Below are 55339 nucleotides of genomic sequence, written 5' to 3'. Positions count from 1 at the left end.
AAGGAGTTCGACCTGCTGCACTATCTCGCGGTCCGCCCCGGCCAGGTCGTCTCCAAGCGGGAACTGCTCACCGAGGTGTGGCGGATGGCGTACGGCGGCGCCGACAAGACCGTCGACGTGCACCTGTCGTGGCTGCGCCGCAAACTCGGCGAGAGCGCCCAGGCCCCCCGCTACCTGCAGACCGTCCACGGCGTCGGCGTGAAGATCGTCGACCCGGGAGCATGAGGGCCGGACGATGAGGCGACGCCTGGCCCTGCTCGCGGTGGCGACCACCTCGCTGGTCCTGGTCGCCTTCCTCGTGCCGCTCGCCGTACTGGTCAGCACGCTGGCCGCCGAGCGGGCCACGGCCGCCGCCACCACCTGGGCGCAGTCGGTGGCCACCGCGGCGGCCCAGGGCGACCGCGACACCCTCGACGCCACCGTACGGCAGGCCAACGGCTCCGGGGGCACGCCGATCACGGTCTTCCTGGCCGGCCACGAGTTCCTCGGCGTGCCGGCGCCCCGTGGTCCCGGTGTCGAGCTGGCCGCGCGTGGGCGCAGCGTCACCGTCGAGACCCCGGCGGGCCGGGAGATCCTGGTGGCCGTCCAGGGAGGGGGCGACGGCACCATGGTCGTCCGTGCCTTCGTGAGCGCCGAGCGGCTCCGGCAGGGGGTCGGGCGGGCGTGGCTCGTGCTGGGCCTGATCGGGCTGGCGCTGCTCACGGTCGGCATCGTCGTCGCCGACCGGCTCGCCCGCTCGCTGATCCGGCCCGTCGGGCAGGTCGCGGGAGTCTCCCGGCGGCTGGCCCGCGGCGATCTGGACGCGCGGGTGGAGCCGGCGGGCCCGCCGGAGATCCGCGAGGTCGGCACCGCCCTCAACCATCTGGCCGCCCGCATCCGCGAGCTGCTCGCCCGCGAGCGCGAGGCGGTCGCCGATCTCTCCCACCGGCTGCGCACGCCCGTCACGGCACTGCGGCTGGAGGCCGATACCCTGCGCGACAAGGACGAGGCGGACCGGGTGGGAGAGGCCGTCGACAGCGTCGAGCGCATGGTCAGCCAGGTCATCCGGGAGGCGCGCCGGTTCGACCGGGGCGGCGCGCCGAGCTGCGACGCGGCCCAGGTGGTCGGCGACCGTGTCGCCTTCTGGTCGGCGCTGGCGGAGGACCAGGACCGGCCGCTCAGCCTCGGCCTGGCCGGCGGCCCGATCACGGTGGGGGTGAGTGGCCCGGAGCTGGCGGCCTGCGTCGACCTGCTGCTGGAGAACGTGTTCGCCCACACCCCCGACGGGACCCCGTTCACCGTCGAGCTGACGGCGCTGCCCGGGGGCGGGGCCCAGCTGGTGATCGCCGACGAGGGTACCGGCTTCGCCCTCCCGGACCCGGTCGGCCGCGGGGCGAGCGGCGGCTCCTCCACCGGCCTCGGCCTCGACATCGCACGCCGTACCGCGGAGGACTCGGGCGGGCGGCTGCGGGCCGGCTCGTCGCCCTCGGGGGGAGCCGAGGTCGCCCTCGAACTTGGCCCCGGCCTGACTTAGCGATTTCTTAGGAACCTCGCAGCATCTCGCTATCGCCCGGACGGGCAGTCTCGGAGAGTCATCGCGAATCCCTCGGAATCGCGGCTTTCCCCGGACAACGGAGCACCCCTGATGCGCAAGCCAGTGATCATCTTTGCCGGAATCGCCCTCGCCGCGCTCACGGCCGGCGGCGGCGTCGCCTTCGCCGACCAGGACGAGAGCGGCCCGGCTCTCTCCCCGCCCGCCGGCACGGCCGGCCCCACCCCCGGCACGGCCACCCCCGCCCCGGACACCGACGACGACGCGGAGGTCACGAGCAAGCCCGCCGTACTGGCGGAGCAGGCCCAGCAGACCGCGCTCGCCCGGGTGAGCGGCGGATGGGTCACCTCCGCCGAGCTGGAGACCGAGGGCGGCACCACCTCGTGGCAGATCGAGGTCGCCGACGGCGCGGGAGCCGAACAGGAGATCGTCGTCGACGCCACCACCGGCAAGATCCTCTCTGCGGCGGCCGACACCGACGACGACCAGGAGAACGACGGTCAGGACGACGACTGACCGGCCGCCCAGGACGGCCGGTGACCAGGACGCGCCCCCGCCCGGCTGACGGCCCGGCGGGGGCCGGCCCCCGCCGGGCGTCGGTCCGCGCGGTCTCCGGCCGTGCCGGCACCCTCCCGCTGACCGTGGAAGCCGCCGACGGAGACCGGTCCTGCCCGAGGACGTCTCCGCGGGCGCTACCGGGCGCGGGAGAGCGCCGGCGACGAGGCGCGGTTCAGCGTGTCGGCTCCCACCCGCGCCGCGGTTTCCGGGAGCCACGCTGGTCGTCGCGGCTGCGGTAGACCACGTACGGCCGGGTCAGGTACCCGACCGGGGCGGTGAGCATGTGCACCAGCCGGGTGAACGGCCAGATGGCGAACAGCAGCAGGGCGCTGAGCGCGTGCAGCTGGAACAGCGGTGGGGCACCGGCCATCAGCGCCGGATCCGGCTGGAGGTAGAAGATCGACCGGAACCACGGAGAGATGGTCGTGCGGTAGTCGTAGCCGCCGCCGACGACGTTGGCCGCGATCGTGGCGGCCAGGCCCAGCACGATGACCAGGGCGAGGACGGCGTACATGAGTTTGTCGTTGCGGGTGGTGGCGGTGAACACCGGGCCGACGGTGCGGCGGCGGTAGATCAGGATCGCCAGGCCGCCCAGGGTGGCCACGCCCGCGACGGTGCCGAGCACGACGGCGGTGATGTGGTAGGCCTCCTCGCTCACGCCGGCCGCCTCGGTCCAGCTCTTGGGGATCACCAGGCCGCCGATGTGACCGAGCAGCACGACCAGGATGCCGAAGTGGAACAGCGGGCTGCCGATGCGCAGCAGCCGCGACTCGTACATCTGCGACGAGCGGGTGGTCCAGCCGAACTTGTCATAGCGGTAGCGCCACACGTGCCCCAGCACGAACACGGTGATGGCCAGATAGGGCGCCACCACCCACAGCACCACATCGAGTGCGTTCACCGGTGTCCTTCCATGACGGCGAAGGGTTCGAGCCCGACCTCCTCGGCCGGCGGCCCCTGGGTCGCCAGCCGCAGCGCGGCCTCCTGATCTCGCAGACTGGCGGCGGGGAGCGTGGCCAGCACCGCGATCACGACGTCGGCGTACGGCGACCCCTCCGCCTCCAGGGCCTTGCGCAGCAGCTCCAGGCCGGCCCGGTTCTCCAGCAGCAGGCGTCTGGCCTGCTTGACGGCCCCGCGCGCCAGCAGCTCGCACACCACCGGCAGGTGGTCGGGCAGCTCGCCGTCGGTGAGCTCGAAGCCCGCCTCGCGGAAGGCGTGTTTGAACCGCAGCAGGGCGGCGCCGCGTTTGCGGGTGTCACCGTGGGCGTAGTAGGTGAGATACAGGCAGCAGCGCCGTTTAAGGTCGAACGTCGCCACGTAGTGGGCGGCCAGGTCGCTCTGCGCCGTGGCGCCGAGGTGGCCGAGGAAGGCGGTCAGCCGGGTGCGGACCTCGCCTCCGGGGAGCGCGGCCACCGCCTCGGCCAGGGTCCGGCGCCCGCCGTACAGCGTGTCGTCGGGGTAGCTGAGCAGCACCGACGCCACCAGGTGGGCGCTGCGCAGCTCGCTGTCGCTGAGGGTTGTCATGGTTGCTTCCTGCCGTTCCTGTCCGGGAAGAGACCGTCGGGGGTCCCCTTGCCGTCCCAGTTGAGGAGGTTGACCCGGTTCTGCCGGTCCTCGGGGTCGACCAGGGCGCCGGTGGTCTGCCGGTCCTTCAGCGCGTGGAAGTTCTCCACCGCGACCGGGACGGGCATGCCGGAGGCCTCGCCGAACGGGCCGCCCATGCCGGGGCCGCCCTCGTAGTCGAGACTGCAGCCGCTCATCGACTCCTCCAGCCGCGCGCCCTGCTCGGCGTGCGCCTTGGGGATGACGTAGCGCTCGCCGTAGGCGGCGATGGCCAGCAGCCGGTACATCTCCTCGACCCGTTCACCGGTCATGCCGACCGCCGTGGCGATCGACTCGTCCGGCTCCCGCCCGAGGTTGATCCGCCGCATGTAGGACCGCATCGCCGCGAGCCTGCGCAGGACGTTCCGTACCGGCTCGGGGTCTCCGGCGCTGAACAGCTCGGCCAGGTAGCCGATCGGGATGCGCAGCGCGTCGATCGCGCCGAACAGGTTGTCCGCGTCCTCGCCGTCGTGCCCCGTCCCGCTCAGCACGTCGACGACCGGCGACAGCGGCGGGATGTACCAGACCATGGGCATGGTGCGGTACTCCGGGTGCAGCGGCAGCGCCACCCCGAAATCGAAGATCAGCTTGTAGATGGGGGAGCGCCGCGCGGCCTCCAGCCAGTCCTCGGGGATCCCCTCCGCCCGGGCCGCGGCGATCACCTCGGGGTCGTTCGGATCCAGCAGCACGCTCCGCTGCGCCTCGTAGAGGTCCTTCTCGTCGGCGACGGACGCGGCCTCGGCGACCCGGTCGGCGTCGTAGAGGATCAGCCCGATGTAGCGCAGCCGGCCCACGCACGTCTCCGAGCAGACGGTGGGGATGCCCACCTCGACCCGCGGATAGCAGAAGGTGCACTTCTCGGCCTTGCCGGTCTTGTGGTTGAAGTAGACCTTCTTGTACGGGCAGCCGGTCACGCACATCCGCCAGCCGCGGCAGCGGTCCTGGTCGACCAGGACGATGCCGTCCTCGGAACGCTTGTACATCGCCCCCGACGGGCAGGAGGCCACGCACGAGGGGTTGAGGCAGTGCTCGCAGATGCGGGGCAGGTAGAACATGAATGCCTGCTCGAACTCCAGCTTCACCTGGTCCGACAGCTTGCGCAGCACCGGGTCGGCGGGGGCCAGCTCCGGCCCGCCGGCCAGGTTGTCGTCCCAGTTCGCGCTCCAGCTGATCTTGGTGTTCTCGCCGGTGATGAGCGACTTGGGGCGGGCGACAGGGGTGTCGTCCTGCATGGGGGCGGAGAACAGCCTGTCGTAGTCGTAGGTCCAGGGCTCGTAGTAGTCCTGGATCGACGGCATCAGCGGGTTGGCGAAGATCGAAAACAGCTTGCGCAGCCGCCCGCCGGCCTTGAGCCGGAGCCTGCCGCGGTGGTTCAGCTCCCACCCGCCCCGCCATCTCTCCTGGTCCTGGTAGGTGCGGGGATAGCCCTGCCCGGGGCGGGTCTCGACGTTGTTGAACCAGACGTACTCGGTGCCCGCCCGGTTCGTCCAGGCCTGCTTGCAGGTGACGGAGCAGGTGTGGCAGCCGATGCACTTGTCCAGGTTCATCACCATGGCGAGTTGGGCCATGACTTTGGTCATTGGTCGTTCACCTCTCCTTGTTCGCCTGGCGGACGGCTCTGTTCCCCGGCCCGCCACTCCGCTCACCGCGTCGGGTGTGCCCGCGCATCAGTAGTCGACCTCCTGCGAGCGGCGGCGGATCACGGTGATCTCGTCGCGCTGGTTGCCGGTCGGCCCGAGATAGTTGAAGGCGAACGACAGCTGGGCGTAGCCGCCGATGAGATGGGTGGGTTTGATCATCAGGCGGGTGAGGGAGTTGTGGATGCCGCCGCGCCTGCCGGAGGCCTCGCTCTTGGGCACGTCCACGACCCGTTCCTGGGCGTGGTACATGTACACGGTCCCGGTGGGCATGCGGTGCGAGACGATCGCCCGGGCGACCACGACGCCGTTGCGGTTGAGCGCCTCGACCCAGTCGTTGTCGCGGATCCCCGCCCGAGCGGCGTCGGCGGGGCTCATCCAGATGGTCGGACCGCCCCGCGACAGGGTCAGCATCAGCAGGTTGTCCTGGTATTCGGAGTGGATGGACCATTTGGAGTGCGGGGTGAGGTAGCGCACGGTGATGCCCTGTTCGCCGCCCTCGCCGATGCCCGGCTCGCCGAACAGCACGGTCATGTTCAGCGGGGGCCGGTAGATCGGCAGCGCCTCCCCGGCCTCGTGCATCCAGTCGTGGTCCAGGAAGAAGTGCTGGCGTCCGGTGAGGGTGTGCCAGGGCTTGCGGTGCTCGACGTTGATGGTGAAGGCCGAGTAGCGGCGCCCGCCGGTCTCGCTGCCCGACCATTCCGGCGAGGTGGTCACCGGGACCGGCCGGGCCTGGGTGTCGGCGAAGGTGATCTTCTTGTGCTCGTCGGCGAGCCCGTCGAAGCCGGTGCCGGTACGGCGGGCCAGCGTGGCGAACCCCTGGGCGGCCAGATGCCCGTTGGTCGTGCCCGAGAGCGCGAGGATGGCCTCGCACATGTCGGTGTCGCGGGCCAGGGACGGCCGGCCGTCGGCCACCCCGCCGTGGACGGTCCCGTTCATGCCGCGCAGCCGGTCCATCTCACCGGCGATGTCGTATGTGATGCCCTTGGTCGTGGCGCCGAGCCGGTCCGCCAGCGGACCGAGCGAGGCCATCTTCTCCGCGACGGCGCCGTAGTCCCGCTCGACCGTCACGATCTTGGGGAAGTTCCGGCCGGGCACGGGCACCTCGCCGGTCTGCCGCCAGTCCCGCACCTGACCGTGCGGGGTGGCCAGCTCGTCGGCCGTGTCGTGCAGCAGCGGCACCGCGACCACGTCCTGGCGCACCCCCAGCCGGGGGCCGGCCAGCGCGCTGAACGCCTTGGCGATCGCCTGGAAGGCGGCGAAGTCGGTGCGGGTCTGCCAGGGCGGGTCGATCGCCGGGGAGAAGGCGTGCACGAACGGGTGCATGTCGGTGGAGGACAGGTCGTGCTTCTCGTACCAGGTCGCGGCCGGCAGCTCGACGTTGCGGCGCCTCCTCGTGCCACCGGACGTCGTCCGGCCGCTGCTCGGGGGCGGCCTCCTCGGCCCGTACGGAGGAGTCGGTGCCGAGCAGGTGACGCAGGAAGTACTCGTTGCCCTTGGCCGAGGAACCCAGCAGGTTGGCCCGCCACACGGTCAGCACCCGAGGCCAGTTGCCCGGCGCGTCGGGGTCCTCGCAGGCGAAGCCGAGCTTCCCCGAGCGGGCCTGTTCCGCGACGTAGGCCCCGGCCTCCTGGCCCGCCGCGGCCGCCTCCCCGGCCAGGTCGAGGGAGTTGCGGTCGAACGTCGGGTAGGACGGCATCCAGCCCAGCCGGGCCGACTGCGACAGCAGGTCCGCGGTCGACTTCCCGGTGAACGCGCCGCCGCCGAGCGGGGAGGAGACGGTGTCGGCGCTGTAGGTGTCATAGCGCCACTGGTCGGTGTGGAGGTACCAGTAGGCGGTGCCGATCATCTGCCGGGGCGGGCGCGCCCAGTCCAGCCCGAACGCCATCTGCGCCCATCCGGTGATCGGCCGGCACTTCTCCTGGCCGACGTAGTGCGCCCAGCCGCCGCCGTTGACGCCCTGGCAGCCGGTCAGCGTGGTGAGCGCCAGGAAGCAGCGGTAGATCGTGTCGGAGTGGAACCAGTGGTTGGTCCCCGCGCCCATGATGATCATGGAGCGGCCGCCGGACTCCTCGGCGGTCCGGGCGAACTCACGGGCGATCTTCACCGCCTTCGCCGCCGGCACGCCGGTGATCGCCTCCTGCCAGGCCGGGGTGTACGGCGCGGTCGCGTCCTCGTAGGAACCCGGCGTCCCGGTACGGCCGACGCCGTACTGGGCCAGCATGAGGTCGAAGACCGTCGTGACGAGGCGGCCCGCGATCCGGCGGGCGGGAACGTCGCGCCGCAGCACCCCGTCGCCCTCCGGCTGGTCGAACCTGGGCAGCGCGACCGTCACGCTCTCCGCCTCGCCGGTCCCGTCGAAGGTGAGGAGCGGGTCCACCTCGCCGAGGTCCAGGTTCCAGCGGCCCTCGCCCTCGGCGGAGTAGCGGAAGCCGAGCGAGCCGTTGGGCACGGCCGGCTCACCGGTCACCCGGTCGACCAGCACCGTCTTGAAGGCCGCCTCCGCCCCGTCCTCCCCGAGGTCGGCCGCGGTGAGGAACTTGGCGGGCACGTGGACGCCGTCGCGCTCGTCCAGCGTCACCAGGAACGGCAGATCGCTGTGGCGCTTGACGTAGTCGGTGAAGTAGGGCACCTGCCGGTCGACGAAGAACTCCTTGAGGATCACATGGCCCATCGCCATGGCCAGCGCGCCGTCGGTGCCCGGATGCGGGGCGAGCCACTCGTCGGCGAACTTGGTCGCGTCGCTGTAGTCGGGGGAGACCACGACGACCTTCTGGCCGCGGTAGCGGGCCTCGGTCATGTAGTGCGCGTCCGGGGTCCTGGTGACCGGGACGTTGGAGCCCCACAGCATCAGGTAGGCGGCGTCCCACCAGTCGGCCGACTCCGGCACGTCGGTCTGGTCGCCGAAGACCTGCGGAGAGGCGACGGGCAGGTCGGCGTACCAGTCGTAGAACGACAGCATGGTCCCGCCGATCAGCGACACGAACCGGGCGCCCGAGGCGTGGGAGACCATCGACATGGCCGGGATGGGGGAGAAGCCGGCGACCCGGTCCGGGCCGTGGGCCTCGATGGTGTGCACGTGCGCGGCCGCGATCATCTCGGTGGCCTCGTCCCAGCCGATCCGGACCAGCCCGCCCTTGCCGCGCGCCGACTGGTAGCGGCGGCGGCGCTCGGGGTCGGAGGTGACCTCCGCCCACGCCGCCACCGGATCGCCCAGCCGCGCCCTGGCCTCCCGGTACATCTCCACCAGCACCCCGCGCGCGTAGGGGTAGCGGACCCGGGTGGGGGAGTAGGTGTACCAGGAGAAGGCAGCGCCCCGGGGGCAGCCGCGCGGTTCGTACTCGGGACGGTCCGGCCCCACGCTGGGATAGTCGGTCTGCTGGGACTCCCAGGTGATGATCCCGTCCTTGACGTAGACCTTCCACGAGCACGAACCGGTGCAGTTCACCCCATGGGTGGAGCGCACCACCTTGTCGTGGCTCCAGCGGTCCCGGTAGAAGGCGTCCCCCTGGCGTCCGCCGATCTGGTGCAGCGTCCGCAGATCCTTGGAGACCTCACCGGGACGAAGGTGGCGGCCCAGCCTGAGCAGAGCGTCGTCGATCGGTCCATCCATGCCGGCCATATGTACTCCTCTTTGTCTTTTTCACGGACCGGACTCCTACCCGCCGGCGTCAGGGCTGCTCGCCTGCCCGCAGGACGAACCAGCAGTAGACGAGGGCGGCCGAGGCGACCACCGCCAGCAGCATCAGCCCGATGGCGTAGGAGCCGGTGGCCTGGTAGATCAGTCCCATCAGGATCGGCGGCAGGAACCCGCCGAGACCGCCGGCCGCGCCGACCACGCCGGTCGCGCTGCCCACCATCCGGGCGGGCACCGCCCGCCCCAGCAACGCGAACACCGCGCCGTTGCCCAGACCCAGCGCGGCGGCCATGGTCAGGAAACCGGCCGTCGCCAGCGGCATCGCCGGAGCGAAGGCCACGATGATCGCGCACACGGACACGGCCGCCAGCGCCCAGCCCAGCACCGGCCGGCTCCCCACCCGGTCGGCCAGCCAGCCGCCGACGGGACGGGTCAGCGTGGCCAGCAGCACGAACCCCGCGGCCCGGGCCGCCGCGTCGGCGGTGGTCAGCCCGTAGGCGGCCTTGAGATACAGCGGCAGGTAGACGCCGAAGGCGACGAACCCGCCGAAGGTCAGGGCGTACATCGCCGCCAGCTCCCGGGTGATCCGCAACCGCGCCGCGGCGAGGAAGCGGGTGAGGAACGGCTCGGTGGCCGCCTGGGTCCCCGGGGCGTCGCGGCCCACGGTCAGGAAAGCCAGACCGACGAGGACCAGGGCGGCGGCGACCACGAAGAACGGGATCTTGTGCCCGAACTCGACCGCCAGCCAGGGGGTGGCGAAGCCGGAGACCGCGGTGCCGACGTTGCCCATGCCGAAGACGCCCAGCGCCAGGCCGCGGCGCTCCGGCGGGAACCATCCGTTCACGTACGGCACGCCGATGGCGAAGGTCGCCCCGGTCATGCCCAGCAGCAGTCCGCCGACCAGCAGCGTCGGGTAGCTCTCGGCGAAGGCGAGGAACACCACGGGAACCACGCCGAGCAGGCTCGCCACCGCGAACACCGTCCGCCCGCCGTAGCGGTCGGTCAGGCCGCCGAGCACGATCCGCCCCAGTGACCCGACGATGACCGGTACGGCGACCAGGACCGACACCGCCAGCGGGCTCAGCCCAAGCAAGTCCTTGTAGGTGGGGCCGAGCGGGCTGAGCAGGGCCCAGGCCCAGAAGTTCACCGCGAAGGCGGTCGTCGCGAGCACCAGTGCGGCCGTCCGGCCGCCCCTGGTCGCTTCCGTCACGGGCTGTCGGACGGTGGTCATCGTGCCGATCCCTCCAGGGAAAGACGTTGCGTGCGTTGCTTACTGAGGCGCTCTCAGCCTTGTGTGGCGACATATCACCGCATCAGGGTCTTTAGTCCTGTCGGATCTGTCCAAAGGTCCGGACCGGAGGGCGACCGGCTGCGCGGGCGTGCCGCAGCGCGGCGTCGATCCGACGAGCCGGCTCGCCCCGGCGGCCAGGTCAGCCGGGGTGGACCCGGCGGCCGGACACCTGTTCGGCCGCGATGACGATGAAGTGGTCCCGGGCCCCCGGCGCCCACGGCAGCAACGGCAACGCGGCCAGGCCGGCGATCTCCGCCGGGTCGTCCACGGCCCGCGCGTGCCCCACGACGGTCACCGACCACCCGGTGCGTGTGTCCGGATCGAAGTCGTCGGCCTCGAAGGCCACGACGGCCCGGCGGGTCGCGGCGGCGAGCTTGGAACCCGTCGTCGTGCGGATGACGATGTCCTCACCGCGGAGGTGGAAGTTGACCGGCTGAACGGCGGGGAGAGCGCGATCGGTGAAGACGATCCGCCCGATGGGGGGCGTCGCCAGCAGATGCATGCACTCCTCTCGGGAGAGCACCTGCAGGCCGGCCGAGTCACATTTCATCCGTACAGCATCGTGGAGCGCTCGCCCCCTGCGGCAGGGGCGAAAGTCCTTTTCTTCTCTCCCGGCCGTCCGTGGCGCTTCTCTCCCTGTGATGTCCGTGACGCTTGTGGTGTCCATGACGCGGCCCCGGCCGGATGTCCCGGCGGCGGGGAGCGGGAGGCCCCGAGGCCCGTCACATGGTGACCGGAGGTCCCGCGGTGGGAGGACGTTCGCCGGGGCCGCCTCCCTGCCGTCTCGCGGCGTGCTGAAACCATGGGAGGTGCTGAAGCCACGGAAGGGGGAACGTCATGATCCTGGTGGGAGTCGACGGCTCACCGGCCGCGCTTGAGGCCGTGAGCTGGGCGGTACAGGAGGCCGCGCTCCGCGGGGCCGGGCTGCGCGTCGTGCATGTCATGCCGGGCTGGCCGCTGGAGATGTCCGAGGACGCCCCGTACGCCGACGTGGGCCGGTGGATGCGCGACGGGGCCGCCTCCATGCTGACGGACGCGGTGGAGCGGGCCCGCGCGGAGGACGGCCGGGTCAGGGTGGAGTCGCAGTTGCTTCCGGGCGACCCCCGGCGCGTCCTGATCGAGGAGGCGAAGGAAGCCGACCTCCTGGTGGTCGGCAGTCACGGGCTGGGCGGGTTCTCCGGCATGCTGCTGGGATCGGTCGCGCTGGGCGTGGCCGGCCACACCTCCTGCGCGGTCGCCGTCGTGCGGACGGTGCCCGCGCAGGCGCGCGGCGAGGTGGCCGTCGGGGTCGACGGCTCCCCGGCCGGTATGGCCGCCGTCGGGTTCGCCTTCGCCGAGGCGTCCCTGCGCGGCGCCGACCTGCGGGCGGTTCACGCGTGGGATCGGCCCCTCGTCGGGGGCGGCCCGTTCGCCCGGACGGCCGCCGAGGAGAGGGCCGAGGGGGAGCGGCGGTTGCTGGCCGAGGCACTGGCGGGCTGGAGCGAGCGCTATCCGGATGTCAAGGTCACCGAGCAGGTGGAGCAAGGACATCCGGTGGAGGTCCTGAAAAGCGCCTCAGCGCACGCCGACCTGCTGGTCGTGGGATCACGCGGACGCGGCGGCCTCGCCGGGCTGCTGCTGGGCTCGGTCAGCCACGCGCTGCTGCACCACGCCGCCTGCCCGCTGATCGTGGCGTCCGGCACACCGGCATGGGGGCCCTCCGCCCCCTGAACTCGTATCGCCACCCCGACACCACTATTAGGTGGCTGCCCTGGACTGTTCCTCGCCTGATCCGGATCGGCGGCGGGCGGGTGCGGTCGCATGCAAGCGACACGCAACCCGCGCCTGGCAAGCTGTACCCCATTCGCACTGAAGGGGTTATATGTTTGGGATCGTCCGTCCGTGTCGCCATGGGATGTGCAGCGGGCTTTTCAAGGAGTGGATGGCGCACCTGTGCGGTCTCTGCCTGGCGCTCCGGGATGAACACGGTCACGCCTCCCGGCTGGTGACCAACTATGACGGCCTGCTCGTCTCGGTGCTCACCGAAGCGCAGACGGTCGCCTCCTCCCCGCAGCGCCGGGCGGGGATGTGCGCTCTGCGCGGGTTCAAGGGCGCCGACGTCGTCGAGGCCGAGGGGGTGCGGCTGGCGGCGTCGGTCTCCCTGATCCTGGCCGCGGGCAAGATCAAGGACCATGTCGCCGACGGGGACGGCGTCTACGCGCGGAAGCCGGTGGCCGCCGCCGCCGAGCGGGTCGCCGCCCGCTGGTCGGTCGCGGGACTGCGTACGGCCGCCGCCCTCGGGTTCGCCCCGGACCCCCTGACCAGGGCGGTCGAGGATCAGACCAGGCTGGAGAACACTCCGGGCCTGAGCCTGCTGGAGCTCACCGCTCCCACCGAGGCCGCGGTCGCCGCCGCCTTCGGCCACACGGCCCTGCTCGCGGGCAAGCCGCACAACCGGGAACCGCTGGAGGAGGCGGGACGTTACTTCGGCCGCCTGGCCCACCTGCTCGACGCGGTGGAGGATCTGGCGCGGGACCGCGCCGCCGGCTCCTACAACCCGCTGATCGCCTCCGGCACCGACCTGGAAACCGCCCGGCGGCACTGCGAGGACGCACTGCTCGGCCTGGAGCTGACGGTGGCCGAGCTCGATCTGGAAAGGCGGAGGCTGGTCAGGGCGCTGCTGGTCAAGGAGGTCGGGCACTCCGTCACCCGCGCCTTCGGCGAGGCCGCGACGGCGGCCGGGAGCGGGAAGAAGAACCCGCAGGCGCCGCCGGACGACCCCCGGATCAAGCCGGATCCGGGGGGCCTGCTGTCGTTGATGTGCGTCACGATGGCCTGCTGCACCTGCGGCCTGTACCGCCCCCCGTGGGACGAGGACCGCTACAAGTCCTGCGGCGAGCGGTGCGACCCCGGCGGCTGCGACGCCTGCGGATCGTGCTGCGAAGGCTGCTCGGGCTGCTGCTCGTGCTGCGAAGGCTGCTCGTGCTGCGACTGCTAGGCGGGTAAGCCCGATCATCTCCGGTCAGTGGTCATCGGCGATCAGTGGCCGGGTGATCGAGGTGATGGTCGCGTTGTCGCGCCGGATCGCGGCGACCAGCTCGGCTTCGCCGCCTTCATCACGGGCGGACCGGGGCCGTCGGAGGACCCGTTCGCGCCCTCCGGCACGTTGATCGCCTCCCCCTCGGCTGTGGCGGAGGAGGCGATGAAGGCCTCCGCCGACGCCTGGGCGACCGTCGGCAAGGACGTCCAGGAAGTCGCGGTCCCGGTGCCGCCGGGCAAGCTGACCGCCTCGGTCGGGGTCGGCGCCTGCGCCCTCGACGCCGCGGTCCACGCCTGGGACATCGCCGTCGCCACCGGCCGGCCCTCGCCGCTCACCCCGGAGCTCGCCCGGCGGCTGATGCCCGTCGCCGCCGCCATCGTCGAGCCGCTCAGGGCGTACGGCGCCTACGCGCCGGCGCTCGGAGCCGAAGACGGGGACGACGTCGCCGCGCGGGCCCGCTCCAGCGTGGCGAACGGCCGCTCGGCCGTACCTGGACCGGAGTCGTCACCTGAGGGGTCAACGAAGAACATGGGGGTGGCCTCTCATGTATATGGCGTACACATCTGGTATGCAGCATATACATGGAGGGGAGTCAAGATGGTGGATCCGGAGCGCAGCGCCGAACTGCTGTGGGGGACGAGGTCCGGGCGCGGCCTCAGCCTGGAGCGGATCGTGCGGGCCGCGATCGAGCTGGCCGACGCCGAGGGCCTGGCGGCGGTGTCCATGCGACGGGTCGCCGAGCGGCTCGGCTTCACCACCATGTCGCTCTACCGCCATGTGCCGGGCAAGGCGGAGCTGGTCGACCTCATGCGCGACGAGGTGATGGGCGGGGAGCCGGCCACCGACGCCGATCGGCGGCCGGGCTGGCGGGCGGAGCTGGAGGCGTGGGCGCGGGACGGGCTGGCGCTCTACCGGCGGCACCCCTGGCTGGCCGAGCCGTCAGGGACCCGGCGGGTGCCCGGGCCGAACGCGATGGCGGGCTTCGAGCGGGCGCTGGGCGCGGCGGCGCGGGCCGGGCTGCCGCCCGCGGAGATGGTGGCGGTGGTGACCCTCGTCGGCGGGTTCGTCGAGAGCGCCGCCCGCCAGGTGCTGGAGACCGCGCGGGCCGAGCGGCGCACCGGCGTCAGCGAGGAGGAGTGGTGGGGGGCCCGCGACTCGCTCTTCCAGCACCTCGACCGGTATCCGACGCTGAGCCGCGTCTACCGGGAGGGGGGATACGACACGCCGCTGGACCCGTTCGAGTTCGGCCTGCAGCGGGTGCTTGACGGGGTAGAAGCGCTTGTCCGTGACGAAACGCGTGATGAAACTCGATGTGTGGTGTGTGGCAAGTCCGTTGAAGCCGCCGCCACGGGCCGGCCGCGGGACTACTGCTCCCGGGCCTGCCGGCAACGCGCCTACCGGACGCGCAAGAGCTGACCGGTCCGGTGCCGGGGTGTCCACCGAAACGATTCTTCGGTGGACGCCGTACCGCCCGCCGGCCCCGGCGGAGAAGACCCGGTGGCCGGTCGGGCGGTGGTCACCGGCCCGTCACGGCCGCACCGGGGGGCGGTGCGGACGCGGCCGCCCGGTCAGGTGGCGGTGCTTTCGGCCGAGTCGGGCGCCGGCGGCACCGGCGGGAACGGGATCTCGGCCAGGACGGGGAGAAGCGACTCCTCCTCGTAGTCGAGGTGCGCCGTCAGCTCCTCCGACATCCGCTCCAGCTCGGCGTGGAAACGCCCGGGGTCGGCGGTGCCGATGTCGGCCAGCAGGGCGCGCAGTTCGCCCTGGATGCGGGAGACCGTCCGGTGCTCGTCGCGGAGCCGGTCGAGGGTGTCGCGCAGGTGGGGGTGCCAGCTCGCCAGGGCGGGGAAGATGTGCGCGTCCTCGCCGGTGTGGTGGAACTCCAGGGACTCGCAGAACGCCAGGCAGTGCTGCCGCAGTTGCAGTCCCAGGCCCGGCGCGGGCGGTTCGCCGGGCCCCTGGTGGGCGGCCCGCGCGGCGAAGTGGGCGTCGGCCTCGGCGCGCACGTGCCGCAACTGCGAGCGCAGCCAGGTGTGGATCTCCAGGAGCTTCTCGGCGAGGTTGGTGACCTCGTGGCCGTCCTGCCCCGCCTCGGACTCGGGGCGTTCCAGCACCACGACCGGCAGGGTCCGGGCGGTGCGGGTCTGGTAGTCGGCGTAGCCGGGCGCCGTGCGCACCACGTGCTCGAACAGCCGCTCGCGCCGCGCGCCCTCGGCGGGGACCGCGATCGCCGCGAACATCTCGGTGCCGACCTCCACCCGCACCATGGGGTGGGCGAGCAGGTTGTGGTACCAGGCGGGATGACGGGGCGCGCCGCCGGCGGACGCGACGATCAACAGCAGGTCGCCGTCGCGGACGTAGCCGAGGGGAACGGTGTGCTCCTGCCCCGACTTCGCGCCGGTGGTGGTCAGCAGCAGGAGGTCGCCGCCCTCGAAGGGGCCGCCGACCTTTCCCCCGTTGGCTCGGAACTCCTCGATGATCGGCTCGTTGAAGGATGTGGACATACGGTGTCTGGTCTCCAAAAAGGTGTGGCGATGGTGGATGACGGTGATACGCGCGGCGCGCGGTGACCACACGTGAACCCCGCCTGGAGATGGGCGCCGGTCGAGCACGCGGAGCCGTGGGCGGTCACCGGGACGCGGCGACGGCCGGGACGGCATGGCGTACCGACGTCACACGGCGGTGCCGGGCACCCGCGGAGGACAGGGGACGACGTGCGGAGACGACTACGTCAGGCGCAGGGCGCGGAGTATGAACTCATGGCATCGTCCCTCGGTGAATGGTGCCGCCCGACCACCGGCCTGCCCACTGCTCTCGGCCGGTGTCACGCGACACGCGGACTATTACAGCCATCGGGTAGCCGCCTGTCAACACAGAAGATCTCTCGCCGACCGGCTGACATCGGCCTCGACAAACAGGAAAGTTCAAAGTTGCGGGGCATGCGAGTCCGGGTATGGACGGACAAGGACGCACCATTCACAGTGATCCGCCACAGGAGCGCCGATGACCCGTTCCACAGTCGAGGTCTCCAGCGTCGAGCAGCCCCCGTCGCCTGATCAGGCCACGATGCGGGTGGCCCTGCCTCCCGAGCTGATGGCTCGGCAGTGCCCGTTCGACCCGCCTCGGGCACTGGCCGAGGCGCACGAAAAGGCGCCGGTCGGCCAGGTGAAGCTGGCCACCGGGGAAAGGATATGGCTGGTCACCGGCCTGGACGAGGCCCGCGCCGTGCTGTCCGATCCCCGGTTCAGCGCCGACCGGTTCAACCGGCGCAACGCCCTGGTCGCGGTGCCGGAGGAGCTGCGTGAGAAGCTGTTCGACGCGCGCGCCAGGGCCGGGCAGCTCGTGGCCATGGACCCGCCGGAGCACACCCGCCTGCGCAAGCTGGTCATCGGCCAGTTCACCCTGCGCCGGATGCGCGCGCTCATCCCGCGCATCACCGAGATCGTCGATGCCCACCTGGACGCGATGGCGGCCGCGGGCACCTCCGCGGATCTGGTCGGCGCGTTCGCCCTGCCTGTGCCGTCCCTGGTGATCTGCGAGCTGCTCGGCGTCCCGTACGAGGCCCGCACCGACTTCCAGCGCCGCACGTCGACCATCATCCGCATGGACACGCCGCTGGAGGAGGTGCTGCGGGTCCGCGACGAGATGCGGCAGTTCATGCACGAGCTGGTGGCCGCCAAGCGCGCCCGGCCCGACGACGGCCTGATCTCCGGGCTGATCCACGGCGACCACGCGGGGGAGCTCACCGACGACGAACTGGTCGGCATCGCCAACCTGCTGCTCGCCGCCGGGCACGAGACCACGGCCAACATGATCGGCCTGGGCGTCTTCGCCCTGCTGGAGCATCCCGAACAGCTCGAACTGCTGCGCCGCGACCCCGAGGTGGCCGGCCAGGCCGTCGAGGAACTGCTGCGCTACCTCTCGATCGTCCACCTGGGCCCCTTCCGCACCGCCACCGAGGACGTGAGGATCGGCGGCGAGCTGATCCCGGCGGGCGGCACGGTGATGATCTCGACGCCGCAGATCAACCGGGACCCCGCCCACTGGGACGACCCGGCCGCCCTCGACCTCACCCGTGAGCGCAACCCGCACCTGTCCTTCGGGCACGGCGTCCACCAGTGCCTGGGGCAGCAACTCGCCCGCGCGGAGATGGCCGTCGCCCTGCCCGCCCTGGTCCGGCGCTTCCCGCACCTGCGGCTGGACTGCCGTCCAGAGGAGGTGCCGCTGCGCGACAACATGTTCGTGTACGGCGTGCACTCCCTGCCGGTCGCCTGGGACGCCCCCGAGGACGCCACGGTCAGCTGATCCGCCGGTTCCTGTCCGGGGCCGTCCTCGGTCACCACGCCGAGGCTCCGCCGGTGCGCCATGTCGCCGTAGTCGAGGTAATCGGCCGCGGGATCGGCGCCTGTCCGCTGCCGACCTGCCGAAGCCGTCTTACCGGGCCTGGGCCCTGATCGCGCTGTGGACCGCGTCAAGGAGGGTGGCGGCCCTGCGGTCCGGCATGCCCTCTTGAATGTGGTTCATGACATAACCGAACGCCAGGCCGTTCGCCGGGTCGGCGAAGCCGAGCGAACCGCCGTAGCCGGGAAACCCGAAGGCGGTCGGGCTGTACCAGAAGGCGTCGGGTGTCGGCAGGCCGAAACCGGTGCCGATCCGGACGGGTACCCGCAGGACGCGGTCGGTACCGCTGACCTGTTCCGCGGTCGCCGCGGCCAAGGTGTCGGATGCGAGAATGCGGTGCCCGTCGACCTCGCCGATGAGCGCGGCGTAGAAGCGGGCCAGTGCGCGGGCCGTGCAGATGCCGTTGGTCGAGGGCATCTCGGCGGCCTGCTCGTCGGGGTCGTCGTGGTTCAGCGGCGGTGTGACGACGGCCATCGACCGCCTGGTCAGCGACGTGGGATCGGCATAGGCTCCCATCACCTCGCGCGCGGGCTCGGGAAGGGCGTCCAGGTCGATCCGGGCCAGTGCGTCCAGGTCGAGCGGGGCGGCGACGATCCGGCTGACCCGATGCCGCTCGGTTTCCGGCAGTCCGATCCACAGGTCCAGGCCGAGCGGGGCGGCGATCTCCTCGGCGAGGAACGTGCCGAGGCTGCGACCGGTCACCCGGCGGACGACCTCTCCGACCAGCCAGCCGTAGGTATGCGCGTGGTAGCCATGCTCGGTGCCCGGCTCCCAGAAGGGGCGCTGGGCGGCCAGTGCGGTCACCATCGGGTGCCAGGCGATCGCCTCCGCCGGGGTGATCGGGTGGTCGATCGCGGGCAGTCCGGCCTGGTGGGTGAGCAGCCAGCGGACCGGGACGCGGTCCTTTCCGTGCGCCGCGAACTCCGGCCAGTACTCGGCGACGGGCGCGTCGAGGTCCAGCTCGCCCCGCTGGGACAGCAGGTGCGCGCACGCGGCGGTGACGCCCTTGGTGGTGGAGAACACGACCTGCAAGGTGTCGCGCTCCCAGCGGCGGCCGGTCTCGGGGTCGGCGATTCCGCCCCACAGGTCGACGACTTTCCGGCCGTGCAGGTAGACACCGACCGCGGCGCCCACCTCCTGCCCGCCGGCCAGATTGGCCGCGAACGCCTCACGCACTCCTTCGAATCCTGGTGCGGTGTCCCCGCCGATTTCGGGCATGCGTCATCGCCTTCCGTTCAGGTGTGCTGCCGCAAGCGCTACCCGCGCCAGCTCTCGATGAGCCAGGCGCAGATCTCCGGCTCGGTCATCTCGGGAAACTCTTCGAGGAGACGAGGTTCTCTTCCGGTCGTCGTCCAGACCATCCCGGCGGCGTGGTGGTGGGTCCCCGCCGGGGTCCGCAACCACACCCCGGGGAGGGGCCTTCCGGCCCTGCCCCGCCCGCCGCGGTCAGGGCAGAGGGAAGGGCGGCCGGTCGATCGGGCGCGACATCCCGCTGGGCACCTCGGAGATCATCCCGTGGTGTCTGGTCACCCATCCGGCACTGAGACTCCAAGATCGTTCTCAGTGCCATCGGCTGTCCGCGGGTTCCTCAACCCCGGCTCCCAGCCTGCTCCAAGTCGCATCCAAGGGGTGTTGCCTAACGTCTCCCTGGACGCTTGACCAAGAGCGTCCGGGTATGGAGACGCGTACGCGATGCGCACCTCAGTCCTGCCCGGCTTTCCACGGCGAAGTACCAAGGAATTTCTCATGCAGATCGGATACGCAGTCCCGCAGTACGGTGCCTTCACCGACCCGGATTTCATCCGGCAGGCCAGCACGGATCTGGAGGCCATGGGCTACAGCAGCCTGTGGGCGGGTGATCGGATCATGCTGCCGCTCGCACCCAGCGACCCCTACCCGGCAGGAGACGGCGAGATCCCTCCGGCCTTCGGGACGTTCTTCGACCCGCTGACCGCATTGACGCTGGCCGCCGTGAGCACGCGGGAGGTCCGGCTGGGAACCAGCACGCTCAACGCGCTGTGGCAACCGCCGGTCCTGCTCGCCCGCATGCTGACCTCGCTCGACCTGGTCAGCCGCGGACGGCTGGACGTCGGCATCGGTCTCGGCTGGCTGCGTGACGAATACACCGCGACCGGGGTGCCCTGGCAGGGGAGGGGAGCCCGGCTCGAAGAGACGCTCGACCTGATGGAGGCGGTCTGGAGCAGTGAGGTGGTCGAGCACAAGGGCACGCTCTGGACCGTGCCGCCGTCGCACATCGACCTCAAGCCCTTCCAGCGGCCGCGTCCCCCGATCCTGCTCGCCGGTTACACGCCCTCGGCTCTGGAGAGGATCGGCCGGCGAGCCGACGGCTGGCTGAGCGCGGCGATGCCCATGCCCTATCTGACCTCCCTGTGGGATGTGGCGCTGCAGACCGCGGCGCGCGTCGACCGGGACCCGTCGGCCCTGCGAATGGTGGTGCGCGTCAATCCGAAGATCACCGATTCTCCCGCGCCCGACGACCAGGTGCCGCACGCCGGAACCGTGCAGCAGATCGGTGACTACCTGCTGACCCTCGCCCAGGCCGGTGCCCACGAGGCGTTCGTCGACCTGCAGACGACGACGTCCTCGCGCGATCAGTTCCTGGACGTCGCCCATGAGCTCATCACCAGGCTGCACGCCGGCTGAGACCGCGCGCCCAGCCCACGCTCGGCACCATGGCACCGCAGGCGCATCCGCCCGCCGGCACCGCCCCTTCCTTGTCGGGCCGTTACGCACGCGGTGCGTGGTGTCGCGCGGCGCGTCCTCCCCACGCCCGTGGGGGTCCTCCGCCTCCGGCACGCCGGTGCCTTTCCCGACCCGGACAATCACCAACGCGGTTGCCCCGCGGCGCGAAGACGGCGATGATCGTCGCGTATGTCCGATCACACTCGGGAGCAGCGCATGGTGCGGGTCAGGCTCCGTGTTCTCACTCTGTTGACAGTGCCCGTGCTCAGCCTGGCGGCCTGCTCGGGCGGGGGCGAGGACAACGCCTCCACCCGGGCGAGTGAGGGAGGCGGCGCACGATCGCAACATCCGTCACCCGCATTGCCCTCCTTCAAAGGAAAGACGCTCGACACCGTCAGCGGCGAGCTGGGGCGCTCCTGGCCCACCTACACCACCGCGTACAGGGCCCTGCCGGACGGTCATCTGTTCGACGGTGAGTCCTACTCCGGTACCTGGATCGTCTGCACGCAGATCGAGGACTCCCAGGCGAAGAAGGTGGAGTTCGGTTTCCTGCCCCCGCAGGTGCCCTGCCCGCCCGACGGCCGCGTCACCACCTGGTCCGTCGTGCCGGACTACGTCGGCAAGACCGGCGAAGAGGCGCGACAGGCCGCCTTGCGGCTCGGCTTCCCATACGTCAGCAGCGAGCCTCTCGTGATCGAGGGATACGACGACGGTTCGCACCTCGAACGCACCGTCTGCACCCAGGACCCGCCCGCCGGCCAGAGCATGCGCCGGCACTACGGCACGTCGCTGAGCCTGCGAGTCGCCGACAGCAAGGGGTCATGCACCCCGTAGTCGCCCCCTTTCGGGCCACGTCCAGTGACGTGGTGTACGGGTATCCGATGCTGGGGCTGGGGCAGGGGTGGGGGCATCGGGGGCGATCGCCGTCAAACGGCCCGGCTTCGCCGGGGTGGAAGGTCAAAAGTGTTCAGGTCAGCGGGATTCGCCTGCGCGGCGGCCTGCGGCCCCGCCGGCTCCGAACTCCCAGGTCCGTCGGCACGCACGCCCACCCCCGGGTCGGCAACGAGTTCCCGCTGCGACCCGCACCGTGATCGTTGACGCCGACATCACCGGTTGATACTTTTGTCAGGACAAACCTATGTCCTGACAAACTCCTCTTGGAGGATTGCCGTGGCCGCCAGGGTGACCGAGATCATGCAGACACGGGTGCACAACCCCGAGGCGATCGTTCAGGCAGCGGAGCGGCGTGTGCCGGCGCCGTCCGTGGTGGGGGAGCACGGCCGGGTGATGATCATCGCTGCGGACCATCCGGCGCGCGGCTCGCTCGGTGCCGGCGGTGATCCGATGGCGATGGCCGATCGGGGCGATCTTCTGGACCGGCTCTGCAGGGCGCTTGAACGTCCCGGAGTAACCGGGGTGATGGGCACCGCCGACATCCTGGAGGACCTGCTGCTGCTCGGGGTGCTGGACGGCAAGTCGGTGTTCGGATCGATGAACCGGGCCGGCCTGGCCGGCTCGACGTTCGAAATCGACGACCGCTTCACTGGCTACGACGCGGAGACCATTGCCGCCATGGGCTTCGACGGGGGCAAGATGCTGACCCGGATCGCGTTGGAGGATGCCGCGACGCCTTCGGCGTTGGAGAATACGGCTCGAGCCGTGAACGAACTCAACGACCGCAAGCTGATCGCGATGGTCGAACCGTTCATTTCCCGGTGGACCAACGGCAAAATTTGCAATGATCTGTCAGCGGAGGCTGTGATCCAGTCGATCGCGATCGCTTGCGGGCTGGGGCGGCGCAGCGCCTATACCTGGTTGAAGCTCCCCGTTGTCGAAGACATGTCCGATGTCCTGGCGTCCTCGACCTTGCCCGTGGTGCTTCTTGGCGGCGACGGCGCCGAACCTGAGCAGATGTTCGTCAGGTGGAAGCACGCGTTGAAAATGCCGACCACGCTGGGCCTGGTGCCCGGCCGGGCGCTGCTCTATCCAGCCAACGGGGATGTGGCGGGCGCTGTGGACAGGGCCGTCAGCCTGCTGTGATCACCGTTGAAACAGCAGAGAACCGTGGGAAACCAGGCGGCTGCCGGTCCGTGCTGCCCGGCTCCGGCGCGCGCCGGAGCACCGAATGTGCCAGCCTTGGTCTATGGCAACAGCACGCTGGAACGGCGAGATCATCGCGGAGAGTGACGACACCCGGATCGTCGAGGGCAATCACTACTTCCCCGTCGAATCGGTGTCCCCGGACTATCTGAGGCCATCGGAGACCACCACGGTCTGTCCATGGAAGGGGACGGCGAGCTACTACACACTGCACGTCGACGGCGCGGACAACCCCGACGCGGCCTGGTACTACGCGGACCCCAAGCCGGAGGCGGCCCAGATCAAGGGCTACGTGGCCTTCTGGAAGGGCGTGGAGGTCACCGGCTGACCTTCCCGAGGCGGGAAGGGCGGGTCCCGGCGGCTGCCGGTGTCATGTGACACCGGCGGCGCCGCCGGACCACTGTGCAGGGCCGCCGGCGCTGCGGGGCGGCGACGCCCGATGAGAGCCTGACGCGGGTCGGAAGTGCAGGGCCGCCGGGGCTCAGCCGACCAGCTCGGCCTCCGGGTCGTGGCCGTAGACCCAGGCGTTCTGCCGGAGCGGGTCGCCGCCGGCGAAGGCCGCGTCGCGTTCACGCTGGGCGGGGCCGTCGGGAAGGTGGTTCTGCACCTCACGGCCGCGGCTCATGAGCTGGACCTGGGAGGCCCGGGGCCTGCGGATCCCCTCGTAGCGCAGCAGCGCCTCCGCCACGGTCCCGGGCGTGGCCGTCCGGAGGCAGGCGGCCAGGACCGCCGCGTCCTCGACCGCCTGGCAGGCTCCCTGGCCCAAGAAGGGCAGCATCGCGTGGGCGGCGTCCCCCAGGAGGGTGACCCGCCCGTCGGTCCAGCGCTCCAGCGGGCTGCGGTCGTACAGGGCCCAGCGTTTGGTCTCGGTCGCGGAGGCGATCAGCTGTCCGAGCCGGGGATCCCAGGTCTCGAACTCCCGCGCCAGGTCCTCCACCCGGCCGTCGGCCGTCCACGACTCGATCCGCCAGTCCCCGGCGGGCACGATCGCGACGACGTTGACCAGACGTCCCCCGCTGATCGGGTAGTGGACGAAGTGCCTGCCCGGCCCCAGCCACAGCGTCTGCACCGGCCGCAGCGCCAGCTCGGGGGCGTCGCCGGCCGGGACCAGGCACCGGTAGGCGCACAGCCCGGAGAACCGGGCCGGGTCCTCGGCCACGACCGAGGACCGGACGGTGGAGTGGATCCCGTCGGCCCCGACGACCACGTCGGCGACCACCGTCGTCTTCTCTCCCTGCCCGTCGGCGAGGACCAGCTCGGCCTTCTCGCCGTCCTGTCGCAGGCCGTCCAGCCGCCGGTCGAGCCGTACGGCGTCCTCGGGCAGCGCCTCCAGCAGCATGGCCAGCAGGTCGGCCCGGTGCGCGACGTAACAGTCGGCGCCGTACAGCCGCCGGCACTCCTCTCCCATCCGCTGGGAGAACAGCACCCGGCCGTCCTCCCAGCGCCGGAACTCCCAGGCGGTCTCCAGCGCCACGGCGGAGGCCGCCAGCCGCTCGCCGAGCCCGGCCCGCACCAGGGGGCGGACCATGTTGGGGGCGACGACGATGCCCGCGCCGACCTCTCGCAGCTCGGTGGCCTGCTCGTAGACGGTGGCCTCGATGCCCGCCTGCCTCAGCAGCAGGGCGGCGGCCAGGCCGCCGAGGCCTCCTCCGACGATGGCGATCTCCACTCCGGTTTCCTCTCCTCGGACGGGGTCAAGCGGTCGAGCCGTGAAGATCTTCGTACATTCCGCCCGGATCCGGTAGAGGCGCGCGGCCTCCGGCCGACCGGCGGCGTGAGGCGCTCGTGCCCCGGCGGTCCGGGGCGGCGGACGTCGGCCTGGACGCTCACCACGTTCTTGTCGCGGGTGAGCAGCACCTTTCCGGCGCGACACGGCTTCCCGCGATCGCCAGGTGTCCCCAGGAGTACGGAGCCGGCTCCCGGCAGGGTTTGAATCCCGCTCCGGAGGAACTGTCGGAGGTATGGATGCACTCGCACACGTCGACGCCTACTGGCGGGCGGCCAACTACCTGTCGGTCGGCCAGATCTACCTGCTGGACAATCCGCTGCTGGCCGAGCCTCTGGCTCCCGAGCACGTCAAGCCACGCCTCCTGGGGCACTGGGGCACCACTCCGGGGCTGAACTTCTGCTTCGCCCACCTCAACCGGATCATCCGGGAGCGCGACCAGGACATGATCTACATCGTCGGACCCGGGCACGGTGGCCCGGCGGCGGTCGCCCACGCCTGGCTGGAGGGCACCTATACAGAGAAATATCCGGATATCAGGCAGGATGCCGTCGGCATGCAGCGGCTGTTCCGGCAGTTCTCCTTCCCCGGCGGCATCCCCAGCCACGTCGCCCCCGAGGTCCCGGGCTCCATCCACGAGGGCGGCGAGCTCGGCTACTCGCTGGCCCACGCCTATGGCGCCGCCTTCGACAACCCCCACCTGGTGGTGGCCTGCGTCATCGGCGACGGCGAGGCCGAGACCGGGCCGCTGGCGGCCGGCTGGCACTCCGGCAAGTTCCTCAACCGCGAGCACGACGGGGTCGTGCTGCCGATCCTGCACCTGAACGGCTACAAGATCGCCAACCCGACCGTCCTCGCCCGGATCCCCGAAGAGGAGCTGGTCAAGCTCCTCGAGGGATACGGCTACCGCCCGCACATCGTCTCCGGAGACGACCCGGCGGTCATGCACGGGCTGATGGCCGAGACCCTCGACGCGGTCTTCGACGAGATCGCCGAGTTCAAGGAGGGCCGCGCCGAGCGCCCACCGATGATCGTGCTGCGCACGCCCAAGGGGTGGACCGGCCCGCGCGAGGTGGACGGCCTCCCGGTCGAGGGCACCTGGCGGGCTCATCAGGTGCCGCTGTCGGCGGTCCGCCAGAACGCCGAGCACCGGGCGATGCTGGAGGAGTGGATGCGCTCCTACCGGCCCGGCGAGCTCTTCGACGACCAGGGGCGGCCCGTCGCGGAGATCCTGCGGACGGTGCCGGAGGGGCCGCGCCGGATGAGCGCCAACCCGCACGCCAACGGCGGCGAGCTGCTCAAGCCGCTGGCGCTGCCCGACTTCCGGGACCACGCCGTCGAGGTCAAGGCCCCCGCCGTGCAGTCGAGCGAGCCGACCAAGGTCCTGGGGCAGTTCCTGCGCGACGTCATCGCCGCCAACCCGGACAACTTCCGGCTGATGGGGCCGGACGAGACCGCCTCCAACCGGCTGTCGGCCGTGTTCGAGGTCACCGACCGCGTGTGGGACGCCGAGACGCTGCCCACGGACGAGAACCTCGGCCCGGACGGCCGGGTCATGGAGGTGCTCAGCGAGCACCTGTGCCAGGGCTGGCTGGAGGGTTACCTGCTGACCGGCCGCCACGGCCTGTTCAACTGCTACGAGGCGTTCATCCACATCGTCGACTCGATGTTCAACCAGCACGCCAAGTGGCTGGAGTCGTCCCACAAGATCACCTGGCGGCGTCCGGTCGCCTCGCTGAACTACCTGCTGTCGTCGCACGTGTGGCGGCAGGACCACAACGGCTTCAGCCACCAGGATCCCGGCTTCATCGACGTGGTGGTGAACAAGAAGGCCTCGGTGGTGCGGATCTACCTGCCGGCGGACGCCAACACCCTGCTGTCGGTCGGCGACCACTGCCTGCGCTCGCGTGACTACGTCAACCTCATCGTGGCCGGCAAGCAGCCGGTGCTGGACCTGTTCACCATGGAGGAGGCGATCGCGCACTGCACCCGTGGCCTGGGCATCCTGGAGTGGGCCTCCACCGACGCGGGAGCCGAGCCCGACGTGGTTCTGGCCTGCGCGGGCGACGTGCCGACGCTGGAGACCCTCGCCGCCGCCGCGCTGCTGCGCGAGCACCTGCCCGAGCTGAAGGTCCGCGTGGTCAACATCGTGGACCTGATGCGGCTGCAGCCGCCGTCGGAGCATCCGCACGGCATGTCGGACGCCGAGTTCGACACCCTCTTCACCGCCGACAAGCCGATCATCTTCAACTTCCACGGCTACCCCTGGTTGATCCACCGCCTGACCTACCGGCGGCACGGCCACCACAACATCCACGTGCGCGGCTACAAGGAGGAGGGCACCACCACCACGCCGTTCGACATGGTGATGCTCAACGACATCGACCGCTTCCACCTGGTGATGGACGTCATCGACCGGGTACCCGGCCTCGGCTCCAGGTCCGCGCACCTGCGCCAGCAGATGGTCGACGAGCGGCTGCGCGCCCGCGCCCACACCCGCGAGTACGGGGAGGACCCGGCCGAGATCCGCGACTGGACCTGGCCGTACTGAGCCGGCCGTACCGAACCGGCCGCGCCGGGCGACCGTGCCGCGTCGTACCGGCGTGCGAGGAAAGGAACCGTGAGGATGTTCGAGGGCTTCAAGGAAGAGCGGGCGCCGGCCGAGCTCGCGGCCGGACTGCGCCGGTTCCTCGGCGCCGGCGGCTGACGGCCCGCTGCCGGGCCGCCGGATCCGGGCGACCTGGCAGAGGTGATCCGTTTGGGCTCGTCACAGGGGGTATGGGGATCATCGCTGCCCATCACGACCGCGGTCACCTGCCCGCCGGTCCGGGTCCACCCCGCGATCACCGCCCAGGCGATCGGGGAGTACCTCGACGCGGGCTGCACCGAGGTGTACGTCAACCAGATCGGAGAGGAGCAGGACGCCTTCTTCGACTTCTACGCCAAGGAGGTCCTGCCGCGGGTGCGCTGAGTGCCCACCGGCACCGGCGGCGCGCCCCGGCCTGTCCCGCACGACCTGAGAGGAGAAGACCATGAAGGCTCTCACCTGGCACGGCAAGCGCGACGTGCGGGTCGAGGAGGTTCCGGATCCGGCGATCAAGGAACCGACCGACGCGATCGTCAGGCTCACCACCACCGCGATCTGCGGCTCCGACCTGCATCTGTACGAGGTCCTGGGGCCCTTCATCGGAGAGGGCGACATCCTCGGTCACGAGCCGATGGGCATCGTGGAGGAGGTCGGCGCGGAGGTCACCCACATCAAGCCCGGCGACAGGGTGGTCATCCCCTTCAACATCTCCTGCGGCCACTGCCACATGTGCGAGATGAAGCTGTTCGCCCAGTGCGAGACCACCCAGGTCCGTGACCACGGCATGGGCGCGGCCCTGTTCGGCTACACCAAGCTGTACGGCGAGGTGCCGGGGGCGCAGGCGGAGTACCTACGGGTCCCGCAGGCCCAGTTCGGCCCGGTCAAGGTCCCCCATGGGCCGCCGGACGAGCGGTTCGTCTACCTGTCCGACGTGCTGCCCACCTCCTGGCAGGCGGTCCGTTACGCCGACGTCCCCGACGGCGGCACCGTGGCCGTCTTCGGCCTGGGCCCCATCGGGCAGATGTCCGCCCGGATCGCCAGGCACCTCGGCTACCGGGTCATCGGGGTCGACGGAGTCCAGGAACGGCTCGCGATGGCGCGCAGGCATGACGTGGAGGTGCTGGACGCCTCCGTGACCGACGACGTCCCCGAGGCGATCCGCGAGCTGACCGGCGGACGCGGCCCCGACTCGGTCATCGACGCGGTCGGCATGGAGGCGCACGGATCCCCGGCCGCCAAGCTCGCCCAGACCGTCACCGGGATACTGCCCGACGCGATCGCCGCCCCGCTGATGTCCACCGCGGGCGTGGACCGGCTCGCGGCCCTGAACCAGTCGATGGAGACGGTACGGCGCGGCGGCACGGTCTCGATCGTCGGCGTCTACGGCGGCATGGCCGACCCGATGCCGATGCTGAGGATGTTCGACAAGGGCATCACCCTGCGGATGGGTCAGGCCCACGTCAAGCGCTGGATCGACGACCTGATGCCGCTGGTGACCGACGATTCCGACCCGCTCGCGGTCATGGACCTGGCCACCCACCGGCTCCCGCTGGATCAGGCCCCGCACGGCTACGAGATCTTCCAGAAGAAGCAGGACGGGGCAGTCAAGGTTCTGCTCAATCCGTAGGGACCCACAAGATCGTGAGAGAGGAAAGCATGGACGCCATCGTTCTTCTGAAGGACGACCACAAGACCGTCGAGAAGCTGTTCAAGGAGTTCGAGAAGGCCGGGGACGGCGCCCACAAGAAGAAGCGGGACATCGTCGACAAGATCATCGAAGAGCTCACCACCCACGCCTACATCGAGGAGGAGATCTTCTACCCGGCCGCCCGCGAGGGCGCTCCCGACACCGTCGACCACATCCTGGAGAGCGTGGAGGAGCACCACGTGGTGGTCTGGATGCTCTCCGAACTGCGGGGGATGGACCCCGAGGACGAGCGGTTCGTCGCCAAGGTCACCGTCCTGATGGAGAACGTGCGCCATCACGTCGAGGAGGAGGAAGAGGAGTGGTTCCCGAAGGTGCGCGAGGCCATGGGGCGCAACCGGCTCCAGGAACTCGGCGAGCGGATGGAGAAGGCCAAGGCCGAGGCGCCCGCTGACCCCCTCGCGGTGAGCAGCGCGGACAAGTAGTCGACCTTCTCCTGACACCGGGAGCGGGTTTCAGGACGCCGACAGGCGCCGCGGGCATCAAAGGACGCGAGGACGTCTTCGGGGTGGAGAGGACAGGGCCCCGACCGCTGTGGCGGTCGGGGCCCTGTGAGTCTCCGGTTACCTCAGGGGTGTTGCTCGGTCACGAGGAAGGCCACCGATCCCCCCTCGTCGATATCCGCGTCGAGAGCCTTGTCATCGAGCATGTCCGCGGCGGTGGGATCCAGAAAGATCCTCGCTCCTTCCGACTCGACCACCTTGTCGTTGGATTCGGGGCCGTCCACGACCGAGAGCAGGAGGGATCCTGTGCCGTCAGCCTGTGAGGAGATACGGACACCGGTGTCGGTGGAATCCGCTACCTGCGAGCTGAGGTCCCGGATCACCTGTGCCGCGGTGTCGGTCAATGTGAGCATTGTGACTCCTTGTCGGGATCGGGTCTGGGATTCTTCGCCCTTTCCCGCTCTGAACCGGCCCAACCATGTCTCCCTGGATTCCCCCTGGCAGAGGCCGTACCGCCGGGAGCGTGCCGGAGGCGGAGGCGCATCGCCGAGGTCAGCCCCGCGTGCCGAGTCGCTCCACGCGTTCCGCCGTCTTGCGCGCGGTGATCAGGATGGGATCCCACACCGGGGCGAACGGGGGAGCGTAGGACAGGTCGAGCCCGCTCACGTCCTCCACGCTCATCTCCTGCCAGACGGCGATGGCCAGGGCGTCGATGCGCTTGGCCGCGCCCTCCTGCCCGACGATCTGGGCGCCCAGCAGCCGGCCGGTCCGGCGGTCGGCGATCATCTTTGTCCGCATCCGGCGCGCGCCGGGGTAGTAGCCGGCGCGCGTGGTGGACTCCACGATCTCCTCGACCGTCTCGAACCCGGCCTCCGCCGCCTCGGCCGTGGTCAGGCCCGTGCGCGCCACCTCGTACTCGCAGATCTTCGACACCGCCGTGCCGACGACGCCGGGGAAGGCGGCGTACCCGCCGCCGATGTTGATGCCCGCGGCGCGCCCCTGCTTGTTGGCGTGGGTGCCGAGCGCGATCGCGACCGGGCGCCGGGAGACCAGGTGGAAGGTCTCCACGCAGTCGCCGGCCGCCCAGACGCCCTCGACCGCGGTGCGCATCCGCCGGTCGGTCCGGATCCCCGAGGTCTCGCCGACCGGGACGCCGGCGGCCTCGGCCAGGGCCGTGTTCGGGCGGCTGCCGAGGCCGAGGACGACCAGGTCCGCCTGTACGCTCCGGCTCCCGGTGCGGGCCGCGGTGACCCGCCCGCCGGACTCGGAGAAGCCCTCGACGGGCTCGCCGAGGAACACCTTGATCCCCAGGTCGCGCAGGGCGTCGGCGACCAGGGCGCCCATGTCCGGATCGAGCGTGCCCATCGGCTGATCGCCCCCGTCGATGAGCGACACCTCCAGGCCCCGCCGTACCAGGGCCTCGGCCATCTCCAGGCCGATGTATCCGGCGCCGACCACCACGGCCCTGCGGGGGCGCTCGGACTCCAGGGCGTCCAGCAGGGCGATGCCGTCGTCGAGGGTCTGCACGCCGTACACGCCCCTGGCCTGTACGCCGGGCAGGTCGGGGCGGTGCGGCAGGCCGCCGGTCGCGATGACGAGCTGGTCGAAGGGCTCCCAGTACCGGCCGCCGCCGCGGCGGTCGTGTACGGCCACCGCGCGGCGGCCGAGGTCGATCTCGGTGACCTCGCTGCGCAGCCGCAGGTCTATGTCCAGCTCGTCGCGGAAGACCTCGGGCCGCCGCGCGACCAGGTCCTGCGGGTCGGACACCTCCCCGCCCACCAGGTAGGGGATCCCGCACGCGGAGTAGGAGGCGTGACGGCCCTTCTCGAAGGCGACTATCCGCAGATCCTGCGGGTCACGCCTGCCCCGCGCCTGCGAGGCGGCGCTCATCCCCGCGGCGTCGCCCCCGATCACCACCAGTCGTTCCGTCATCGCCGGCCCACCCCCGAAAAATTCAGCCAGGAGGGGAGACTTCCTCGTCAGGCGGGTCTCAAACGGTGGTGGAGCGACTCGGCTCCCGTGGTGGGCCTGCTCGGAAGCGTCCCGTTCGCGGGCCCGGGTGCGCCGCGGGTGAGCGGGGGGGTTCCGTACGGCGCCGCCGGGCGGCGCGTGCGTTCCCGTCCTCCGGCATGGTAGTGAAAAATCCATGCAATATTTTGCGGATTTTGTCGTACACTTGCATTCATGACACGCAGGCTTGCCGAGGTGGCCAAGAAGGTCGGCATGAGCGAGGCGACGGTGAGTCGCGTGCTCAACGGCAGGCCCGGTGTCTCGGAGGCGACGCGCAAGGCCGTGCTGGCGGCGCTCGACACCCTCGGCTACGAGCGTCCGACCCGGCTGCGCGGCAACCGCGCCCGCCTGGTGGGGCTGGTCCTCCCCGAGCTGCAGAACCCGATCTTCCCCGCGTTCGCGGAGGTCGTCGGCGGCGCGCTCGCCCAGCAGGGCTTCACCTCCGTGCTGTGCACCGGGACGGTGGGCGGGGTCTCGGAGTCCGACTACGTCGACCTGCTGCTCTCCCAGCACGTCTCCGGAGTGGTCTTCGCCGGGGGGATGTACGCCCAGCGGGACGCCTCCCACGAGCACTACGAGCGGATCCGGGAGCGCCGCCTGCCCGCCGTCCTGGTGAACGCGGCGGTGGAACACCTCGGCTTCCCCCAGGTCTCCTGCGACGACGTGGCCGCCGCGCGGATGGCCGCCGGGCACCTGCGGGCCCTCGGGCACGAGCGCATCGGGATGATCCTGGGTCCTCCCGACCACATGCCCTCGCGCCGCAGGATGGACGCCTTCGCCGCCTACGCCGGGGGTCACGGCCTGGAGTTCGCCGAGGACTCCGTCGAGCACACCATGTTCTCCCTGGAGGGAGGCCACGCCGCCGCCACCCGGCTGCTGCGGCGCGGCTTCACCGGGTTCGTCTGCGGTGGCGACCTGCTCGCCCTCGGGGCGGTGCGCGCCGCCCGCCGGGCCGGCCTGCCGGTGCCGCGGGACGTCTCGGTGATCGGTTACGACGACTCGGCGCTGATGAACCGCACCGAGCCGCCGCTGACCACGGTGCGTCAGCCGATCGAGGCGATGGGGCGCGCGGCGGTGGACCTGCTCATCGCCCAGATCGACGCGGGCGCCGTGCCCGGTGACGAGCTGCTGTTCGAGCCCGAGCTGGTGGTGCGGGCCTCCACGGCTCCGGCGCGCCGCAGGGCCGTGCCGGCCTGAAGGTGCCGGCGCCTGCCGGGTCCTGTGCGTCCCCGGCGCGCTCACGGCTAAAAACCGCGACAGAACAATGATGCGGCCGTGCAACAGCATGCAAGCGATCGGTGACTCCGCCGGCGTCGGGCGCGTTGTCGCAGGTCCGTCCCGTTCTCCCGGTGGCGCAAGGACGTTGCGGCGCGCCGTCGGCTAGCTCACTGTCACTTTTTTGCATCAAGCATGACGGACTCTTGCTAGCTCCTGCACGCCTCTATATGTTTCTCGCAACCGACCCGCCAAGGAGTCCCCTATGAAGCCCCGCAACCTCTCGATGCTGCTCGCCGCGGGCATCGTCCTCACCGCCGCAGGTTGCGGCAGTGACAACGGCGCCGCCAAGCCCGCTGACACCAAGCCGGGCAGCGCGGCCGCCGACGCCCCGGTCACGATCACCGTGGGTTGCCAGCCCCCCAAGAGCAACCCGTTCGAGCGCAAGGCGTGGGACGAGGACGTCGCCGCGTTCCAGAAACTGCACCCGAACATCACGATCGAGAGCAAGGACGCCTTCCCCTGCATCAACCCGGACACCTTCCAGGCCAAGCTGGCCGGCGGCACGATGGAGGACGTCTTCTACGTCTACTTCACCGACATCCAGAAGATCGTCGCGGCCGGTCAGGCGGCCGACATCAGCCCCTATGTCGGCAGCGTCACCAAGCTGGGCGACCTGCGGCCCGATGTCATGAGCGTCTTCAAGAACGGTGACAAGACCTACGGCCTGCCCAGGACCAACTACTCCACGGGCCTGGTCTACAACCGCAAGCTGTTCACCCAGGCCGGCCTGGACCCCGACAGCCCACCCAAGACCTGGGCCGAGGTGCAGGAGGCGGCCAAGAAGATCGCCGGGCTCGGTCCCGGCTACGTCGGGTTCGGCGAGTACAGCGCGGGCAACACCGGCGGCTGGCACTTCACCGCCTCCCTCTACGGCCGCGGCGGCGAGATGGTCGGCCCCGACGGCAAGACGGCCGCCTTCAACAGCCCCGAGGGCAAGGCCGTCCTGGAGAACCTCAAGAAGATGCGCTGGACCGACAACAGCATGGGCGCCAAGCAGCTCCTGCAGTGGGAGGACCTGATGCGCATGATGGGCGGCGGCAAGCTCGGCATGATGATCGGCGCCCCCGACGTCGTCCAGTCGGTCAACAACGACTTCAAGGGCAAGTTCGACGACTACGGCGTGACGGCGCTGCCGGAGGCCAAGGCCTCGCTCAGCGGCGGCGACGGCTACATGTTCAACCCCAAGGCGACGCCCGAGCAGATCAAGGCCGGGCTCCTCTGGCTGGAATACCACGAGCTGACCCCCGACCAGGGACAGTTCAACTACGAGCGGAACAAGGGTCAGGGCCGGCCGGTCGGCCTCCCCACCCCGGACCTGTACGGCGACAGCGCCCCCGGCAGGCAGATCGTCGAGACGCGCAAGAAGTTCGCCACCGTGCCGGTGGAGCACTTCGCTCCCTACGCGGAGGCGTCCACCACGATCCAGAACAAGATCGAACCGCCGAAGGCGCAGGAGCTCTACGCCATCCTCGACGTGGCCATGTCGGCGGTGCTGACCAGGCAGGACGCCGACATCGACCAGCTGCTCGCCGATGCCGAGGCGAAGGCCAACAAGGTGCTGGCCAAGTCCAGCTGACCCTCTGATACCCGGGGTGCCGGCCGGTCGGCACCCCGCCAGACGTCGAGATCGGAAAACAACCAATGACCACGATGACCGTGAAGGGATCACGGCGCCGGACCCCTGGGGCGTTCCGGCGCGGCGTGCGGCGTAACCTCACGGCGTACGGCTTCCTCTGCGGGGCGCTGATCTGCTTCGCGTTCTTCTCCTGGTACCCGATGGTGCGGGAGATCCTGCTCAGCTTCCAGCAAACGAACTTCGTCGACGAGCCCACCTGGGTGGGGCTGGAGAACTTCGGCACGGTGATCGACGACGCGGCCTTCGCCGACGCCTGGATCAACACCGCCGCGTTCACCGGCCTGGCGCTCGTCTTCGGGTATTGCGTGCCGTTCGCGGCGGCGATCATCCTCAACGAGCTGAGGCACGCGAAGGCGTATCTCAGGTTCGTGGTGTACCTGCCGGTGATGCTGCCGCCGGCCGTCGGCGTGCTGCTGTTCAAGTGGTTCTACGACCCGGGTCCCGGCCTTTTCAACCAGATTCTGGACCTGGTGAACATCCCGGCGCTGAGCTGGCTGGACTCCACCGACACCGCCCTGTTGTCCCTGGTCGCCGTCTCCACCTGGATGAACCTGGGCACCGGGACCCTGATCTACCTCGCGGCGCTGCAGAGCATCCCGGGCGAGCTGTACGAGGCGGCCGAGCTGGACGGGGCCGGGCTCTTCAAGCGGGTCTGGCATGTCACGATCCCGCAGACCAAGCTGATCCTGATGGTGATGCTGCTGCTGCAGATCGTCGCCACCATGCAGGTGTTCATCGAGCCGTACCTGCTGACCGGCGGCGGCCCGGAGAACGCGACGCTGACCGTCGCCTACCTGATGTACCAGTACGCGTTCAACTTCGGGGACTTCGGCGCCGGTGGCGCGCTGGGGCTGATGCTCATGCTCGTGCTGATGGTGTTCTCCGCCTTCTACCTGCGTATCTCGCGGGACAACCAGAACTAGGGAGGCAGTAGCACCCATGTCGAACGCCACCGTTCAGCCGAGCCGCCCGGCTCCCTCCCGGCGGCCGGACTCCGCCCCCGTCAAGGCCGGGCGCGGCACGCGCGGACGCCGCAAGGAGGCCGCGCCGCAGTTCCGCGGTGTGGTCTCCCCGCACACGCTGAAGACCCCCCGGGGACGGGTGATCTACTGGATCGTGCTGGTCACGGTCGTGCTGGGCTTCACCGCGGCCTTCGTGTTCCCGCTCTACTGGATGGTCACCGGCGCCTTGAGGTCGCCCGAGGAACTCGCCCAGATGCCGCCCGGCTTCTTCCCCGAGTCGCTCGACTTCGCGGTGTACGCCGAGGCGTGGGACCAGCTCAATCTGGGGCAGTTCCTCGGCAACACGCTCCTGTACGCCGGCGGAGCCCTGCTGTTCACGCTGGCCGTCGACGTCACGGCGGCCTACGCGCTGTCCAAGCTGCGGCCGGTGCTGGGCAACCTGGTCCTGGGCCTGATGCTGGCCACGCTGATGATCCCGCCGATGGTCATCCTGCTGCCCGCCTACCTGACGGTCAAGGATCTGCCGATCCTCGGCTGGGACCTGCTGAACACGCCGTGGGCGATCTGGCTCCCCGCGGCGGCCAACGGGTTCTACATCTTCCTGCTCAAGCGGTTCTTCGACTCGATCCCCAGGGAACTGCTCGAGGCCGCCCAGATCGACGGCGCCTCCGCCTCACGCATCCTGTGGTCGATCGTGCTGCCGGTCTCCCGGCCGATCATCGGCGTGGTCTCGATCCTGTCGGTGGTCACCGTCTGGAAGGACTTCGTCTGGCCGCTGCTCGTGCTGCCGGACAGCGAGAACATGTCCATCAGCGTGGGCATCGCCTCCCTCTCGGCCCAGATGCCGCAGAACGTCCTCATCGCGGCACTGGTGATCGCGAGCCTTCCGGCGATCATCGTTTTCTTCGTCTTCCAGCGCAGCATCATGGCCGGTCTGACCGCCGGCAGCCTCAAGGGCTGACCTCGTCACCCATCGTCAACCGCAAGGAGTTGTCGCAGCATGTCTGAAACGTGGTGGCGGGGAGCCGCGATCTACCAGGTCTACCTCCGGAGTTTCGCCGACGGCAACGGCGACGGCGTCGGCGACCTCGCGGGTCTCCGCGCGCGCCTGCCGTACCTCTCCGACCTGGGAGTCGACGCGATCTGGCTCAACCCCTGGTATCCCTCGCCGATGGCCGACGGCGGCTATGACGTGGCCGACTACCGCGACATCGAACCGTCCTTCGGCACCCTCGCCGAGGCGGAGCAGTTCATCGAGGAAGCCCACGAGCTGGGCATCCGCGTCATCATCGACGTGGTGCCCAACCACAGCTCCGACCAGAGCGCCTGGTTCCGGGAGGCGCTGGCCGCCGGACCGGGGTCGGCGGCCAGGGAGCGGTTCTGGTTCAAGGACGAGCCCAACGACTGGAAGTCCATCTTCGGAGGCCCGGCCTGGACGCAGGTCCCCGACGGGCAGTGGTACCTGCACCTGTTCGCGCCCGAGCAGCCCGACTTCAACTGGACCAATCCGGAGGTGCACCAGGAGTTCCACGATGTACTGCGGTTCTGGTTCGACCGCGGCATCGACGGCATCCGCATCGACTCGGCCGCCGTGCTGGTCAAGGACTTCGACGGCGGCGACCCCGACGGCTACACCGACCTCGCCGAGGTGCACGACGTCTACCGGAGCTGGCGGCGGCTGTCCGACGAGTACGACGGGCGGCTGCTGATCGGCGAGGTCTGGTTTCCCGACCAGGAGCGCTTCGCCCGCTACCTGCGCTCCGACGAGCTGCACACCGCCTTCAACTTCGACTTCCTGGGCAGCCCCTGGAGCCCGGCCGCGCTGCGTGAGTCGATCCGGCAGACCCTGGCCACGCACGGGCGGCTCGGCGCTCCGGCGACCTGGGTGCTGTCCAACCACGACGTCGCCCGTCCGGTCACGCGGTACGGCAGGGCCGACACCTCCTGGGACAACGGCGACCGCAGGGACGGGGTGCCCTCCGACCTCGAACTCGGCCACCGCCGGGCCAGGGCGGCGGCGCTGCTGGCCATGGCGCTGCCCGGCAGCGTCTATGTCTACCAGGGTGAGGAGCTCGGCCTCCCCGAGGTCGAGGACATCCCCGACGAGCTCCGCCAGGATCCGATGTGGCACCGTTCGGGACACACCGTCGCCGGCCGGGACGGCTGCCGCGTGCCCCTGCCCTGGTCGGGAGAGGAGACGCCGTTCGGCTTCGGCGCGGGGACCTCGTGGCTGCCGCAGCCGGAGGCGTGGAAGAAGGTCACCGTCGAGGCTCAGGGAGCGGATCTGGGCTCGATGCTCAACCTCTACCGCGCCGCCCTGCGCATCCGCCGCGAGGAGCTCGGCGACGGCGCCCTGACCTGGCTCGAAGCCGGGGACGACGTGCTGGCCTTCACCCGCGAGAGCGGCCTCACCTGCGTGGTCAACCTCGGTCCCGGGCCGGTGGCACTGCCGCCCCACGACGCCGTGTTGCTGGCCAGCGGCCCTCTCGACGCCGGTGAACTCCCCTCCGACACCGCCGTATGGCTCCGCGCGTCCTGATCGGTCCGCGCCGCCGCGTCGCTCGCACGACCCGGACGACGTCCCCCTCCCCCCAAAAGGGAGCCCCCCGGGAGCCCTGTCAGGGCTGCCCGCCGTACCCGCCGCCGGGACACCCGGCGGCGGCCGGCCTCCGTCACGCCTCCGTCCGGGAATTGTCGGGGGCCTCTGGAATCTTGACGGCATGACCCTCTTTGTGTACCGCAGCCACTACGAAGGCCCGCTCAGCAAGCGGGTCCGTCACCTTCCCGACGCCACGGTGCTCGACTGGTTCCGCCGGGGCTGGGCGGCCGTGGTGGAGGAGGGCCACGACACCGACGAGTGGATCGTGGCCGAGCTCGGGGGGTCCGTCTACGGGTTCGGCACGATCTTCGACGCCGCCCGCCGGGAGGGGATCGCGGCCCCCGGCACGTGGCAGGAGCTCCGTGACCTCCTGCGGCGGCATCTGTACGTCGAGGGAGAGGTGCAGGCGGACGGGCTGAGCGTCCGGGTGCTGACCGACGACGACGAGGTCGAGCTCGCGTACTTCTTCTTCGACGACTCCCTGGTGAAGACCCGGGCGGACCGCCTGGCCTACCTGGTGCACGACGGCTGGCCGCTGCCCGAGACCACCGGCGGGGCGGCGGGCCCGTTCACCCCGCCGGTCCCGGTCGAGGAGCTCGCGCCGGCCCTGCCCGGGGGAGAGGGCGTCACCTACGCGGTCCTGTTGACGTTCTGCGACAGCGAGAGCATCGGCTGGCTGGCCCCGCGCTCCTTTCCGGGGGTCCGGCTGCCGGGGCTCGCGGCCCACCTGCGGGAGCTCGAACCCCGCAGCGGCGACTGGCCGTCAGAGCTGCTGGCGCTGCGCGCTCTGACGGCCCCCGGAGACGACGGGATCGAGCCGGCGCTGAGCCGCTGCAACCGGTGGCCGGACCTGGAGCAGCCTCTCATCGGGGATCACCGCTCCCTGCACGAGGGCTCCATGCGGGCGCTGGAGAGCGCCGGGCTGGAGCAGGGCCGGGATCCGGACCGGACCCTCATCCGGCACTCCCGCCACCTGGCCCAGATGTCGATCCACATGAACGACTTCTTCGGCCACCAGCAGTGGTTCCTGTTCGACGACGTGTGGGCCGCCGGCAACGAGGATCTCGCCGGCTCCCTGCTGCGCTACGCCCACGGCTGGGATCCGCTCGAAGCCGGATGAGATCCCCCGCCTCCGCCACTCGCCGACGCAGCGGGGCGTCCGACAGATACCGCACCATCCCGGCATAGGACTACGCGGCCTGATCTCCGGTGATGAGGGCCCGTACCCGAGTGGCGTAGGCGCCTGGATGGGTCATGTTGCCGTTGTGTCCACCGGCGAAGACTGCGACGTCGGTGGCGAGCAGGCGGGCCAGTTCGGTGGCACATTTGCGGTCGAAGACGTGCGGTGGGGTGGTGTGGCCGGCGGCGGGAATGGTCCGGACCGTACTGCGCCGCAGAGCCGCGACGTCAAGCCGGTCCTCGCGGACGGCGGTGAAGTCGTGGCCGAGGAAGTAGCCGAAGTCGGCGGCGCGTTCGGCGGTGATCGACGGCAGGCGTACACCAGGCTCGACGTCCTGGTCGGCAGGGTTGATGCCGAGTGTGCGGGCCATCGGCGCGAGCGCGGCCTGCCAGCCCTCAGCACGGAAAACCTGCTGGCAGTGCTCCAGTTCACACAGATGGGCGGCGCGGTCACCGGCAGCGAGCAGCCAGGGCGCAACCGGTTCGTGCGCGATGAGAGTGTCGAGTTGGCCGGGATGCTCGACCGCGAGGTGCAGGCCGATCACCGCGCCCATGCTGCAGCCGAGCATGTGCGCGGGCGCGCTGGTGACCGCAGCGAGCAGCCGATGCGCGTCGTCGGCGTGTGTGGCCATGGTGACCGGCCGGGACGGGTCGTGGATCGTGCTGCGTGACAGCCCCCGCCGGTCGTAGGTGACGACGGTGAACTCGTCTTCCAGACGCTGGACAAGGCCCCCCACTCGGGTCCGTGTCATCAGCCGCAGTACAAGTAGGGGTCTCGGTAGTAATCGCGGAAAATCCAACGGATATGCCTCTGACCTGCTCTGACGTGAGGGCACCGCAGGCTGGCGTGCCGGTTGGTGGGGGCAGTGGGCCGGGCCGAGGATGCCGCTGGCCTGACCCGGGCGCTCCACGTCGACGCTGGTCAGCGATATCCGTTGGATTTTCCGCGATTACTACCGAGACCCCATCTCTCTGGCCGGCTTAACTGATGAAGTTCCCTATACCTATCCCCGCGGCCGCGAGGATGGCGGAAAGGGACATGATGGCGAACAAGACGAGAGCGCACCCGTCCGAGGAGGGCTTCGGCGAGTTCATTTTGGCGGCGGTCTCGTGGTAGAGCCGCACGGCGGGGTCGTTTTCGTCGTTGTAGTCCCCGTCGTGGTAGCTGATCATCTTCGCTATGCACAACGAGCAGAGCTTTCCCTCTGAGACTTCTTTTTTGCAACCGTTGCATTTCGCCATGCTCTAAACCTCCGCCTGGTCCGGTTATCGGAGCGTATCGATTTAGGCGGAGTTTTTGGGCGGAGTTTTACGGAACAACAACTTCACCGCCGCCGGCCACCAGCCCCACGGCGCCGACCCACCCCCACGCCCTGGGCACAAGGGGTGCGCGTGCCCGGAGGGTTGCCCGATCCACGGCTGACCCGCCCAGCCGTACGGCCCGTTCCCGTCTCGGGTGCGGGCCGTACGCATCTCAGGCGGAGGCGACGACCCGGGGCAGGTGGACGTGGCGATGGTCGACGTCGACCAGGCGGCCGAGCTGGCGGACGCGACGGGCCAGAAGTTCGGCGACGGCGGGCGCCCTTTTCCGGACTACGGAGGCGCATCCGATGGCGATGGAGCGCGGGCCTGCCGGCAGCATCGCGTACGCCACCAGGTTATCGACCAGCTCGGCGGCGCCGGGCGTGCCAAGCACGATCTGCTGGACGCGCTCGTCCCGGACGTCCAGGTCGAGGATGCCGCCGTTGCGGGCGGCGGCCGGTCGCTTGAGCAGCCCAGAGCAAGGGAGACCGCTTCACGGATCCTCAACACAACCTCAACAAGGCCCGGCCTAGCTTCACTCCTACAGCGACTCATGAGCGAAGGAGATGACATGAAGGCCATCGCAAAGTTCGGCACCGCAGTCGCGGCGGGTACGTTCGCCCTGGTGCTCGCGGGCGGGACGGCGCAAGCGGCAACCCAGGCCCTGACCCCCGCGGCGACTTCCAGCGCCGCCGGGTCCATGAGCAGGCCGCCGACCCCCAACATCAAGTGGTTGTGCAATAAGCCGATCGTGAAGAAGTTCATCCCCCAGTGCACCAGCGGCAGGAGCTGGACCCCGGAGGGGCTCAAGAAGGCGCGATGCGTGCTAGGGCACGGGCCCTACCTGGGCTGGACGGGCATGCCAAAGCTCACGTGGTGGCTGCACAAGTGCTATGAGAAAAACGAGTGGAAGAAGTGGTAACCCCGGGATCCCAGCCGCACATCGCCCAGGTCCAGCATCTGGGCCTCATTGATCGCAGTCCCACCAACGCCCCTCCAGGGCAAACAGCCCTCGTCACCGAATCGTCGTCAAGATCGCCTTTGTAGCGGGGGTTGAGCAGCAACCGAACCGTCAGTGGCGTTAGGGGGGTATCGGCGCGCGCGTTACCGCCACTGGTGGTTCGGATGCGGGTGGCGTCGGCCGGGCAGGGATCTTGTAACGGTTTGATCGCTCTGGGTGGTCGGTCTGCTGGTTGGTCTTACTTTGCGGGTTATGCCTGTGGAGTTCTTGACTGATGATGAAGCGGCTGCGTACGGGCGGTTCACGGGGCCGCCGGCGCAGGCTGATCTGGAGCGGGTGTTCTTCCTCGATGATGAGGATCGGGCGCTGATAGGGCAGCGGCGCGGCGAGCACATGCGGCTGGGGTTCGCTCTTCAGCTGGTGACGGTGCGCTGGCTGGGGACGTTCCTGGAGGACCCTCTGGACGTGCCGGGTGCGGTGCTGGAGTTCGTGGCCGAGCAGCTGGGTGTCGAGGACGCCTCGCAGGTGAAGCGGTACACCGAGCGGCGGGAGACGCCGTTCGATCACCAGCGAGACATCCGGCGGGCGTATGGGTGGAAGGACTTCACCGACGTCGACGGGGAGTTCGCGGCGTGGGTGGCGGCGCGGTCGTGGACGTCGGGCGACGGCCCGAAGGCGATCTTCACTGACGGAGTGGGGTGGTTGCGGGAGCGCAAGGTGCTGCTGCCGGGGGTGACGGTGCTGGCGCGGCGGGTCGCGCGAGTTCGCGATGACACGACCAAGCGGTTGTGGGGTGTGCTGGAGGGGCTGCTGACGGTCGGGCAGCGCTACGTCCTGGACCAGCTGTTGGAGGTGCCGCCGGGGTCGCGGGTGTCGGACCTGGAGCGGTGGCGCAAGGGCGTGACGCCGCGGGCGTCCGGACCGACGATCATCAAGGCCTTGGACCAGGTGCGCGAGATCGACGGCCTGGAGCTGGCGGAGCTGGGTGCCGAAACGTTGGTGCCGTAGCGCCGGTTGGGTGAGCTGGCCAAGTACGGGATGCGCGCGGACGCCTCGGCGCTGCGCCGTCATGGCGACGGCCGCCGGTTGGCAAGGCCGCCCGGGCGAACCCGGCGTGCTCGGTGAAGGTCACCTTCTCGAACCAGGCGCCTTTGGCGAAGGTCGCCCCACCGAACCAGGTGTTCCCGGTGAAGGTCGCCCCATCGAACCGGGCGGTCCCAGTGAAGGTCGCCCCATCGAACCGGGCGTCGGTTACATGGCCGTCGGTCAGGTCGAAGTCGATGAGGGGGGCGCCGGTCAGGTCCAGGCGCACCCCTTCCCAGAAGGTCGGTGCGGCCGGGAGGGTAGAGCGCTGGTTTGCGGGGCGGTCGTCGCGAGATGGTCGGTGAGGATGCGTTGGGCGGTGAGGCGGACCTGACGTTCGCCTTCGGCGTCCTTCTAAGCGGACAGCGGCCTTGCCGTGGCCAAGCTGCTCGACGGCCTTGGTGTACAGGTCGGTCACCCGGCGCTCGGTGGCGTCGTGCTTGGTGTTGTCGGCCACCTGTTCGGCCAGTGCGGCGTTGCGCTCGGCGAGGTAGGCGGTGACGTGCGCGGCGTGCTCCTGGTGACGCTGCCGGCGGAAGGCCAGCATCAGCGTGACCGCCGCGCCGACCCCGGCGCCGGCCGCCAGCGCGGTCTGGATCGCGCCCTGACGGGCGGTGGCCTCGGCCGCGCTCCACCCGGCCGCCAGCAGTAGCCAGGCCAGCCCACCGGTCACCCCGCCCACCAGCAGCGTGACCGGCACGATCCACCACGCCGCCGGCCGGGGAGTACGCAACTGCGGCGGCACTACCACTCCCACCGCAACAACCGGCACATCAGCTCGGGAGGAAGGACGGCGCGGCAGTAACGGCATGCCCCCATTCCAGCCGCCCGCGGCCCACATCCGACCGGACGCTACATGATCGTTATCAGGCAGGTCGGACATAGTTGACATTCTGCCTGGTGTCCATGCGAAGCCGGGCGTAGATGCCGAAGGTGGCCAGGTGCCGCCCCCGCACCGGCTGCGGATCTGGAACAGCGACCTGGACCAGGCCCGCGCCGACCTGCCGATCGCCGCCTGAACCTCCCCGACACGGCGTGGGTCGGCGGGCGGCGGCTCGGGGCGTCGATGTCGCGGCCCGCTCTGTCTGACCTGCACGCCGACAGTGATCGGGAAAGGGTCCGTACCCGTCCGGAGCGGGTCTGACGGTGGATCGGTGATGATCCGCGAAAACCATCGACGTCGGCGCATCGCCCGTTTTACGGTGAGTGATCACGGGATGCACCCCGATGCCGTGCCGGCGCAGGAGCGGCGCGGGCAGGCACGGGGTTGAGGAGGCGTGGTGGAGATCGAGCTGGCGGACACGGTCGAGGCGGTCCGGGACGAGCTGCTGGCGGCGGCGGTGCGCGGGGCGGGCAGCCAGATCGCCTTCACCGTGGGGCCGATCGAGCTGGAGTTCACCGTGGAGTTGAAGGTGGACGCCAAGGCCAAGGGCGGGTTCAAGGCGTGGGTGATCACCGCCGACGCCGAGACGGGCGTCGCCCGCGGTCGTACGCACAAGGTCAAGGTCACCCTCACACCCAAGCACCGCGACGGCGCCGACCTGCTCATCAGGGGCGGGTCCGGGCCCGGTGACGAGCCGGGCGAGGTGACGGGACATCTCGGCCGTTGACATCGGGCGGCGGGCCGGCCGGTACGGCAGCACCACAACGCACAGCCGACAGTAGGAAGGCGGAAGGGCATGCAGGTGCGGCGGGTCGTCGGCGTCACCCGCCCCGGTGGGCGGGGGGCGGGGTATGTGGTCGCGCCGCGTCTGGTGCTGACGTCCGCGCACGTGACCGGCCCGGTCGGCGCCGCCGTACGGATCTTCCACCCTGGCCGGGCCGGGACGTACGGCGGCGCGGTGGTGTGGGCCGGTATGCCCGGCGGCCGCGACGACGCCGCGCTGGTGGCCGTCGACGATCCGGCGTGGGAGCCGCCCGAGGGCGGGGCGGTGCGGTGGGGCCGCACCATCACCTACCGGCCGGGGATCCGGTGCGAGAGCTGGGGCCTGCCCGCCTTCGCCCAGCGCGAGGACCGGGCGGCGGAGCTGTGGCAGCCCGCCGGGACACTGAACCCGGGCGACCGCTACGTCGGCGACCGGTATGTGATGACCCTGGACGGCCACCCGCCCGAGACGAGCGCGGATGGTTCCTCGCCGTGGGAGGGCATGTCCGGGGCCGCGCTGACATGCGGCGACCTGCTGGCCGGGGTGATCACCGCCGATCCGGCGCGCCTGGCGCATGCCCGGCTGGAGGCGGTGCCGGCCTATGTGCTGTTCGCCGACCCGGCTTTCCGGCGGGTGCTGGCTGAGCACACCGGCCGGGCCGATGAGGTGCTGGAGCCGATCGAGTACCAGCACCTGGCCGAGCCCGCCGAGCCTACGGGTGTGCAGGCGGCGTCTCCGGCGGCGCTGCTGCAATCGCATCGGCAGGTGGTGCCTTTCCACGGTCGCGAGGAGATCCTCACCCGCCTGCACTCCTGGGTGGAGTGGCCGGGGTTCGGCGCGTGCCTGGTGCACGCCGTCGGCGGTCAGCGCGGGCAAGATGTCGGGCCTGTGGTCCGGACATCCGGCCAGCATCAAGCTCGATGAGCTGGAAGTGATCTGCGCGACGCTCGGCTGCGAGGTGGGCGAGCTGCTGCTCCGCGAGCCCGAGAGCGTGCCGCAACCCGTCCAGCACGACCAGGACCAGGCAGCCAGCGCCGACGGCCGGACGGCCGCCGGCCCTGCCGTCACCCCACGGCCGCGCCCTGGCCGCTCGCTGCCGCCTCGGTGAGTGGCGCCGACGCGCCGGCCCCATGCCCGAGCTGCGGTCAGCCTGTCGCTTACACAGGCGTCGGCCGCCGCCCGGTCTACTGCGGCCCGGCATGCCGCAAGCGCGCCCATCGCGACCGCGTCTCCTCCGGGCAGAGCTCGCCCCGGCAACCTCGCACCCGAACGCGTCTCGCGCCTGACAACCCTGTGCTCGCCCAGGCACGTCAGCGAGCTGCGCAGGTGCGCGAGGAACGCGGCTGGTCGCGCGATGTCCTCGCCGCCGTCGAACGAACCCTGGTCCTGCTGCTGGCCGAACATCCCGCTGACGAACCGGTCACCTACGCCCAGCTCGACCTGCCGCGCGGCCGGGGCCGCAGCATCAAGCAGACCGCCGAGATCCTCGCCGAGCTCGGCTTACTCCATGAGCAGCGTCCCAAAGCGATCTTGGCTTGGATCGACCGGCGCACCAGCACGCTGCCCACAGGCTTCCAGACCGACGTCCGCGACTGGCTGAGCTGGCTGCACGCTGGAGACGCCCGCACCCGCCCGCGCTCGGACACCACCTTGTACGTCTCCCTGGGAGCCGTCCAGCCGATCCTGGAGAGCTGGGCTCCCACCCGCAGACACCTACGCGAGGTCACGCGCAAGGACGTCCACGCCGCCGTCGAGGCGCTGCGCGGGAGCCGCCTCAGCAACGCCGTCACCGCGCTGAAGTCGCTGTTCCGCTTCGCCACCAAGCATCGGCGGATCTTCACTAACCCCACCACCCAGCTTCACCCGGGAGCCCACCCCTACCCCGAGCGCCTGCCGCTGGATGAACTGACGCTCAAAACCGCCGCCAGTGCCGCCGTCACACCGGCGCTGCGTCTGATCGTCGCCCTGGCCGCGATCCATGCCGCTCGCCCTCAGGCGATCCGCCTGCTCACCCTCGATGATATCGACCTGCCCAACCGGCGCATCATCCTCGACGGCCTCGCCCGCCCCCTCGACGAGCTGACCCACGACGCCCTGCGCGACTACCTCGCCGAGCGTCGCCGGTGCTGGCCACACACCGCCAACCCGCACGTCCTGCTCTCCCGGCTCACCGCTGCCGGAGTCAAGCCCGTCAGCACCTACTACCTCAAGCAACACCTGCTTGTCCGGCACCAGGTCCGGCTCGACGATCTACGCGCCGACCGTGTCCTGGAAGAGGCGCTCAACCGGGGCCCGGACGCGCTCCATCTCGCCGTGGTCTTCGGCATCGAGGAGAGCACCGCCATCCGCTACGCCGAACAGGCACGCCGACTCATCAACGAAGATCAGCACGAGAATGACAACAAGATCAATTGATGATCTGATGTCCCTTCCGCATGAGAGGCCCATCGGGCGCGGCAGCGTCTTCCCAGACGGCGCCGACGGCGTCCGGGTCGGGGATGAGTCCCAGGTCGGGGGCCGAGGCGAGTTGCTGGGCGAACCCCTCGGAGGAGCCGGTCAGGGACTCTCCGCGGTCAAAGCAGCCGGCGGGCGCCTGTTCGGGGGCGGGTTGGTGAAGAGCGGTCAGGAAGGCGGCCCGCCCGTTTTCTTCCCCGGGTTCAGTCGTGGGGGAAGCAGACTCTGGAGTGGAGGCGAAGGGGGCGGCCGAGTGGGAGAGGAGGTTCCAGCAACTCGTCCACTGGGACGCCGGTCCAGTCGATGGACGTGGTCTCGGTGTTCTCGTGGAGACGAGCGTTCAGGTCGTACTTGGTAATGGAGTGGCCGGGGCGGTGGATGTGCAGGGCCAGCTCCGCACCCTCATCGTCCAGGTCTTCACCGGTCAGGTAGGGGGATCGGGAGCTGGTGTGGGGGCCGAGGACGGCGGCCAGGTGGGTGCGAACGTCGGCGATGGAGGTGAACAAGAAGAGGGCGTCCTCCGATTCGTTGTTGTTGATCCAGTAGGCGCTGCGCAGTAGCGCAAAGGCGTGGCGGGGGTGGCTCGTCTCGCTCTGAGGCTCTTTAGCGGGCGGAGCATGAAGGTAGGAGAGGGCGGAACGGGCGCAATGGTCGTCGGGTGCGCGCTGTAGGGCTTCCTGGTAGGCGGCGATTGCGGCGTTCTGGTCGCCCGTCCAGGTGAGGGCATGGCCCAGATAGAGCGGTATGAGGGCATCGTGGGGGTCCGCGACAAGGGCCGCCTGTGCGGCAAGGACGGCTTCCTCGGCGAGCGGACGGCTCACGCCCTTGCTGTCATGCTTTCCCAACCCGTTGAGCAGCGTTCCGTCGTCATCGTCGAAATCGCAGCACACGTTCGACAGCACCACCTGCCGAAGGGCGAAGGTCGAGGCCACCGCACGCAGGATCGCGAGGGTGGCGGCAGTCTCGGCGTCTTCGTGCATTCCCTGCTCGGCTTGGTCGCAGTGGTGGCGAGCCTGGGCGATCAGGCCAGGGACCGCCGGTTCGCCGCCGAACTGCCGAAGCAGGAACTCGCATTCGGCGAGCGACCGGCCGGCCTGCAGTAGGTGGATGCGCGGATCTTGTGCGGGCATGGGCCGAATTCTGCCATTGAGTCGTAGCGATTCCCCGGTGAACGCTACGCCAGGACAGCGGGGACCGGCATCGCTGGGATCAGCGGTAGTAGTCCGGATAGTCCGCGCCGATGCCGTAGTCAGGGCGGTGTGCGCGCCCTCGAACGTCGGCAGGGCTTCATCGGCGGACAACTCAACCTGAACACCGATACCAACACGAGAACACCGACGGCTTCAACTGCAACCGACATCTGAACTCTAGGAAGAAACTCATCAGGAACAGACGAATACCCGACAGTTCAAACCGAAGAGCCTTCAGACAAAATGAACTTTCGAACTTGACAGTGCTAAGGCATCGTCATGCGTCCGGGACGAAAGGAGGGCACCGATGCGCTCCGATGACCCGCCTCCCCAGGTCGTCGCGCGGCATGTTCGCCAGCGTGTGGAGAGCCGTACCTGTCCCTGGTGTGGCGCCAAGGTGCCCTACACCGGGCGGGGCCGACCGGCCGAGTACTGCTCCAAGGCGTGCCGCAACCGCGCCTGGGAAGTGCGCTCGGCGGAAAGGCGTCTGCAGCGCGACATCGCCGCCGGTCTGCGTCAGCTCCCGATGCGCGAGGTGATCCGGGAGACCGTTACCGAGATCCATGTCGTCACCGTGCAGGGCACGCCGCGCGAGCCGACCACCGCGTGGGAATGGCTGGAACAACTCACCGAGCTCGCCGAGCAGCTGCGCGCGGGCGATCTGGGTCGCCAGCACTGGCAGCACTCCAAGCTCTACGGCGTGCTCGCCGACGTTGTGGTCGCGCTCGCGGACGCCTACCCGGGCGGCCTGGAGCGCCTGCAGCGTAAGGTCCCCCGGCGCTGATGGCTTTCGACCATCGGGGTCTGGGTGGCTTCGGCTGTCCGACGCCGTTTTTGGAAGCAGCAAGATATATGGTCCGGCGCCGGATCACTTTGCGGGCTTTCGCCCTGTTGATCTTCTCTCCTATCGTCGGAGAGGAGATGTCCCGCCAGGGGGCGGGTCGCTCCGCTGGGGGAGGCCGGGTGGCGGCAGAAGCACAAGACGATCGAGGGCAGGGCGAGGGCAGGTCGCCGGTGCGGCAGCAGCGCCAGCGGGGCGGGCGGCCGCACAAGCATTCGATACGGATGTCGGATGCCGAGCAGGCCGTCATCGAGGCACGGGCCGGGCAGGCGGGGGTGAGCGTGCCGCGATTCCTGGTGGAGGCGGGCCTCGCCGGGGATGCGGCGACCGCGAGCCAGTTGCGCGCCAATGCCGCGGAGCTGCTGGCCGCGCGGCGGCTGGTGGCGGCCGCGGGGGTCACTCTCAACCAGCTCGCCGAGGTCGCCTCTGCCACGGGTGCGGTGCCGGCGTCGCTGGAGGCGACGATGGCCGCGACGCTGCGGCTTCTGGAAAGGCTGGACGCGGCGGCCGCCGTCTACGGCGAGTTCGGCCTGCCGTTCGGCCGCCGCGCGGCCGACAGCTCCCAAGACAGTGGCGATCCCGGTCTCGACGTCGACGTCGACGTCGACGTCGACGTCGACCAGGACCAGGGCGGGGGTTGGGGCCGGTGAACAACTTCATCTCCGCCCAGCGCGGCAGCAGTCCCGGCGGGCTGGTGCGCTACCTGTTCGGGCCCGGCTCCAGCCAAGAGCACACCGACCAGCGGATCATCGCGGCCGATGTGACGCTGGGGCTGGAGGAGGGGGCGCGGCTGGATCACGTCGCCGACGCTGATGCGATCTACGCGCTGGGCCGTGACATGGACTCGCACCGGATCCTGCTCGGCGTCGCGCCGCCGGGCGGGTGGGTGTGGCATTGCGCGATCTCCCTGCCGCCCGGTGAGGTACTGGCCGATGCGCAGTGGGCCGAGGTCGCCCGCACGGCGATCGGCCGGATGGGCTTCGAGGAGGCGGAGGGCCGGGCGCCGTGCCGGTGGATCGCGGTGCATCACGGCCGTTCGGTCGGCGGCAACGAGCACATCCACCTGATGGTGAATCTGGTGCGCGAAGACGGCACGCTCGCCTCCACCTGGAACGACCGGCGCGCGATGAGCCGGGTGTGTACGGACATGGAGCGCCGCTACGGGCCGGCGGTGGTGGAGGGCCGGGCCGGCCGCGGCATGCCGGGCTACTCCAAGGCCGAACACCAGCGGATGCGCGCCGGCGGTCTGCCCGAGCGCCAGCGCATCGCCCGCCTGGTGCGCTCGTGCGCCCTGGTCTCAGGGGATGAGGCGGAGTTCGTGCGTCGGGCCCGCCGCTCGGGATTGTCGGTGAGGGCCCGCTACAGCGTCGGCGGCCAGGAGGTGGTCGGCTACAGCGTCGCCCTGCGCGGCCACGAAGCAGATGCGTCGGACGGAGCGGCCCGAGGGACCGGAGCGGTCAAACAGGTGTGGTTCGGCGGCGGCCGGCTCGCGGCCGACCTGAGCCTGCCGCGGCCGCGTGAATACTGGCCGGCCCCCACCGCGCAGAGCTCGGCGAAGGCGCTGGCGCAGTGGAGCCGGGGCGCCGATGTCGCCGGCCCCAAGGAGGCGTCCGAGCGGCCCGTCTACGAGGGCGCGGTGTGGCGCCAGGCCGTCGCCCGGGTCGAGGACGTCACCGCCCAGCTCGGCCAAAGTCGCGCCCAGGACGCGGCGCTGTGGTCGAGCGCGGCCCGGCACGCCGCCGCGCTGATGGCCGGGCTGTCGGCCCGCCTGGAGGAGGAGAGTCCCGGCCCGATCACCACGACGGCTGACCTGCTGGCACGCGCCGCGCAAACTTCCGCCCACCCCGACCGTCGCCTGGTACGGCGCGGCGGCCTGGCCGATCTGCGCGGGGTCGCGATGGTGATCCGGCACGCCCCCACTTCCCCAGAGATAAAGCTGCTGCTGCCGGCCGTCGTGGCGCTGGCGCACACGATCGGCCTGTGGCAGCAGGCCGAGCGGCCGCGCCTGGCCACCGAACTGGAGGCGGGCCTGACCCGGGTGCGCGCCGCGTATCCGCCGCCCAGCGCCCGCGAACTCGCAGCCCACCTGCGATCGCCCAGCGCGCCCGTTCCGCCGATCGGCCCGCGCATGACCGACCCGGCCACGCGGGCCAGACGCCCAGCGCGCCGCGATCAGGATCGGGGTGGACCGCAGCGGGGCCGGGGCCGATAGCCACCACGACACCCAGCAGATCACGAAGAACCGAACACCCAGAACCACACAGCGAAGACCACGAACAACACGCGGGAAACACCACAGGGGGTCCCGGTAGTAATCGCGAAAAATCCAACGGAAATGCCCCTGGCCTGCTCTGATGTGAGGACGTCGCATGGCTGGTGTGCCGGTTGGTGGATGCGGCGGGCTGGGCCGAGGATGTCGCCGACTTCGCCGGGATGCTCCACGTCGACGCTGGCGAAGCGATATCCGTTGGATTTTCCGCCGGTGCTACCGGGACCCCTCGGCCTACCCCGGGAGCCCCAGCCGACCTGATCGATCAGGCGGCGGCGGCCGCTGTCTCGGCGAGGATGCCGAGGAAGTGCAGCCAGCCCTCGGCGTGTGGCGGGACCTGCGACTCCGGCAGGTTCGAGTGGGTCAGGTCGACCCGCGTGCCGGTGGCCGTCGGCGTCAGGCGGAACGCCACCTCGGTCGATCCGGCGGGGAGGACGTCGTTGGCCTCCAGGCCCCAGGTGACGACGACCGAGCGGGGCCGGTCGACCTCGACGAACTCGCCGCGGATCGGGTTCCCGTCGATGTCGACGGCGAACACGCCGCCCGGCCGGGGATCGAGCTCGGCGCGCTGGCCCATCCACGCCAGCATCCCGTCGACCGTGACGAGGTGGTCGAACACGATCTCGGGCGGGGCCTCGATGTCGATGGAGGTTGCGAACTCAGCCATTGGTCCTCGCGGTCTTCTCGGCGGCGGCCTTGAGAGCGGCCAGGTGATCGGGCCAGAAGCCCTCCAGGAACTGGCGGACGGCGGCGAAGCCGTCGGTGCGCACGACGAACAGGTGGCGGGTGCCCTCCCGCGTCTCGGTGACGAGCCCGGCCCCCCGGAGCACCCGGAGGTGGTGGGAGACGGCCTGCTGGCTCATCGCCATCGCCTCGGCGACCTCGCCCACCGCCCGAGGTCCGTCCCGAACGATGCTCAGGATGGCGCGGCGGTTGCCGTCGGCCAGCGCCCGAAGGGTGCTGTCCAGCACCTCGGCGGTGGCGGCGCTCACGGCGTCCGGCCGAGGTAGGCGATGAGCTGCTCGGACGACGTTGCGCCGATGTCGAGCGCCGGGCCGAAGGCGTCGCCACGCTGCGCCTCCCCGAGGGCCGCGTGGGCGAAGGCGAGGACGGCGAGCGCGAGGTCCTCCGGGATGGACGCCGCTTCGCCGCTCGCCTGGCTGATGTCCCAGCCGTGGACGACGGCCTCGAGCAGGGTCGCCGACGCCATGACCGGCCCGGGCATCGTCCCGAACGGCAGCTCGTAGGTGCGGTCCATCACGCCGGGCTGCCGCCAGGCGAGCTGGGTCCGGGCCGCGAGGTCGGCCATGGCGGCGTCCCATGGTCCGGTGGCGGTGGCGCCGCCGCCGTCGAGGGCGTCGGCGAAGATCGCCAGGGTCTCGACGGTGTGGTTGAGCAGCGTCCGGAGGTCCCAGTCGTCGCAGGGGGTGGGGGCATCGAGGGCATCGGCTGGGACGGCGGCGATGCGGGCCGTCGTCCACGCCAGGCCCTCGTCGAGCAGGTCGGGGGTGTCGGTGATGAGCATGGCTCATACACAAACAGCGATTTGTACAAAAGTCAATTGGTTGTTTGTAGACGGACCGACGAGGTAGGACGTGTCCCGGCGTCGGAGGAACCATGGACGCGCGCAACCTCGCCAACCGGCTCTCTGCCGACGACGGCGAGATGAGCCATCGGACGACGTTGCTGTACAGCAGTGCCGTACAGCAACACCGTCTTACGCGATCACATCTCCGAACCGCATCTACCGCCTGACCGGCGCGTAAGCCCGCCGACCTGGCCCCCGCCGTTGACTCGTAATGGGGTCCCGGTAGCAACGGCGGAAAATCCAACGGATATCGCTTCGCCAGCGTCGACGTGGAGCATCCCGGCGAAGTCAGCGGCATCCTCGGCCCAGCCCGATTTTCATCTCACACAATGCCTATTATGTGAGATCGCCGTGAGATCATTACCGGCGTGACCGAGATCATCCCCAGCGCGATCCTTCGCCCCACCGCCAGCGTCCCGGCGGCCGCCGGTCTCTTCGCCACGGCGGTGGCCGTGCCGGAGCCAATGGTGGCCACCGTGGGCGACATCGCCGGCCTGCGGCCGCGGCGCCGCAAAGGCGACGGCGGCGAGGTGCCGGGCGCGGACGTCGACGACGTCGACGCGCTCCCCCACGCAGAGTGGTCGGTCGTGGCGGCGTGGCTGAAGGCGGGCAAGGCCGTCACCACCCGGCGGGCCCGCCTGGCCGATGTCGCCGCGTTCGTCCGCTGGCTCCAGACGGAGGCCCCGGGCGTGGGGCTGCTGGCCGTGACCGAGGATCATCTGACGCACTACCGCGACACCATCGCCACCGGCACCGCGCGCGCCGGCCTGGCCCGGCCGGGCACGCCGCTGGCGGCCTCCACCGTGGCCCGGCGCCTGTCGAGCCTGTCGAGCCTGTACGGCTACGCCACCCGCCGCCGCATCGTCGCGGTCAATCCCGCCGACCCGGTGGAGCGGCCCGAGGTCTCCACCGTCGGCACCACCCCGGCCCGCACCGTGGAGGAGGCCACCGCCCTGGTCGACGGCGCCGAGACCATCAGTGCCGCCTACCCGGCCGACGCCGCCGCCGTGGCGCTGCTCAGCGTGTGCGCGGTCCGCGTCGGCGAACTGGTCGCCCTCACCGTCGGCTCGGTGGCCGCCGACGCCGGGCACACCGTGATCCTGTTTCGCCGCAAGGGCGGCAAGACCGACCGGATGCCGGTGCCGCCGCGGGTGCGCGCCCTGCTGCAGCCGCTGCTGGCTGACCGCTCCCCGGGCGAGTCGCTGTTCGTCCGGGCCGACGGGCGGCCGTTCGACCGCTGGCGGATGACCACCGCGCTGCGCCGGGCCGCGACCGCCGCCGGCGTCGACCACACCAAGCTCACCCCGCACACCGCCCGTGCCACCGCCGCCACCGCAGCCCTGGATGCCGGGGTGCCGCTGGCCGACGTCCAGGAGCTGCTCGGGCACGCCTCCCCGGTCACCACCCAGCGCTACAACCGCGGCCGCCGCAAGCTGGACTCCCACGCCGCCTACCGGATGGCGTCCATCCTCGGCGGAGGTGCCTGATGGAGAACGCCACGCCGACGCCGGGCGTTCAGGAGGCGCTGGCCACGATCGCCGCCGCGGCGCGGGCTGCCTACGCCGACGGCTCCAACCTGCGGGTCCGGTCGTCGGGCATCGTGCACGAGGTCGCGATGACCCGCTGGTTCGCCGACGAGCGCATGCCCGGCCCGGCCTGCATGGTCGGCGTCAGCGGCTGGGACCCCGCCGCGGCCCATCCGGACCGGGGCCCGGTCACCTGCCGCCGCTGCCTGAAACTCACCCACACCGACCCCGCCAGCCAGCAGTTGGAGCTGTTCACCCCCAAACCGGACCAGGTCAGCGCTGAAGATACAGCGGGTGGCGGCACCTGACCGCCGAGGCCGTTGTCCTGCGTGCGCGGGCACGGCGTCGTTACGTTGACCCAAGCCTCGGCAGAACACCGCGAAGGGCGCGCATCATGGCAACTGCAGGAGGAACCGACCTGGCAGCCGATCAGCATGCTGGTCATGCTGACCACCCACGTCGAGCGATCCCGCCGACGCCTCGGACGGCGCCGAGGCGGCCGCAGCGGACCCCGTCTCCACCGTGCCGACCCGGCCGGACGGCTGGCCCGACCTGCTCGGGCGTTGGCCGCTGTCCAGCACCGACCGAGCCCGGCTGCGCGCCGCCCTGCAGGACGCGGCCCCGCCCGCCCCCACCAGCTCGGACGCCTGCTATCTCACCATCGACGGCCTGGACGGCATCAGCGACCCGGCCAAGGCGATCCGGCTGCGCGGCCGCATCCACGCCGCCGCCCGCAGCGCCGTCGAACGGCGCCGCACCATCTTCGAGGCCGCCGAATCCGCCACCACCATCAGCATCTACGGGCCGGACGCCGCCGAGCGCATCGAGGGGCTCAGAGCCGTGATCAGCCATTTCGCGGTCAAGCATGGCTGGACGCTCCACGGCAGCACGCCCGAATCCCACGACACCGACCCCGAGGCGACACGGATCAAGACGGTACTCGGGACGCACGTGGCGACGGAGTCCTGGCGTGAGAGTCCCAACGTAGGCAAACGGCGGCTTTCTGAGCAGCGGAGTAGCAATCAGATAGGGAGGCCACGTCCCAACGCCGAGATTTTATAGAGCCAGCATCCAGGTCATGTACCCCAATTTTCGGACCTGCGGTGGGTGGCATGATGAAGCACGACGATACGGTCCAGGGAGTGGAGCGCGTGACAGTGGATTTTTCCGTGACTGAGCATTTCTGCATCACGTTCACAACCCACGACGACATTGGGACTGTCGCGTCGCTGATCGGCGCAGTCCCTCTGGCGGTGGACTACCGTTCCCCGGAGGCTCTCGACTCGAGCACCGCCACCATCATCCGCTGGGGCGACGGGACCCTGATCACGCACCCCTACTATGGCTACGAATGTGCCCGCCAAGAGGTCATGAGCGCCCTGTCACGCCATGGCCACCTGGCCGTCTGCCTGGTGTGGGGAATCTCGCTCTCCCCGTGGACGAAGACCTACTCCAGGATGGACCCGTGGCACGCGGCGGGCGCATTGCTGGCCTACTTCGCCTACGCCGCGAACGGGAGACTGGAAGTCGGGTTCGACCCTTATGACTTCGACAGAACCGACCCGTCCGTCCGCTGCGGCTGGAATACCGGGGCGGTCGACACCTACCTGCACGACCTGGACTTCAGCCCTCTTACGGTCGCGACACAGCAGTCCGGCAGGAGTTTGAAGCCGGGTCGGCGCACCATTTCCCGGCACAAGTACGCCTGCGCCACTCTGATGGAACGAATCGCGGGCGCCACCTTTCCGGCGGATGTCGAAAGGCCGGATTCGCCGGGTGTGGGATTCACCGTCGCCAGCCCGGTACCGGCCATGAGCGATGCCGAGTTCGCCCACTTCATGGGCCCGCCGCAGAGCTGAGGCTCGCGTCGCCGGC

At 70.5% G+C, this 55339-nt stretch carries 51 protein-coding genes and 1 pseudogene; 34 read left to right on the top strand and 18 right to left on the bottom strand.

Annotated features, from left to right (window positions below; all coding sequences use genetic code 11):
* The 3 genes from BM085_RS38770 to BM085_RS38760 all read left to right on the top strand — a co-directional run.
* Positions 1 to 225: winged helix-turn-helix domain-containing protein (locus BM085_RS38770; RefSeq protein ID WP_143121268.1), on the top strand; the 225-nt coding region annotated here is incomplete at its 5' end.
* A 10-nt stretch (positions 226 to 235) separates the two neighbouring features.
* Entirely contained in the window at positions 236 to 1513 is a 1278-nt protein-coding gene (locus BM085_RS38765) for a HAMP domain-containing sensor histidine kinase (protein ID WP_093891750.1), read from the top strand.
* A 111-nt stretch (positions 1514 to 1624) separates the two neighbouring features.
* Positions 1625 to 2047, top strand: a complete 423-nt coding sequence (locus BM085_RS38760; RefSeq protein ID WP_093891749.1) for a PepSY domain-containing protein — start codon at positions 1625 to 1627, stop codon at positions 2045 to 2047.
* 214 nt (positions 2048 to 2261) lie between these two features.
* On the opposite strand, the gene narI is transcribed toward BM085_RS38760, so the two are convergent.
* The 6 genes and pseudogenes from narI to BM085_RS38730 form a co-directional block, all read right to left on the bottom strand.
* Positions 2262 to 2990, bottom strand: coding sequence for a respiratory nitrate reductase subunit gamma (narI, locus tag BM085_RS38755; RefSeq protein ID WP_093891748.1), 729 nt, complete (start codon positions 2988 to 2990; stop codon positions 2262 to 2264).
* Positions 2987 to 3613 (bottom strand): nitrate reductase molybdenum cofactor assembly chaperone, encoded by a 627-nt coding sequence (gene narJ, locus BM085_RS38750; RefSeq protein WP_093891747.1) that lies wholly within the window; start codon positions 3611 to 3613, stop codon positions 2987 to 2989. Before narJ ends, narI begins: the two co-directional genes overlap by 4 nt.
* Positions 3610 to 5271, bottom strand: coding sequence for a nitrate reductase subunit beta (narH, locus tag BM085_RS38745; protein WP_093891746.1), 1662 nt, complete (start codon positions 5269 to 5271; stop codon positions 3610 to 3612). Before narH ends, narJ begins: the two co-directional genes overlap by 4 nt.
* Before the next feature lie 87 nt (positions 5272 to 5358).
* Positions 5359 to 8950 (bottom strand): annotated as a pseudogene (locus tag BM085_RS38740) (nitrate reductase subunit alpha).
* Positions 8951 to 8999: 49 nt separating this feature from the next.
* Positions 9000 to 10196, bottom strand: a complete 1197-nt coding sequence (locus BM085_RS38735; RefSeq protein ID WP_093891745.1) for an MFS transporter — start codon at positions 10194 to 10196, stop codon at positions 9000 to 9002.
* Between the two features lie 199 nt (positions 10197 to 10395).
* Entirely contained in the window at positions 10396 to 10806 is a 411-nt protein-coding gene (locus BM085_RS38730; RefSeq protein WP_093891744.1) for a pyridoxamine 5'-phosphate oxidase family protein, read from the bottom strand.
* A 287-nt stretch (positions 10807 to 11093) separates the two neighbouring features.
* Between BM085_RS38730 and BM085_RS38725 the strand changes: the two genes are divergently transcribed.
* The 3 genes from BM085_RS38725 to BM085_RS46530 all read left to right on the top strand — a co-directional run bounded on the left by BM085_RS38725 (position 11094) and on the right by BM085_RS46530 (position 14691).
* Positions 11094 to 11966 (top strand): universal stress protein, encoded by an 873-nt coding sequence (locus BM085_RS38725; protein WP_093891743.1) that lies wholly within the window; start codon positions 11094 to 11096, stop codon positions 11964 to 11966.
* Between the two features lie 151 nt (positions 11967 to 12117).
* Positions 12118 to 13233, top strand: coding sequence for a DUF5685 family protein (locus BM085_RS38720; RefSeq protein WP_093891742.1), 1116 nt, complete (start codon positions 12118 to 12120; stop codon positions 13231 to 13233).
* Positions 13234 to 13260: 27 nt separating this feature from the next.
* Complete coding sequence (locus BM085_RS46530; RefSeq protein WP_245789947.1) at positions 13261 to 14691, top strand: TetR/AcrR family transcriptional regulator C-terminal domain-containing protein; 1431 nt, start codon at positions 13261 to 13263, stop codon at positions 14689 to 14691.
* Between the two features lie 152 nt (positions 14692 to 14843).
* Here BM085_RS46530 and BM085_RS38705 read toward each other — a convergent pair whose 3' ends face one another.
* The gene (locus BM085_RS38705; RefSeq protein ID WP_093891741.1) at positions 14844 to 15779 is read right to left on the bottom strand and encodes a nitroreductase/quinone reductase family protein; all 936 of its coding nucleotides are present in this window, start codon (positions 15777 to 15779) and stop codon (positions 14844 to 14846) included.
* A gap of 499 nt (positions 15780 to 16278) precedes the next feature.
* Here BM085_RS38705 and BM085_RS38700 point away from each other — a divergent pair, with 499 nt between their 5' ends.
* Positions 16279 to 17580: a cytochrome P450 gene (locus tag BM085_RS38700; RefSeq protein ID WP_093891740.1), complete on the top strand. Its 1302-nt coding sequence runs from the start codon at positions 16279 to 16281 to the stop codon at positions 17578 to 17580.
* Between the two features lie 129 nt (positions 17581 to 17709).
* Here BM085_RS38700 and BM085_RS38695 read toward each other — a convergent pair whose 3' ends face one another.
* On the bottom strand, positions 17710 to 18894 hold the full coding sequence (locus tag BM085_RS38695) for a serine hydrolase domain-containing protein (protein ID WP_093891739.1): 1185 nt from the start codon (positions 18892 to 18894) through the stop codon (positions 17710 to 17712).
* Between the two features lie 528 nt (positions 18895 to 19422).
* Between BM085_RS38695 and BM085_RS38690 the strand changes: the two genes are divergently transcribed.
* The 4 genes from BM085_RS38690 to BM085_RS38675 all read left to right on the top strand — a co-directional run bounded on the left by BM085_RS38690 (position 19423) and on the right by BM085_RS38675 (position 22807).
* The gene (locus tag BM085_RS38690; protein ID WP_093891738.1) at positions 19423 to 20340 is read left to right on the top strand and encodes a TIGR03619 family F420-dependent LLM class oxidoreductase; all 918 of its coding nucleotides are present in this window, start codon (positions 19423 to 19425) and stop codon (positions 20338 to 20340) included.
* A 228-nt stretch (positions 20341 to 20568) separates the two neighbouring features.
* A complete protein-coding gene (locus BM085_RS38685; protein ID WP_093891737.1) occupies positions 20569 to 21213 on the top strand; it encodes a PASTA domain-containing protein in 645 nt (214 codons plus the stop codon).
* 360 nt (positions 21214 to 21573) lie between these two features.
* On the top strand, positions 21574 to 22419 hold the full coding sequence (locus BM085_RS38680; RefSeq protein ID WP_093891752.1) for a Cgl0159 family (beta/alpha)8-fold protein: 846 nt from the start codon (positions 21574 to 21576) through the stop codon (positions 22417 to 22419).
* 103 nt (positions 22420 to 22522) lie between these two features.
* Complete coding sequence (locus tag BM085_RS38675; protein WP_093891736.1) at positions 22523 to 22807, top strand: DUF427 domain-containing protein; 285 nt, start codon at positions 22523 to 22525, stop codon at positions 22805 to 22807.
* A 153-nt stretch (positions 22808 to 22960) separates the two neighbouring features.
* Here BM085_RS38675 and BM085_RS38670 read toward each other — a convergent pair whose 3' ends face one another.
* A complete protein-coding gene (locus BM085_RS38670) occupies positions 22961 to 24148 on the bottom strand; it encodes an FAD-dependent monooxygenase (RefSeq protein WP_093891735.1) in 1188 nt (395 codons plus the stop codon).
* Positions 24149 to 24440: 292 nt separating this feature from the next.
* On the opposite strand from BM085_RS38670, the gene BM085_RS38665 reads away from it, so the two are divergent.
* The 4 genes from BM085_RS38665 to BM085_RS38650 all read left to right on the top strand — a co-directional run bounded on the left by BM085_RS38665 (position 24441) and on the right by BM085_RS38650 (position 28922).
* Positions 24441 to 26756 carry a phosphoketolase family protein gene (locus tag BM085_RS38665; protein ID WP_093891734.1) on the top strand — a complete coding sequence of 772 codons (2316 nt, stop codon included), beginning with the start codon at positions 24441 to 24443 and terminating at the stop codon, positions 26754 to 26756.
* Positions 26757 to 26963: 207 nt separating this feature from the next.
* Positions 26964 to 27176: a hypothetical protein gene (locus BM085_RS45000; protein WP_093891733.1), complete on the top strand. Its 213-nt coding sequence runs from the start codon at positions 26964 to 26966 to the stop codon at positions 27174 to 27176.
* 61 nt (positions 27177 to 27237) lie between these two features.
* On the top strand, positions 27238 to 28419 hold the full coding sequence (locus BM085_RS38655; protein ID WP_093891732.1) for a zinc-dependent alcohol dehydrogenase: 1182 nt from the start codon (positions 27238 to 27240) through the stop codon (positions 28417 to 28419).
* A 29-nt stretch (positions 28420 to 28448) separates the two neighbouring features.
* Positions 28449 to 28922, top strand: a complete 474-nt coding sequence (locus BM085_RS38650) for a hemerythrin domain-containing protein (RefSeq protein WP_093891731.1) — start codon at positions 28449 to 28451, stop codon at positions 28920 to 28922.
* 143 nt (positions 28923 to 29065) lie between these two features.
* Here the strand turns inward: BM085_RS38650 and BM085_RS38645 are convergent, their stop codons facing one another.
* Positions 29066 to 29353, bottom strand: a complete 288-nt coding sequence (locus BM085_RS38645; protein WP_012891911.1) for an iron-sulfur cluster assembly accessory protein — start codon at positions 29351 to 29353, stop codon at positions 29066 to 29068.
* A gap of 139 nt (positions 29354 to 29492) precedes the next feature.
* Positions 29493 to 30872, bottom strand: coding sequence for an FAD-dependent oxidoreductase (locus BM085_RS38640; RefSeq protein ID WP_093891730.1), 1380 nt, complete (start codon positions 30870 to 30872; stop codon positions 29493 to 29495).
* 252 nt (positions 30873 to 31124) lie between these two features.
* Between BM085_RS38640 and BM085_RS38635 the strand changes: the two genes are divergently transcribed.
* The 6 genes from BM085_RS38635 (at position 31125) to BM085_RS44995 (ending at position 38545) form a co-directional block, all read left to right on the top strand.
* On the top strand, positions 31125 to 32147 hold the full coding sequence (locus BM085_RS38635) for a LacI family DNA-binding transcriptional regulator (RefSeq protein WP_093891729.1): 1023 nt from the start codon (positions 31125 to 31127) through the stop codon (positions 32145 to 32147).
* Between the two features lie 283 nt (positions 32148 to 32430).
* Complete coding sequence (locus tag BM085_RS38630) at positions 32431 to 33804, top strand: ABC transporter substrate-binding protein (RefSeq protein ID WP_093891728.1); 1374 nt, start codon at positions 32431 to 32433, stop codon at positions 33802 to 33804.
* Between the two features lie 65 nt (positions 33805 to 33869).
* Positions 33870 to 34787: a carbohydrate ABC transporter permease gene (locus tag BM085_RS38625; protein WP_093891727.1), complete on the top strand. Its 918-nt coding sequence runs from the start codon at positions 33870 to 33872 to the stop codon at positions 34785 to 34787.
* 16 nt (positions 34788 to 34803) lie between these two features.
* The gene (locus BM085_RS38620) at positions 34804 to 35787 is read left to right on the top strand and encodes a carbohydrate ABC transporter permease (protein WP_218158951.1); all 984 of its coding nucleotides are present in this window, start codon (positions 34804 to 34806) and stop codon (positions 35785 to 35787) included.
* Between the two features lie 39 nt (positions 35788 to 35826).
* Entirely contained in the window at positions 35827 to 37365 is a 1539-nt protein-coding gene (locus BM085_RS38615; RefSeq protein ID WP_093891726.1) for a glycoside hydrolase family 13 protein, read from the top strand.
* A gap of 181 nt (positions 37366 to 37546) precedes the next feature.
* Complete coding sequence (locus BM085_RS44995) at positions 37547 to 38545, top strand: hypothetical protein (protein ID WP_177245492.1); 999 nt, start codon at positions 37547 to 37549, stop codon at positions 38543 to 38545.
* A 70-nt stretch (positions 38546 to 38615) separates the two neighbouring features.
* Here BM085_RS44995 and BM085_RS38605 read toward each other — a convergent pair whose 3' ends face one another.
* A complete protein-coding gene (locus BM085_RS38605) occupies positions 38616 to 39356 on the bottom strand; it encodes an alpha/beta fold hydrolase (RefSeq protein WP_093891725.1) in 741 nt (246 codons plus the stop codon).
* Between the two features lie 229 nt (positions 39357 to 39585).
* Positions 39586 to 39846 carry a hypothetical protein gene (locus BM085_RS38600; RefSeq protein ID WP_143121267.1) on the bottom strand — a complete coding sequence of 87 codons (261 nt, stop codon included), beginning with the start codon at positions 39844 to 39846 and terminating at the stop codon, positions 39586 to 39588.
* 271 nt (positions 39847 to 40117) lie between these two features.
* Between BM085_RS38600 and BM085_RS44990 the strand changes: the two genes are divergently transcribed.
* Together BM085_RS44990 and BM085_RS38585 are read left to right on the top strand one after the other, a co-directional pair.
* Positions 40118 to 40828, top strand: coding sequence for a hypothetical protein (locus tag BM085_RS44990; protein WP_177245491.1), 711 nt, complete (start codon positions 40118 to 40120; stop codon positions 40826 to 40828).
* Between the two features lie 306 nt (positions 40829 to 41134).
* A complete protein-coding gene (locus BM085_RS38585) occupies positions 41135 to 41875 on the top strand; it encodes a DUF4158 domain-containing protein (protein WP_177245490.1) in 741 nt (246 codons plus the stop codon).
* Here BM085_RS38585 and BM085_RS38580 read toward each other — a convergent pair.
* On the bottom strand, positions 41799 to 42833 hold the full coding sequence (locus BM085_RS38580; RefSeq protein WP_143121265.1) for a pentapeptide repeat-containing protein: 1035 nt from the start codon (positions 42831 to 42833) through the stop codon (positions 41799 to 41801). The genes BM085_RS38585 and BM085_RS38580 overlap by 77 nt on opposite strands.
* 397 nt (positions 42834 to 43230) lie before the next feature.
* On the opposite strand from BM085_RS38580, the gene BM085_RS38575 reads away from it, so the two are divergent.
* The 4 genes from BM085_RS38575 (at position 43231) to BM085_RS38560 (ending at position 46011) form a co-directional block, all read left to right on the top strand.
* Positions 43231 to 43560 carry a trypco2 family protein gene (locus BM085_RS38575; protein ID WP_093891719.1) on the top strand — a complete coding sequence of 110 codons (330 nt, stop codon included), beginning with the start codon at positions 43231 to 43233 and terminating at the stop codon, positions 43558 to 43560.
* Positions 43561 to 43629: 69 nt separating this feature from the next.
* The gene (locus tag BM085_RS38570; protein ID WP_093891718.1) at positions 43630 to 44520 is read left to right on the top strand and encodes a hypothetical protein; all 891 of its coding nucleotides are present in this window, start codon (positions 43630 to 43632) and stop codon (positions 44518 to 44520) included.
* A complete protein-coding gene (locus tag BM085_RS38565; protein ID WP_093891717.1) occupies positions 44474 to 44704 on the top strand; it encodes a helix-turn-helix domain-containing protein in 231 nt (76 codons plus the stop codon). Before BM085_RS38570 ends, BM085_RS38565 begins: the two co-directional genes overlap by 47 nt.
* 218 nt (positions 44705 to 44922) lie before the next feature.
* On the top strand, positions 44923 to 46011 hold the full coding sequence (locus tag BM085_RS38560) for a site-specific integrase (protein ID WP_093891716.1): 1089 nt from the start codon (positions 44923 to 44925) through the stop codon (positions 46009 to 46011).
* A gap of 242 nt (positions 46012 to 46253) precedes the next feature.
* On the opposite strand, the gene BM085_RS38550 is transcribed toward BM085_RS38560, so the two are convergent.
* A complete protein-coding gene (locus tag BM085_RS38550; RefSeq protein WP_093891715.1) occupies positions 46254 to 47180 on the bottom strand; it encodes a tetratricopeptide repeat protein in 927 nt (308 codons plus the stop codon).
* A gap of 367 nt (positions 47181 to 47547) precedes the next feature.
* On the opposite strand from BM085_RS38550, the gene BM085_RS43865 reads away from it, so the two are divergent.
* The 3 genes from BM085_RS43865 to BM085_RS43855 are packed head-to-tail and all read left to right on the top strand — an operon-like array spanning position 47548 to position 50293.
* Positions 47548 to 48024: a hypothetical protein gene (locus BM085_RS43865; RefSeq protein ID WP_143121264.1), complete on the top strand. Its 477-nt coding sequence runs from the start codon at positions 47548 to 47550 to the stop codon at positions 48022 to 48024.
* The gene (locus BM085_RS47615) at positions 48024 to 48731 is read left to right on the top strand and encodes a plasmid mobilization protein (RefSeq protein ID WP_425443294.1); all 708 of its coding nucleotides are present in this window, start codon (positions 48024 to 48026) and stop codon (positions 48729 to 48731) included. The genes BM085_RS43865 and BM085_RS47615 overlap by 1 nt, the downstream gene beginning before the upstream one ends.
* Complete coding sequence (locus BM085_RS43855) at positions 48728 to 50293, top strand: relaxase/mobilization nuclease domain-containing protein (RefSeq protein WP_143121262.1); 1566 nt, start codon at positions 48728 to 48730, stop codon at positions 50291 to 50293. Before BM085_RS47615 ends, BM085_RS43855 begins: the two co-directional genes overlap by 4 nt.
* 322 nt (positions 50294 to 50615) lie before the next feature.
* On the opposite strand, the gene BM085_RS38535 is transcribed toward BM085_RS43855, so the two are convergent.
* From BM085_RS38535 to BM085_RS38525, 3 genes are read right to left on the bottom strand one after another with little or no spacing between them, the layout of a single operon-like run.
* Positions 50616 to 51017, bottom strand: coding sequence for an SRPBCC family protein (locus tag BM085_RS38535; protein ID WP_093891713.1), 402 nt, complete (start codon positions 51015 to 51017; stop codon positions 50616 to 50618).
* Positions 51010 to 51342 (bottom strand): ArsR/SmtB family transcription factor, encoded by a 333-nt coding sequence (locus BM085_RS38530; RefSeq protein WP_093891712.1) that lies wholly within the window; start codon positions 51340 to 51342, stop codon positions 51010 to 51012. The genes BM085_RS38535 and BM085_RS38530 overlap by 8 nt, the downstream gene beginning before the upstream one ends.
* The gene (locus BM085_RS38525) at positions 51339 to 51875 is read right to left on the bottom strand and encodes a TIGR03086 family metal-binding protein (RefSeq protein WP_093891711.1); all 537 of its coding nucleotides are present in this window, start codon (positions 51873 to 51875) and stop codon (positions 51339 to 51341) included. The genes BM085_RS38530 and BM085_RS38525 overlap by 4 nt, the downstream gene beginning before the upstream one ends.
* A 431-nt stretch (positions 51876 to 52306) precedes the next feature.
* Between BM085_RS38525 and BM085_RS38520 the strand changes: the two genes are divergently transcribed.
* The 4 genes from BM085_RS38520 (at position 52307) to BM085_RS38505 (ending at position 55323) form a co-directional block, all read left to right on the top strand.
* On the top strand, positions 52307 to 53425 hold the full coding sequence (locus BM085_RS38520; protein ID WP_093891710.1) for a tyrosine-type recombinase/integrase: 1119 nt from the start codon (positions 52307 to 52309) through the stop codon (positions 53423 to 53425).
* Positions 53425 to 53772, top strand: coding sequence for a hypothetical protein (locus BM085_RS38515; protein WP_093891709.1), 348 nt, complete (start codon positions 53425 to 53427; stop codon positions 53770 to 53772). The genes BM085_RS38520 and BM085_RS38515 overlap by 1 nt, the downstream gene beginning before the upstream one ends.
* A gap of 214 nt (positions 53773 to 53986) precedes the next feature.
* Positions 53987 to 54526, top strand: coding sequence for a hypothetical protein (locus BM085_RS38510; protein WP_093891708.1), 540 nt, complete (start codon positions 53987 to 53989; stop codon positions 54524 to 54526).
* A gap of 50 nt (positions 54527 to 54576) precedes the next feature.
* A complete protein-coding gene (locus tag BM085_RS38505) occupies positions 54577 to 55323 on the top strand; it encodes a hypothetical protein (RefSeq protein ID WP_093891707.1) in 747 nt (248 codons plus the stop codon).
* Positions 55324 to 55339 lie beyond the last annotated feature (16 nt).

The sequence above is a fragment of the Streptosporangium canum genome (genome assembly GCF_900113865.1).
Lineage (GTDB): Bacteria > Actinomycetota > Actinomycetes > Streptosporangiales > Streptosporangiaceae > Streptosporangium > Streptosporangium canum.
This window is presented reverse-complemented; position numbering and strand designations above follow the sequence as displayed.

Excerpts from the sequence above, each read along its gene's own strand:
- BM085_RS38720 (WP_093891742.1), top strand. The coding sequence starts at position 12,118 with ATGTTTGGGATCGTCCGTCCGTGTCGCCATGGGATGTGCAGCGGGCTT.
- BM085_RS44995 (WP_177245492.1), top strand. The coding sequence starts at position 37,547 with ATGACCCTCTTTGTGTACCGCAGCCACTACGAAGGCCCGCTCAGCAAG.
- BM085_RS38525 (WP_093891711.1), bottom strand. The coding sequence starts at position 51,875 with ATGCTCATCACCGACACCCCCGACCTGCTCGACGAGGGCCTGGCGTGG.
- BM085_RS38705 (WP_093891741.1), bottom strand. The coding sequence starts at position 15,779 with ATGTCCACATCCTTCAACGAGCCGATCATCGAGGAGTTCCGAGCCAAC.
- BM085_RS38515 (WP_093891709.1), top strand. The coding sequence starts at position 53,425 with ATGGAGAACGCCACGCCGACGCCGGGCGTTCAGGAGGCGCTGGCCACG.
- BM085_RS38675 (WP_093891736.1), top strand. The coding sequence starts at position 22,523 with ATGGCAACAGCACGCTGGAACGGCGAGATCATCGCGGAGAGTGACGAC.
- BM085_RS38730 (WP_093891744.1), bottom strand. The coding sequence starts at position 10,806 with ATGAAATGTGACTCGGCCGGCCTGCAGGTGCTCTCCCGAGAGGAGTGC.
- BM085_RS38665 (WP_093891734.1), top strand. The coding sequence starts at position 24,441 with ATGGATGCACTCGCACACGTCGACGCCTACTGGCGGGCGGCCAACTAC.
- BM085_RS38565 (WP_093891717.1), top strand. The coding sequence starts at position 44,474 with ATGTCGGGCCTGTGGTCCGGACATCCGGCCAGCATCAAGCTCGATGAG.
- BM085_RS44990 (WP_177245491.1), top strand. The coding sequence starts at position 40,118 with ATGGTCGACGTCGACCAGGCGGCCGAGCTGGCGGACGCGACGGGCCAG.
- narJ (WP_093891747.1), bottom strand. The coding sequence starts at position 3,613 with ATGACAACCCTCAGCGACAGCGAGCTGCGCAGCGCCCACCTGGTGGCG.
- BM085_RS38620 (WP_218158951.1), top strand. The coding sequence starts at position 34,804 with ATGTCGAACGCCACCGTTCAGCCGAGCCGCCCGGCTCCCTCCCGGCGG.
- BM085_RS38655 (WP_093891732.1), top strand. The coding sequence starts at position 27,238 with ATGAAGGCTCTCACCTGGCACGGCAAGCGCGACGTGCGGGTCGAGGAG.
- BM085_RS38725 (WP_093891743.1), top strand. The coding sequence starts at position 11,094 with ATGATCCTGGTGGGAGTCGACGGCTCACCGGCCGCGCTTGAGGCCGTG.
- BM085_RS47615 (WP_425443294.1), top strand. The coding sequence starts at position 48,024 with ATGGCTTTCGACCATCGGGGTCTGGGTGGCTTCGGCTGTCCGACGCCG.
- BM085_RS38635 (WP_093891729.1), top strand. The coding sequence starts at position 31,125 with ATGACACGCAGGCTTGCCGAGGTGGCCAAGAAGGTCGGCATGAGCGAG.
- BM085_RS38680 (WP_093891752.1), top strand. The coding sequence starts at position 21,574 with ATGCAGACACGGGTGCACAACCCCGAGGCGATCGTTCAGGCAGCGGAG.
- BM085_RS38605 (WP_093891725.1), bottom strand. The coding sequence starts at position 39,356 with ATGACACGGACCCGAGTGGGGGGCCTTGTCCAGCGTCTGGAAGACGAG.
- BM085_RS38615 (WP_093891726.1), top strand. The coding sequence starts at position 35,827 with ATGTCTGAAACGTGGTGGCGGGGAGCCGCGATCTACCAGGTCTACCTC.
- BM085_RS38505 (WP_093891707.1), top strand. The coding sequence starts at position 54,577 with ATGATGAAGCACGACGATACGGTCCAGGGAGTGGAGCGCGTGACAGTG.
- narH (WP_093891746.1), bottom strand. The coding sequence starts at position 5,271 with ATGACCAAAGTCATGGCCCAACTCGCCATGGTGATGAACCTGGACAAG.
- BM085_RS43865 (WP_143121264.1), top strand. The coding sequence starts at position 47,548 with ATGCGCTCCGATGACCCGCCTCCCCAGGTCGTCGCGCGGCATGTTCGC.
- BM085_RS38650 (WP_093891731.1), top strand. The coding sequence starts at position 28,449 with ATGGACGCCATCGTTCTTCTGAAGGACGACCACAAGACCGTCGAGAAG.
- BM085_RS38735 (WP_093891745.1), bottom strand. The coding sequence starts at position 10,196 with ATGACCACCGTCCGACAGCCCGTGACGGAAGCGACCAGGGGCGGCCGG.
- BM085_RS38535 (WP_093891713.1), bottom strand. The coding sequence starts at position 51,017 with ATGGCTGAGTTCGCAACCTCCATCGACATCGAGGCCCCGCCCGAGATC.
- BM085_RS38700 (WP_093891740.1), top strand. The coding sequence starts at position 16,279 with ATGACCCGTTCCACAGTCGAGGTCTCCAGCGTCGAGCAGCCCCCGTCG.
- BM085_RS38760 (WP_093891749.1), top strand. The coding sequence starts at position 1,625 with ATGCGCAAGCCAGTGATCATCTTTGCCGGAATCGCCCTCGCCGCGCTC.
- BM085_RS38630 (WP_093891728.1), top strand. The coding sequence starts at position 32,431 with ATGAAGCCCCGCAACCTCTCGATGCTGCTCGCCGCGGGCATCGTCCTC.
- BM085_RS38690 (WP_093891738.1), top strand. The coding sequence starts at position 19,423 with ATGCAGATCGGATACGCAGTCCCGCAGTACGGTGCCTTCACCGACCCG.
- BM085_RS38685 (WP_093891737.1), top strand. The coding sequence starts at position 20,569 with ATGTCCGATCACACTCGGGAGCAGCGCATGGTGCGGGTCAGGCTCCGT.
- BM085_RS38600 (WP_143121267.1), bottom strand. The coding sequence starts at position 39,846 with ATGGCGAAATGCAACGGTTGCAAAAAAGAAGTCTCAGAGGGAAAGCTC.
- BM085_RS38580 (WP_143121265.1), bottom strand. The coding sequence starts at position 42,833 with ATGTCCGACCTGCCTGATAACGATCATGTAGCGTCCGGTCGGATGTGG.
- BM085_RS38570 (WP_093891718.1), top strand. The coding sequence starts at position 43,630 with ATGCAGGTGCGGCGGGTCGTCGGCGTCACCCGCCCCGGTGGGCGGGGG.
- BM085_RS38695 (WP_093891739.1), bottom strand. The coding sequence starts at position 18,894 with ATGCCCGAAATCGGCGGGGACACCGCACCAGGATTCGAAGGAGTGCGT.
- BM085_RS38645 (WP_012891911.1), bottom strand. The coding sequence starts at position 29,353 with ATGCTCACATTGACCGACACCGCGGCACAGGTGATCCGGGACCTCAGC.
- BM085_RS38550 (WP_093891715.1), bottom strand. The coding sequence starts at position 47,180 with ATGCCCGCACAAGATCCGCGCATCCACCTACTGCAGGCCGGCCGGTCG.
- BM085_RS38765 (WP_093891750.1), top strand. The coding sequence starts at position 236 with ATGAGGCGACGCCTGGCCCTGCTCGCGGTGGCGACCACCTCGCTGGTC.
- BM085_RS38625 (WP_093891727.1), top strand. The coding sequence starts at position 33,870 with ATGACCACGATGACCGTGAAGGGATCACGGCGCCGGACCCCTGGGGCG.
- BM085_RS38640 (WP_093891730.1), bottom strand. The coding sequence starts at position 30,872 with ATGACGGAACGACTGGTGGTGATCGGGGGCGACGCCGCGGGGATGAGC.